The organism is Wukongibacter baidiensis (assembly GCF_050888315.1).
Classification (GTDB): Bacteria; Bacillota; Clostridia; order Peptostreptococcales; family Caminicellaceae; genus Wukongibacter; species Wukongibacter baidiensis.
Window position 1 is genome coordinate 807,400 of sequence record NZ_CP138202.1, and the last position, 57,671, is coordinate 865,070.

50 protein-coding genes and 1 riboswitch (2 of these 51 only partly in view) are annotated in these 57,671 nt (G+C 33.9%); of the genes, 16 read left to right on the forward strand and 34 right to left on the reverse strand.

Features of this window, described 5'->3' with window-relative positions; all coding sequences use genetic code 11:
* Positions 1-697 carry the 3' portion of a right-handed parallel beta-helix repeat-containing protein gene (locus tag R9X47_RS04005; protein WP_432665425.1) on the forward strand. It extends 299 nt beyond the left edge of the window, so the window shows 697 of its 996 coding nt (coding positions 300-996); its start codon lies beyond the left edge, outside the window; the stop codon is at positions 695-697.
* Between the two features lie 339 nt (positions 698-1,036).
* Here R9X47_RS04005 and R9X47_RS04010 read toward each other — a convergent pair whose 3' ends face one another.
* On the reverse strand, positions 1,037-2,584 hold the full coding sequence (locus R9X47_RS04010) for a DUF4489 domain-containing protein (protein WP_432665426.1): 1,548 nt from the start codon (positions 2,582-2,584) through the stop codon (positions 1,037-1,039).
* A gap of 332 nt (positions 2,585-2,916) precedes the next feature.
* Here R9X47_RS04010 and R9X47_RS04015 point away from each other — a divergent pair, with 332 nt between their 5' ends.
* Positions 2,917-4,239 (forward strand): FAD-binding oxidoreductase, encoded by a 1,323-nt coding sequence (locus R9X47_RS04015; RefSeq protein ID WP_432665427.1) that lies wholly within the window; start codon positions 2,917-2,919, stop codon positions 4,237-4,239.
* Between the two features lie 154 nt (positions 4,240-4,393).
* On the opposite strand, the gene R9X47_RS04020 is transcribed toward R9X47_RS04015, so the two are convergent.
* Positions 4,394-5,986 (reverse strand): DUF4489 domain-containing protein, encoded by a 1,593-nt coding sequence (locus R9X47_RS04020; RefSeq protein WP_432665428.1) that lies wholly within the window; start codon positions 5,984-5,986, stop codon positions 4,394-4,396.
* 398 nt (positions 5,987-6,384) lie between these two features.
* Between R9X47_RS04020 and R9X47_RS04025 the strand changes: the two genes are divergently transcribed.
* Both R9X47_RS04025 and R9X47_RS04030 read left to right on the forward strand, forming a co-directional pair.
* A complete protein-coding gene (locus R9X47_RS04025; protein WP_432665429.1) occupies positions 6,385-6,819 on the forward strand; it encodes a GNAT family N-acetyltransferase in 435 nt (144 codons plus the stop codon).
* Between the two features lie 101 nt (positions 6,820-6,920).
* On the forward strand, positions 6,921-7,196 hold the full coding sequence (locus tag R9X47_RS04030) for a hypothetical protein (RefSeq protein WP_432665430.1): 276 nt from the start codon (positions 6,921-6,923) through the stop codon (positions 7,194-7,196).
* Positions 7,197-7,445: 249 nt separating this feature from the next.
* Here the strand turns inward: R9X47_RS04030 and R9X47_RS04035 are convergent, their stop codons facing one another.
* On the reverse strand, positions 7,446-7,667 hold the full coding sequence (locus R9X47_RS04035) for a hypothetical protein (RefSeq protein ID WP_432665431.1): 222 nt from the start codon (positions 7,665-7,667) through the stop codon (positions 7,446-7,448).
* 166 nt (positions 7,668-7,833) lie between these two features.
* Here R9X47_RS04035 and R9X47_RS04040 point away from each other — a divergent pair, with 166 nt between their 5' ends.
* The 3 genes from R9X47_RS04040 to R9X47_RS04050 are packed head-to-tail and all read left to right on the forward strand — an operon-like array spanning position 7,834 to position 8,820.
* Positions 7,834-8,124, forward strand: a complete 291-nt coding sequence (locus R9X47_RS04040; protein ID WP_432665432.1) for a hypothetical protein — start codon at positions 7,834-7,836, stop codon at positions 8,122-8,124.
* A 36-nt stretch (positions 8,125-8,160) separates the two neighbouring features.
* Positions 8,161-8,475, forward strand: coding sequence for a hypothetical protein (locus R9X47_RS04045; protein ID WP_432665433.1), 315 nt, complete (start codon positions 8,161-8,163; stop codon positions 8,473-8,475).
* 45 nt (positions 8,476-8,520) lie between these two features.
* A complete protein-coding gene (locus tag R9X47_RS04050; protein ID WP_432665434.1) occupies positions 8,521-8,820 on the forward strand; it encodes a hypothetical protein in 300 nt (99 codons plus the stop codon).
* A gap of 90 nt (positions 8,821-8,910) precedes the next feature.
* Here the strand turns inward: R9X47_RS04050 and R9X47_RS04055 are convergent, their stop codons facing one another.
* From R9X47_RS04055 to R9X47_RS04065, 3 genes are all read right to left on the reverse strand, one after another.
* Entirely contained in the window at positions 8,911-10,053 is a 1,143-nt protein-coding gene (locus tag R9X47_RS04055) for a stalk domain-containing protein (protein ID WP_432665435.1), read from the reverse strand.
* Positions 10,054-10,330: 277 nt separating this feature from the next.
* The gene (speB, locus tag R9X47_RS04060; protein WP_432665436.1) at positions 10,331-11,245 is read right to left on the reverse strand and encodes an agmatinase; all 915 of its coding nucleotides are present in this window, start codon (positions 11,243-11,245) and stop codon (positions 10,331-10,333) included.
* Positions 11,246-11,435: 190 nt separating this feature from the next.
* Complete coding sequence (locus tag R9X47_RS04065) at positions 11,436-12,788, reverse strand: sigma-54 interaction domain-containing protein (protein ID WP_432665437.1); 1,353 nt, start codon at positions 12,786-12,788, stop codon at positions 11,436-11,438.
* Positions 12,789-12,918: 130 nt separating this feature from the next.
* Here R9X47_RS04065 and R9X47_RS04070 point away from each other — a divergent pair, with 130 nt between their 5' ends.
* From R9X47_RS04070 to R9X47_RS04090, 5 genes are all read left to right on the forward strand, one after another.
* Positions 12,919-13,464 (forward strand): CBO0543 family protein, encoded by a 546-nt coding sequence (locus R9X47_RS04070; protein WP_432665438.1) that lies wholly within the window; start codon positions 12,919-12,921, stop codon positions 13,462-13,464.
* Between the two features lie 29 nt (positions 13,465-13,493).
* A complete protein-coding gene (locus R9X47_RS04075) occupies positions 13,494-13,943 on the forward strand; it encodes a CBO0543 family protein (RefSeq protein ID WP_432665439.1) in 450 nt (149 codons plus the stop codon).
* A 33-nt stretch (positions 13,944-13,976) separates the two neighbouring features.
* On the forward strand, positions 13,977-14,438 hold the full coding sequence (locus R9X47_RS04080) for a hypothetical protein (protein WP_432665440.1): 462 nt from the start codon (positions 13,977-13,979) through the stop codon (positions 14,436-14,438).
* A gap of 154 nt (positions 14,439-14,592) precedes the next feature.
* Positions 14,593-14,775, forward strand: a riboswitch (Lysine riboswitch).
* A 141-nt stretch (positions 14,776-14,916) separates the two neighbouring features.
* Positions 14,917-16,470 carry a Na+/H+ antiporter NhaC family protein gene (locus R9X47_RS04085; protein ID WP_432665441.1) on the forward strand — a complete coding sequence of 518 codons (1,554 nt, stop codon included), beginning with the start codon at positions 14,917-14,919 and terminating at the stop codon, positions 16,468-16,470.
* A 190-nt stretch (positions 16,471-16,660) separates the two neighbouring features.
* Positions 16,661-17,968, forward strand: a complete 1,308-nt coding sequence (locus tag R9X47_RS04090; RefSeq protein WP_432665442.1) for a UDP-glucose dehydrogenase family protein — start codon at positions 16,661-16,663, stop codon at positions 17,966-17,968.
* A gap of 213 nt (positions 17,969-18,181) precedes the next feature.
* Here R9X47_RS04090 and R9X47_RS04095 read toward each other — a convergent pair whose 3' ends face one another.
* From R9X47_RS04095 to R9X47_RS04115, 5 genes are all read right to left on the reverse strand, one after another.
* Positions 18,182-19,330, reverse strand: coding sequence for a glycosyltransferase family 4 protein (locus tag R9X47_RS04095; RefSeq protein ID WP_432665443.1), 1,149 nt, complete (start codon positions 19,328-19,330; stop codon positions 18,182-18,184).
* 12 nt (positions 19,331-19,342) lie between these two features.
* Positions 19,343-20,353: a CotS family spore coat protein gene (locus R9X47_RS04100; protein ID WP_432665444.1), complete on the reverse strand. Its 1,011-nt coding sequence runs from the start codon at positions 20,351-20,353 to the stop codon at positions 19,343-19,345.
* 23 nt (positions 20,354-20,376) lie between these two features.
* Positions 20,377-21,405: a CotS family spore coat protein gene (locus R9X47_RS04105; protein ID WP_432665445.1), complete on the reverse strand. Its 1,029-nt coding sequence runs from the start codon at positions 21,403-21,405 to the stop codon at positions 20,377-20,379.
* A 58-nt stretch (positions 21,406-21,463) separates the two neighbouring features.
* The gene (locus R9X47_RS04110; RefSeq protein ID WP_432665446.1) at positions 21,464-21,724 is read right to left on the reverse strand and encodes an amphi-Trp domain-containing protein; all 261 of its coding nucleotides are present in this window, start codon (positions 21,722-21,724) and stop codon (positions 21,464-21,466) included.
* Between the two features lie 285 nt (positions 21,725-22,009).
* Entirely contained in the window at positions 22,010-22,951 is a 942-nt protein-coding gene (locus R9X47_RS04115) for an NAD-dependent epimerase/dehydratase family protein (RefSeq protein ID WP_432665447.1), read from the reverse strand.
* Positions 22,952-23,264: 313 nt separating this feature from the next.
* On the opposite strand from R9X47_RS04115, the gene cotE (R9X47_RS04120) reads away from it, so the two are divergent.
* Complete coding sequence (gene cotE / locus R9X47_RS04120; RefSeq protein WP_432665448.1) at positions 23,265-23,876, forward strand: outer spore coat protein CotE; 612 nt, start codon at positions 23,265-23,267, stop codon at positions 23,874-23,876.
* Positions 23,877-24,122: 246 nt separating this feature from the next.
* On the opposite strand, the gene R9X47_RS04125 is transcribed toward cotE (R9X47_RS04120), so the two are convergent.
* Positions 24,123-24,380, reverse strand: coding sequence for an amphi-Trp domain-containing protein (locus R9X47_RS04125; protein ID WP_432665449.1), 258 nt, complete (start codon positions 24,378-24,380; stop codon positions 24,123-24,125).
* Between the two features lie 679 nt (positions 24,381-25,059).
* Between R9X47_RS04125 and cotE (R9X47_RS04130) the strand changes: the two genes are divergently transcribed.
* Positions 25,060-25,671 carry an outer spore coat protein CotE gene (gene cotE / locus R9X47_RS04130; protein ID WP_432665450.1) on the forward strand — a complete coding sequence of 204 codons (612 nt, stop codon included), beginning with the start codon at positions 25,060-25,062 and terminating at the stop codon, positions 25,669-25,671.
* A gap of 210 nt (positions 25,672-25,881) precedes the next feature.
* Here cotE (R9X47_RS04130) and R9X47_RS04135 read toward each other — a convergent pair whose 3' ends face one another.
* From R9X47_RS04135 to R9X47_RS04200, 14 genes are all read right to left on the reverse strand, one after another.
* Complete coding sequence (locus R9X47_RS04135) at positions 25,882-27,162, reverse strand: glycosyl hydrolase family 18 protein (RefSeq protein ID WP_432665452.1); 1,281 nt, start codon at positions 27,160-27,162, stop codon at positions 25,882-25,884.
* 195 nt (positions 27,163-27,357) lie between these two features.
* Entirely contained in the window at positions 27,358-28,608 is a 1,251-nt protein-coding gene (locus R9X47_RS04140; RefSeq protein ID WP_432665453.1) for a DUF1015 domain-containing protein, read from the reverse strand.
* 11 nt (positions 28,609-28,619) lie between these two features.
* Positions 28,620-29,531: a D-2-hydroxyacid dehydrogenase gene (locus tag R9X47_RS04145; RefSeq protein WP_432665454.1), complete on the reverse strand. Its 912-nt coding sequence runs from the start codon at positions 29,529-29,531 to the stop codon at positions 28,620-28,622.
* Between the two features lie 29 nt (positions 29,532-29,560).
* Positions 29,561-30,631 carry a pyridoxal-phosphate-dependent aminotransferase family protein gene (locus R9X47_RS04150; protein ID WP_432665455.1) on the reverse strand — a complete coding sequence of 357 codons (1,071 nt, stop codon included), beginning with the start codon at positions 30,629-30,631 and terminating at the stop codon, positions 29,561-29,563.
* Between the two features lie 308 nt (positions 30,632-30,939).
* Positions 30,940-31,773: a carbon-nitrogen hydrolase family protein gene (locus R9X47_RS04155; protein WP_432665456.1), complete on the reverse strand. Its 834-nt coding sequence runs from the start codon at positions 31,771-31,773 to the stop codon at positions 30,940-30,942.
* A gap of 126 nt (positions 31,774-31,899) precedes the next feature.
* Positions 31,900-34,944: an AAA family ATPase gene (locus R9X47_RS04160; protein WP_432665457.1), complete on the reverse strand. Its 3,045-nt coding sequence runs from the start codon at positions 34,942-34,944 to the stop codon at positions 31,900-31,902.
* Between the two features lie 38 nt (positions 34,945-34,982).
* Positions 34,983-35,819, reverse strand: coding sequence for a DegV family protein (locus R9X47_RS04165; RefSeq protein ID WP_432665458.1), 837 nt, complete (start codon positions 35,817-35,819; stop codon positions 34,983-34,985).
* A gap of 180 nt (positions 35,820-35,999) precedes the next feature.
* Positions 36,000-36,617 (reverse strand): cyclodeaminase/cyclohydrolase family protein, encoded by a 618-nt coding sequence (locus R9X47_RS04170; RefSeq protein WP_432665459.1) that lies wholly within the window; start codon positions 36,615-36,617, stop codon positions 36,000-36,002.
* Between the two features lie 25 nt (positions 36,618-36,642).
* Positions 36,643-37,917, reverse strand: coding sequence for an imidazolonepropionase (gene hutI, locus R9X47_RS04175; RefSeq protein ID WP_432665460.1), 1,275 nt, complete (start codon positions 37,915-37,917; stop codon positions 36,643-36,645).
* Between the two features lie 7 nt (positions 37,918-37,924).
* Positions 37,925-38,830 carry a glutamate formimidoyltransferase gene (ftcD, locus tag R9X47_RS04180; protein WP_432665461.1) on the reverse strand — a complete coding sequence of 302 codons (906 nt, stop codon included), beginning with the start codon at positions 38,828-38,830 and terminating at the stop codon, positions 37,925-37,927.
* A 117-nt stretch (positions 38,831-38,947) separates the two neighbouring features.
* On the reverse strand, positions 38,948-40,984 hold the full coding sequence (locus R9X47_RS04185; RefSeq protein WP_432665462.1) for a urocanate hydratase: 2,037 nt from the start codon (positions 40,982-40,984) through the stop codon (positions 38,948-38,950).
* A gap of 179 nt (positions 40,985-41,163) precedes the next feature.
* Positions 41,164-42,123: an L-threonine 3-dehydrogenase gene (locus R9X47_RS04190; protein WP_432665463.1), complete on the reverse strand. Its 960-nt coding sequence runs from the start codon at positions 42,121-42,123 to the stop codon at positions 41,164-41,166.
* 393 nt (positions 42,124-42,516) lie between these two features.
* Positions 42,517-43,470 carry a UV DNA damage repair endonuclease UvsE gene (uvsE, locus tag R9X47_RS04195; protein WP_432665464.1) on the reverse strand — a complete coding sequence of 318 codons (954 nt, stop codon included), beginning with the start codon at positions 43,468-43,470 and terminating at the stop codon, positions 42,517-42,519.
* Positions 43,471-43,641: 171 nt separating this feature from the next.
* A complete protein-coding gene (locus R9X47_RS04200; RefSeq protein ID WP_432665465.1) occupies positions 43,642-44,130 on the reverse strand; it encodes a 5' nucleotidase, NT5C type in 489 nt (162 codons plus the stop codon).
* An 813-nt stretch (positions 44,131-44,943) separates the two neighbouring features.
* Here R9X47_RS04200 and nhaC point away from each other — a divergent pair.
* Positions 44,944-46,353, forward strand: coding sequence for a Na+/H+ antiporter NhaC (gene nhaC / locus R9X47_RS04205; RefSeq protein ID WP_432665466.1), 1,410 nt, complete (start codon positions 44,944-44,946; stop codon positions 46,351-46,353).
* A 62-nt stretch (positions 46,354-46,415) separates the two neighbouring features.
* Here nhaC and R9X47_RS04210 read toward each other — a convergent pair whose 3' ends face one another.
* Positions 46,416-47,837 (reverse strand): dihydrolipoyl dehydrogenase family protein, encoded by a 1,422-nt coding sequence (locus tag R9X47_RS04210; RefSeq protein WP_432665467.1) that lies wholly within the window; start codon positions 47,835-47,837, stop codon positions 46,416-46,418.
* 171 nt (positions 47,838-48,008) lie between these two features.
* Between R9X47_RS04210 and R9X47_RS04215 the strand changes: the two genes are divergently transcribed.
* The gene (locus R9X47_RS04215; protein WP_432665468.1) at positions 48,009-48,773 is read left to right on the forward strand and encodes an IclR family transcriptional regulator; all 765 of its coding nucleotides are present in this window, start codon (positions 48,009-48,011) and stop codon (positions 48,771-48,773) included.
* 77 nt (positions 48,774-48,850) lie between these two features.
* Here R9X47_RS04215 and R9X47_RS04220 read toward each other — a convergent pair whose 3' ends face one another.
* The 7 genes from R9X47_RS04220 to R9X47_RS04250 form a co-directional block, all read right to left on the reverse strand.
* A complete protein-coding gene (locus tag R9X47_RS04220) occupies positions 48,851-50,611 on the reverse strand; it encodes an acyl-CoA carboxylase subunit beta (protein ID WP_432665469.1) in 1,761 nt (586 codons plus the stop codon).
* 120 nt (positions 50,612-50,731) lie between these two features.
* Positions 50,732-52,774, reverse strand: a complete 2,043-nt coding sequence (locus R9X47_RS04225) for a methyl-accepting chemotaxis protein (protein ID WP_432665470.1) — start codon at positions 52,772-52,774, stop codon at positions 50,732-50,734.
* Positions 52,775-52,841: 67 nt separating this feature from the next.
* The gene (locus R9X47_RS04230; RefSeq protein ID WP_432665471.1) at positions 52,842-53,720 is read right to left on the reverse strand and encodes a radical SAM protein; all 879 of its coding nucleotides are present in this window, start codon (positions 53,718-53,720) and stop codon (positions 52,842-52,844) included.
* Between the two features lie 54 nt (positions 53,721-53,774).
* The gene (locus R9X47_RS04235) at positions 53,775-54,527 is read right to left on the reverse strand and encodes an IclR family transcriptional regulator (RefSeq protein WP_432665472.1); all 753 of its coding nucleotides are present in this window, start codon (positions 54,525-54,527) and stop codon (positions 53,775-53,777) included.
* A 149-nt stretch (positions 54,528-54,676) separates the two neighbouring features.
* A complete protein-coding gene (locus R9X47_RS04240; protein WP_432665473.1) occupies positions 54,677-55,840 on the reverse strand; it encodes a sodium ion-translocating decarboxylase subunit beta in 1,164 nt (387 codons plus the stop codon).
* 51 nt (positions 55,841-55,891) lie between these two features.
* On the reverse strand, positions 55,892-56,305 hold the full coding sequence (locus tag R9X47_RS04245; RefSeq protein ID WP_432665474.1) for a biotin/lipoyl-containing protein: 414 nt from the start codon (positions 56,303-56,305) through the stop codon (positions 55,892-55,894).
* Between the two features lie 40 nt (positions 56,306-56,345).
* Positions 56,346-57,671, reverse strand: the 3' portion of a protein-coding gene (locus tag R9X47_RS04250) for an aldehyde ferredoxin oxidoreductase family protein (protein ID WP_432665475.1). 588 nt of this gene lie beyond the right edge of the window; the window shows 1,326 of its 1,914 coding nt (coding positions 589-1,914); the start codon falls outside the window, past its right edge — the gene reads right to left on this strand; the stop codon is at positions 56,346-56,348.

Consider the following 57,671-nt stretch of genomic DNA (forward strand, 5'->3'; position numbering starts at 1 on the left):
AAGGTGTCTATCCAATGGACGTTATGGTATTCTTCTAAGAGGAAATGCAAATAAAATCGAAGAATGTGTACTTGCAACAAATAATCTCTCAGGAATAAATATGTTTGGTAATGATAATGCCATTAAAAATAATATATTCACTTTAAACACTATAGGAGGAATCATCAATGTTGGAGGAAAAGCATCTGAAAACTTAATAGAGAATAATTCCATACGTTTTTCCAGAGTAGGAATTGGATGGTATTCATCGGATTCTTCTGGAAATATTTTTAAAGAAAATTTACTTAATGACAATGAAAATGCTTTCATTATGTATGGAAAATGTAATAACATACAGCAAAATATTCTTATAGGTACTTCAAAGACAGGAATAATTATCAATAACAGCTATAACAAAGTTATAAATAATAATATAAGTTCCAGTTTGGATGGAATCATTGTACAAGGAACCGACACTTCCATCATTGGTAATATTATTCAAGGAAATACTCAAGATGGAATAAATGTATTAAGTAATAATAATTTACTTCAACGAAATATAATCACTTCAAATAATATAGGAGTATCTATAACTGGCAACTTTAATTCTATAAATGACAATGTCATTTCAGACAATGAACTATTTAACATAGTAAATAAAGGTATCGACAATAAAATCTTTAGTAATATCAATGATGGTAAAGTTGTGGGAATATAATATAAATAGTTTGCATCATCTAGTTAATTTAGTTTAAATAATAGATACAGCCGATGTGAAACTAAAGTAAGTCTTTAGTTGTGGACACTAAAAATGATTAATCAATTACAAGATGACTTCCATATTCAGTAGGAGTCATCTTTCTCTTATTAGTTACTTATATATTACAAAAAAATAATGAGGTATTATTAATTGTATACCTCATTGCTAAATTTATCTTTTTTGACTTATTGAGTAATTAAAATTTTAATACAAGAGCCTTTAGCTACATATTCAAAAAAGAACAAAGACACCTAAAATAGCTTTACTCTTTCAATTTCTAGCTTCCTAGTCATTCTATTATCCTTCTTGTGCCAATGCAGCCATTCTACCATTGCTAACTGTTACTATCGTATCAAACGGATCTATTCCAACAGGTGTAACAGTTACAAAGTAATCACAGCATCCTGGACAGGTAGCGCAATCACAGAAGGTGAAATTAAATATGTTTGTTGATTTCTCAATAGCACCTATGCTTATTCTTTCCAATACCCAGCTCCCTATTGATACAGCTCTTCTATTTCCACATACTCTAAATAATTCATATCGTAGCCGAGCTTCACCGTTAGGGGTTGCTATAACACTTATAATACTTGAAAACTGAATATTCACCATTGGCTTACACAGACAGGCTGTATCTATTGTAACATATGCTAATTGAAAAGCTGAGTCATTGGATGAAGTGAAAGTTCTACTTCCAGTTCCCTGACCACATTCGAGTAGTATCTTTCTTGGTTTAGGATGCTTTGGTTTATAATCAATACCCTCCCCTTTTCTTTCAAGTTTTTTGCAATCATCACCATAAAAACAGTCCGTTGATGATTGGGCCAGGGCAACTATTCTAGCATTATCAACTACTACTGCATTACTAGAAAAATTTAAATCAATCGGTGCAACTTTCACAAAATATTCACAGCAGCTTTCTGGAACTTCATATTCACAGAAAATGAAATCAAAAGCCTTCACTATGTTATTGCTTGTTCCTGCTCCTTCAAATGTCCAACTCCCTCGAGATAACGGCACTCCATTGCCGCACACTCTAAACAATTCAAATTGTAGTCCGGTCACTATGGATCCTCCAACTGTAATAGTACATGAAAACTCTATTAAAACCTTAGGTTTACTTAAACATGTTGTCTCAATGCTAACATGAGCTGTTTCAATTGGCAGATTTAACTCAGGTGTGAACGTGTTTCTTCTAAAAACTACACTTCCATTTCCTTGACCGCATGCTATAGCCATATCTTTAGGCTTGCCATGTTTTTGCTTAAGTTCAGTTTCATTATATTTCAATGCAGAGGTTTTACATTGGTGCTTTAGAGAATCACATAAAGATTGGGATAATGCTGCCATTCTACCATTACTAACAGTTGCCCTAGCATTTGTTATTTCAACTGGTGTGACGGCTACAAAATATTCACAGCATCTAGGACAATTTGTACATTCACAAAAGATAAAGCTGAATGATTCTTCTTGTTGGTCAAAAGCCGTCATTTCAACATTTACTTCTTCAAATATCCAAATTCCTAGAGAATTTGCTTCCCCATCTTCACATATTCTAAACAATTCGTATTGTAACCTAACTGTTGCTGTGTCACCTATTCTCTCCATCTTAACTAGACTAGAAAACTTTATTAGCACTTCAGGTTCTATTAAACAAGTTGTATCAGATGTAACATAGGCTAATTTGAATGGAGAATCATTGGATGATGTAAAGGTTCTACTTCCAGTTCCCTGACCACATTCCAGTAGTGCCTTTTTGGGTTTGGGGTGCTTTACTTTGCACTTAGTGCAGTCTTTATCTGGTTCACAAGTTTTATGTTCTTCATAACCATTATTATATGTCACTTATATTCCTCCTCTTATACTTTTTCAATTTTCGGTCTATATGAGTTAAGTATACTTTTAGGGACATATACTCAATATCTGCAATCCTCCTATAACATGTACATTCTATTTTCACTACATTATATGTTAGTCTAGTTAACTAGTTGATAGGTTTTATTATTACAGACATAGTAATTCACTCCTAAATTTTTTATGCAAAAGCAAAGCTTCTACTTTAAAGAAAGTAACATTTTTATCTCAGTATTCATAGCATGTATTGAGAATAACTGTAAGACAAGATATTCTTAAGATTAATAAGATCTACTCAGATTAACTTTTTAAGGAGGTCTTCGATGTATATAACAGGTGGAGTTGTTAAAAAAGACAACCCAATATATATAGAATCTAGTAGGGATTTTAATCTGGCTTTTAAAAAGTTTCCACTCGTTATAGTCTTTTGTTTTTCTGAAGATGATATTGTAAATGCATTAAAATATGCTGTATCAAATGAAATTCCCTTTAGAATTAGGAGTGGAAGACATGATTACGAGGGCAATTCAAATGTCAATAAAGGAATGGTAATAGATATTAGTAATATTAATTACACTTTTATCGATGAAATAAATAACAAAGCTAAGCTTGGTGCTGGAATAACAAGCGGAAAAATGTACTCTGACTTAGTTAACAAAGGGTATACTATACCAGCTGGAACATGCAACGATGTAGGTTTTTGTGGGCTAACTACTTGTGGAGGCGTTGGATTTGCAGCAAGATTGCTAGGACTCTCCTGTGATAATTTATTAGAAATAGAACTAATAAACTATGAGGGCAAGAAAATAGTTGCAAATGAATATTGTAATGAAAATTTATTTTGGGCTGTACGAGGTGGCCTTGCTTCAAGTTTTGGAATAGTAGTTTCATTAACCTATAAGATTACTCCTGTATGTAATGTTTCAACTTATGTTATAACGTGGAACAGTAAATACTTTATTGACGTGTTAGATACTTGGCAAAGTTTTACTCCTTCTGCTGATGTTAGATTATCAACCAGTGTAAGTTTTGAAAAGGAGCCATCTGGTAATATTTTATTATCATCAAGTGGACAGTTTTTTGGAGGTAAAGAAGAGCTAGAACTTTTAATTGAGCCTCTTATAAATGCTGCACCTACAGAATCTATAGAAATAGAAACTATTTCATATAAACAAGCTTTAGAAAAATGGTCTAGTGGATGCCCTAACCCTCGAAAATTTAAAGGAACAGGCTCTTTTATATTTACACCACTTAATAAATGCATATTAAAATGTTTAGAAGACAAATTAATTAGTGCCCCAAAAGACTCTACACAATTTTATGAGTTTATCGGTCTTAATGGAAATGTAAGTCAGATTAAACCTAACGAGACTGCTTTTGTCCATAGAAACTCATTGTATCTAATAGAAATCGAATCAGTATGGGATTTAGAAATCTATAGAGATGATAATATTGCTTGGACAAATAGCGTTAAAGAATTACTAGACACTGTAGGAAAAGGAACCTATAGAGGTTTCACCGATTTTGATATTAAAAATTGGCAAGAGCAATACTATGGAGATAATTATCTAAGACTTAGAGATGTTAAAAGTGAGTACGACCCTCTAAATATATTTAATTTTCCACAATCTATTGAGCCTTTATAAAATTAGCTCCACTGAGATAAATTTTTTAGTGAAGTTAAATATTCTTAAAAAAGGACAAGGGGCATAAACCTATCCCCTTGTCCTTTGAATAATCCGGGCTGAATTATTAAATTTTTAATTACAGACGCTTTTTTTCATTAAAGTTTTATCAATTCTAACATAATTCTTGAACTAGTGCAGCAATTCTACCATCACTAACAGTAGCAGTAACTATACCTTCGGTTATTGTAACAGGCGTAACCATTACAAAATACTCACAACCTCCAGGACATGTTACGCAATCACAAAATGTAAAATCGAATGTGTTTGTAGACTGCTCAATAAACCGTGGATCAAGGTCTATTCTTTCCACTGACCAAATCCCTAAAGATATAGGTCTTCTATTGTCGCACACTCTAAATAATTCATATCTTAATTGAACATTCCCATCCTCTTCAATTACGTTAAAACTCACAATGCTAGAAAACTCTATATTCACCATAGGTTTGCATAGACATGTTGTATCTATTGTAACCTGAGCTAATTGGAAGGCTGATTCACCTGATGAAGTAAAGGTTCTACTACCATTCCCACTACCACATTCTAGCAATATTTCCCTAGGCTTAGGACTCTTACTTACACAGCAGATGCAGTCGCTTTTTTTATCTAGGGGTTTGCAATCATGGTGATGAATGCAATTTGTTAATGATTGAGCAAGGGCAGTCATCCTTACATTGTCAACTATTACATCCGCATCAATAACATCATCATTATCATCATCAATATCCTTTAATAAAATTGGTGTTACTATTACAAAATATTCACAGCAGCTTGTTGGAACTTCACAATCACAAAATATAAATGTAAAGGTTTTTTCCAATTCTATATCTTCAGTAACTCCTGTTCTTTCAAATGTCCAAATCCCACGGGATAAAGGCTCAGAATCTCCGCACATTCTAAATAATTCAAATTGTAATCTAACATCTTCAATATCTCGATCAATTTTGATAATACTTGAAAACTCTATTAAAACTTTAGACCTATTTAAACAGGTTGTATCAATGGCAACGTGGGCTATTTGAGCTGGCGGTTGCGGTGCAAGATCTCTAAAGATTACATTTCCATTTCCTTGACCACATGCAAGTAATGTTTCTTTAGGTTTTGGATGTTTTTTCTTAAGTTTATTACCTTCATACTTTGACTCATAGGTTTTATATTCTTCCTTTAAGGAATCACATAAAGCCCCCGATAATGCCGCCATTCTTCCATTACTAACTGTTGCCCTGGCATTAGTTATTTCAACTGGCATGACAGTTACAAAATACTCACAGCAGCTATGGCAATTTGTACATTCACAAAAGATAAAACTAAATGATTCTTCTTCGCAATCAAAGGCTACGATCTCATCATCATCAGCAACATTAACTTCCTCAAACATTAAAATTCCTAGGGATTTTGGCTCTTCTTTGTCACATACTCTAAGCAATTCGTATTGCAATCTGACCGTTGCAGGAAAAACCAATACCTCCATTCTAACAATACTTGAAAACTTTATTAGCACTTCAGGTTTATTTAAGTAGGTTGTATCTATAGTAACACGGCCTAATTGGAATGGGGTATCATTAGATGATGTAAAGGTTCTGCTTCCAGTTCCTTCACCACATTCTAGTAATATTTTTTTTAGTTTAGGGTGCTTTGGTCTACACTTTGCACAGTCTCTATCTGATTCACAAGCTTTATTGTCTCCATAACTGTTATTATGGGTCACTTTTATTCCTCCTCATTATTTTGTTGATTTTCGGCTATATGATTAAAGTATACTTTAGAGAAATATACTTAATATCTGCAATACTCTTATAACACGTACACTCCATTTTCATTACATCATATGCTGGTTTATTAAATCAGTGATTAATTCCATTCTGGCAAGTTCTTTTTTCTCCAAATAAAAAAGGAGACATTGTTATGTCACTGGCTGGACTTATCAAAATCCGTATTACTACAAAACTATTAAATATAGACTTAAAATAATCGATTAACTTCTCAATAGACTTTAAAGGCTAACTCTTACTTCTAATTTACGCTAATTTTTATTGTATAAATTGACCAATCATAAAAGAATACATATAATTGAAGCAACAATTTATAAGAAAGCCGAGGAAATATATGGCAATAAGACCTTTGAGAAAAGAAGACTATCCTGATTGTGTTGACTTGCTTAATCAGTCTTTTGAGAAAAAGCATTTCAGCATAGAGCAATTGAAAAAAGAAATTTTGAAAAACACCTTTTTCTATGGAGCCTTTGAAAAAGAGGAACTGATTGGGTGTGTGGGATTGTTACAGAAATCAGAAGAATCATACAAGATAGTGAGATTAGCAGTTCATCCAAACCATCAACATAAAGGCTATGGTAAAAAGTTAATAACACATGCAGAAAATATGGCAATATTAGCTGGCGGTAATAAAATGAGTCTTGGCTTTATTATCCCCAATGAACTATTGAAGAACTGGTATTTAAACTTAGGATATGAAATCGAAAAAATAAAGAAATATAAGAACTCTGGAGAATCAATCTGTTTTGCTAAAAAGAAATTATCGTAATGTAACTTGATTGGATATGAAGGCTTGTAACGCAATCTCACCTCCCCGCATATATATCTAGTAGCTTAAGGAAAGGAGGTGCCTCCATGCTTGATATTCCTATGAACCAAATCCAAATTGCTATTTTGCCAGTTGCTAGTGCTAATACAGCTCTTGCATTAAGCAGTGAACTATATAATATTGAGTCAAACAACACTATCGAACTCAGAAGCCAATCAGTTGCTACTGCTACAGGAAATGAACATACCGTTCTAAAAACCGCTAACGAGAGTGTGATTGCTACAAAAGTTCGCGCGGGTGAAATAGCGCTACTTGACACTAGTGCAACTAACCAAAGGCAAGAACCTGCTATGCTGGCTAGAGTACTCTATCTCTAATATTACTCTAAACACTTCTTTTAGAAATGACTATTATGTTTTTCTTTACTTAGGTAGGAGTAAATTCTCCTACCTAAGATTCACTTTCCAACTTCACATTCTACTATTTGCTTTATATAGATAAAAGGCGTCTGTCGACGCCTTTCTGGTATTATTGAGTATGTAAATTTCAAGGACTGAATCTCAACTCCATAATTGCTTATATTAGCAATTATAATAATTTTTTTAATTGACAACCTGCCTCTCATCTTATTGCATATAACTTTTTTTTACACGACGCATTTCTATTTCATGTAACAAACCCTCTATCTTTTCTACATGCTCATTGTTTCTTTCTTCCTCTAGAGTAGCTTCTAGCTCCTTCTTCAATTCAATCATAAAATCATATGTTTTTCCCTCTCTCTTTGCATCTACTAACTCTTTAAATTTTTTCTGAATTGTAATATCTACTACCTTAATTGTGTCTTTCATTCTAGTTACCTCCTTTAGTTTTACCCATATACTTATTCAACAAAATATCCATTTTTCCTTTTGGTACTTCTTGGATTCTCTTCTCTAAAACCGGAGATATATGCTTGTAACACAATTGGACCTCAATACATATATATCTAGTAGCTAAAGGAAAGGAGGTGTTTTAATGGCCGCAGTCGGACTTAACGAAATCCTCGTTGTATCCAAGGCTCCTGATGCAAATATTGCCATACAATCAGATTTGTATGACATTGAATCAACTAATACCACTGAAATTAGAACCCAGTCAGTCTCTACTGCTACAGGAAATGAACATACTATTCAAAAGTCATCTAATGAAGGCCTCGTTGCAACAAAGATTGCCGGTGGTACTCTTGAATTTGTTACTGATAATAGTAGCACTCAAGTAGCTCAGACAAGACCACTTATTATTGGGTTTGTTATCATGGGACAATAGCTATAAATTAATTTTTAAACGAAGGGAGGTATTGTTTTGCTATTAGATCATATTAAAATTCAACAGTCACCACAAAAGGATGATTCTGTAAAATTGAGACAGGCAAATGTAGATGAATTGATACTTCTGATTCCCTTTGCAGGATATACAATTAGGGTCAACACTCCTTTATTCAACATTGAAGGAATTTCACCTGCTGAAGTTGTATTAATAGGAATTAGTCCTACGGAGTTTTTAATTCGAATTAACACACCTGAATTCGACTTAACGACATTGGTTCCTAGTTTAGTGCTTGAAGTAATAAATCCTGAGGGAGTTGTAATAATTAGAATAGTTGCTCCACCTGAATAGAATTAAAGCCATAGATCTTGAAGTTTAATAAAAGGAGGTGTTTCTATGGTGATTGACCCAGCTCTTAACGCAATTGTTATGATGCCAACTGATGGTTCTAATACGGCTATTGCAGTAGCAAGTAATTTATTTACAATTGAATCAATTAACACCACTGAGGCTAGAATTCAATCAACAACTACTACTAATGGAAATGAACATACTATTGAAAAACTCGCTATCGAAAGCTTAATCGGAACAAGGGTTTCTCAAGGTCGAGTAGATTTAGTAACTACTACTAATAATAATGGTACGGTAGAAGCTTCCATATTAGCTAGTATCCAACTCTTGCCTTTCCCTAACTAGTATATTCCAAAATAAGAGTCAAAGGCGTCTTACGACGCCTTTGTATATGATTTATTCTTCATAGATAGATTCTTTAGTCAAGGAATCTATCTATTGCTCAGTAAAACTAATCATAATATCATCAAAATAAACTTCTGTCTTTCCTTCAAACCCTGAGTCCAATCCAATTACTATAAAAGCATTTCCTTCAGAATCGGTTTCTACTATAGATGTTGTTCTAAAGTGCTTATATGAGTATGAGTCATCCATAGTCTCATCTGCTTTTGCCATATTTCCTATTGTTGATAGATCCTTCCCACCTTGACTTTGATTTCCTTTATCAATGTCTAGTCTATAATGATTATTTTCATCAAGAATTGCATTAGGTTTTTTATTGGTTATACCGGCCTTTACGTATACAGATTCTCCAGGAGATCCACCTATTCCAACCATGCCTGCTGGTACATTTGTTGCCATTTTAAATGTCAAGTCCATCGAATACCTGGTATTAGGTTTCAATTCTCCATCCTTACCAATATTTTTGTAAATATACATAAACAAGTCATCACTATGATTGTTTCCAGTCATATAAATACCTTTACTTCCTTCATCTTTAACTGGTATATCTTTATATTTAAAATCCAATTCATAGAAATCCTTTACATCATCGCCTAAAGGCAAATCAGCAAATCCTCCCTCGAACCCTTGAAGATCTTTATCAAAATTGTATGAAATATCTGGAATGGTTTCTTCAAATACATTCATGATTTTTATACTATTCCCTTCAACCGATACATTGGCCTTTAGTATTTCTTTAAAGAAGTCTAATGGTACAAAAGTTCTATTATTTATTATCTCAGGTGCTTCTCCTAGAGGGAAAGGCTTAATTCTAGCAAAGAAGTATTCATCCTTTCCAATATAAAGCTTTGTCCACTGGTTTCCACCCTTTATTTCTATGGATTGATTATCACTATCCCACTCTACCTCATATCGGAGCGCCTCTGATACCGCCCTCAGAGGAACCATTATATTGCCATTTGAATTATAAAAAGCACTTTTAGTATCCTCTGGTAAATTCAGTTCTACACCATTTGTTATTATTTTATATTTCTGATTGATTGGTGCCGATATTTGAGTAATTGTGACTTCTCCCTCTTTAGGCTGTATAGGAGAGTTTTCTCCAATTGATGCATAGGAAGCACTACTAAGTAATATTGTTCCTGCTAATGTCAATGCTACGATTTTATTTTTCATTTTACAATTTTCCTCTCTAATTTTCAGTTTAAAATGCCAATGAAAACTTACTCTTCTTTTGGCTCATATATTTAGACCTATATTTACATATAAAAGTTTCAAAAAAATTGTTAAATGATTTTAATATTATGTAAACTCAAGTCATCATCGAGCCCTTCGCTTTGATCAGATTTTTCTTCGAAAAATAGCCAAACAAAAGAAACGACTTAAGTTTATAACTAAAGCCGTTTTTAAGCTGATAAATTATTTTTCTATTTTAATTTATATATCTAAATTATTAACAGTTTTTTCTACGTTGATGTCCCCAACATTCTGTAATAATCTTTCTAGCTGCAAAGAGTGATGTTAAAGCAGGATCTAGATTTGGAGCCACCTCTACAATATCAAATCCAATAATAGGTAGATCAAAAAGGCCACGCAATAGGTCAAGTAATTGTCTACTATTAAGCCCTCCAAACTGAGGTGTACCTGTGCCAGCTGCATATGCAGGATCAAGACAGTCAATATCTAATGTTAGATATATTTTATTAAATCTTTTCATTTTCTCTTTTACATTTTCTAGGACCTTTTCAACCCCTATTTTATTAAATTCATAGGAATTAACTACATTGATTTTATTTTCTTTCATGAACTCTAGTTCATCCATCTCTATTGATCTGATACCAATAAAGAATATACTTTCACTATCTGGAACATTTTTTAATTCTAAAGCTCTTCTCTCCGTAGAGCCATGGGATAGTTCATCGCCTTCAAGTCTGTCGCATAAATCAAAGTGTGCATCTATGTGAATAATACCAAATGATTCGTCTAAAGCTTTATCTATACCTCTTTGTACTGGAATTGTTGTTGAATGATCTCCACCAATCATAGTGAAAAATTTTCCTTTTTTAACTAGTTCACATACGGTTTCTTCTACTTCCTTAAATATTTCATCCCTATTTTCACCGGAAATATCGCCTTTATCAACTATCTTTAAATCTGCTATACTTTCAAAATGCTCTGTTGTTGGGGCAATAGTATAGGTAATCTCTCTTAAAGCTCTAGGTCCATCCTTTGCACCGCCTCTGAAGCTAACACCACCATCAAAGGGTATCCCGAAAACTACTATGTCAGCTTCCTCAGTTGGCAAATTGGGTTGATTTAGTCCAGCCCATATCGATTCTTCTTTGATCATATCCTTTGTATTTTTCATATTTAAAACCTCCTAATATAATTTCTAGTTTTTGTTACTTGCTTTATATAATATATTAATGCAATAAATATGCCAGAATATCCTTCTTTTTATAACGCTGTTATATCTAACTTTAATATGAGTCAGTAACAACTTTACTATATAAAACGTAAAAAAATCTTGCCCAAAATAGGCAAGATTTTTTTACACTTTAAAGATTAAATTTATCCATTTTATACCTTAATGATTGTCTTGTTATTTTAAGCTTTTTGGCAGCTTGAGACATATTTTTTGATTCCAGTAAGGTTTTCACTATTATTTCTCTTTCGAAGTCATTTACCATTTCATCTAAAGATCTATCTTCTCTTTCATAATTCTCCATAATCTTCTGCTTATCTTTATCAAAACCCCCATTATAGATAATATATTCTGGTATATCCTTTAAAGAAATTTCATTTGATGTAGACAGATTAAAACCAGCTTCCAAAGCATTTTTTAATTCTCTAACGTTTCCTGGCCAGCTGTAATTATGGAGTATTTTTTCAACCATCTTCGTTACATTGCTTATTCTTCTATTCATTAGCTTATTATATCTATCTATAAAGTAATCTGTTAATAAAGTGATATCTTCTTTTCTTTCAATTAGATTAGGAAGCTCTATTTGTATAACCCCTATTCTATAAAACAAATCACTCCGTATAAGGTTGTTTTTGATTCCTTCTATCGGGTTAACATTCATGGCTGATATCACTCTTACATCAATATCTATACAGCTTTCTCCACCAATTCTTCTAATTTTTTTCTCTTCAAGGGCCTTTAAGATTTTTGATTGAAGTCCTATATCCATTGAATTAATTTCATCTAAGAATAAGGTTCCTCCATGGGCTAATTCGAATAACCCCTTCTTATTTTCAGCTCCTGTGTAGCTCCCTTTTACAGTACCAAATAGAATACTCTCTAATAATGTGTTTGGAATGGCTGAACAATTTTGGGAAATAAAGGGTTCTTTTTTTCTAGGACTATGGCTGTGTATGGCTTGTGCAACCATTTCCTTTCCGGTCCCAGTCTCTCCATATATCAATACCGATGAATTAGTTTTTGCTATTCTTTCTACTTTATTTTTAATCTCAAGCATTTTGGGACTTTCTGTGATTATATCATCTAGTTTGTATAGCCTATTCTCTGATTTAATAAGTCTATTATATTCATCTTCAAACACCGAAGCTTCAACGGCTCCAATAATCTCACCATTGTATTCTATTGGATGAGTAAAATTAATTATATTCAGTTCTTTACCTCTAAAATCAATTACTTTTTGTTTTTCATTAATTATGGGCTTTTTAGTTTTCAGCACCCTCAAAACGCTACTAGTTTTTTCAGTTAATGATGGGTACACTTCTAATATATGCTTACCCGTAATCTCTTCGTTTTTTAGGCTTTCCAGCTTATCATTAAATATAGTAGAATACTCTACTATCCCCGCCTTATTTACAATCAACAGAGCATCGACAAATTCATATATTTCCGTCATATATTTAAGGTATTCCTTTATCAATTTCGGCACCTCTACTTTTTTAGTGATATTATAATATACTTACCATCTAATTTTCAAGAATATATATTAAGTATTTTTTATTATATAAGGGGTAAAATAATATAATGATCGAACTTACTTTTTATTTAGGTGATACATAATGTTAGATACATTTAATGATATTTTAAAACTTCATAAAAAGCTTGCAAATTTAGAACACCAATATTGGAAGGATCATGTTGTATTTTCACTAAATTGGTGGATACTACTTATTACTTTTATTCTGCCATGGCTTATTTGGTGGAAGATCTGTGATAAAAAACAGATTAAGGAACTACTACTATATGGTTCTTTCATTATGATAGTAGGCTCTACTTTCGATGATTTGGGGCGAGCCCTTTCACTTTGGGCATATCCCTATGAATTAGTTCAAGTAGCCGACAGATTAAATTCCGTCGACTTTAGCGCCTTACCTGTTTGCTATATGGTAATTTATCAGTTCTTTCCTAAATGGAAGTCCTTTGCTATATCAAATTTAATTTTTTCTCTTTGTTGTGCTTTTATTCTCGAACCTTTTTTAGTATGGTTGGGCATTTATAGAACATTAACTTGGAAATACATATACTCATTTCCTATATATTTTGCAATTGCAATAATCGGTAAACTTATCATTAGTAAATTAAATAAGATATCAAGATTCGGTTAAATAATTTTTCCAAAGGTTGTGACAATCATATGAGTGTAGAGACTCTAATTCAATACTTAGCAATGTTTATATCAATAATGGCATTGATTATAATGAAGAAAGGAATGAAAAAGTTTGTTCCTGTTGCCATGTTCGCCAGTCTTTATGCTAATCTTTGGTGTTACATTGCAAAGTACTATAAATTCTGGAGTTTTCCAGTAAGGATTTTTCCAATAGTAAAAGACATTTCAATACCCGTAAATGTAGTTGTAGTACCTATTATTGCAATGTTTTGGGTCAGATATTACCCTACAAAGTCAAATAAGAAATTATTTTGGGCCCTTTCTTGGACAACTGTATTGATAGTAATTGAGGTACTTATTGGAAAGTTCACTAATCTAATAGAATACTCTAATGGATTTAAATGGTACCATTCATATGTTCTGTGGTTTCTGAGCCTTTATATCTGGAGGGGTTTTCACCATTGGATTTATGATTAATCATTCACTTTGAACAGAGGATGTGAAACGTGTATGTCGTCTAAGGGCAACGGGCTTGAGAAGGTTTTATGGAGCATTGCTATACCAGGGTTTGGACAGCTACTAAATAAAGCATATTTTAAAGGAATGGTCTTAATTACCTTAGAAATCTTTATCAATCTTAAGGCTAATCTAAATACTGCAATTATGTTTAGTTTTCACGGTAATATTCAAAGATCTATTGAGGTTACAAACTTTTATTGGTTAATGTACTATCCTTGCATATACTTTTTCTCTATTTGGGATGCTTATAAAGATTCAGTTGATAGGCCCACTCCCTATCTTTTTCTCCCCTTTGTCCTTGCTGCTTATTTTTCTACAGTTGGAGTAATATACTCAAAGAATTTTGAAGTTCTAGACACACCATTAGGTCCAGTTTGGTTACCCTTAATCGCTGGCGGATTAGGTTTATCTATAGGATTTCAACTAATGAAAATACTTCTTCGTAAAGTCTAAGGACATTTCACAAAACATATCAATCCCCTTAAAAATTCATAAATTTTTAAAATCATTTCAATTTTCAATAATAAACTTTTTTTATTGACAAGTTATTTATGCTGTGATAAATTTTTATACATGTCAATTAAATACTATTACCTCATCCCTAAATGGTTGAGGTAGAGGCGCGATACCTAAGAGTACCTATATGGAGGCCGAAAGCCCTAGAAGTATAGGAAAAGGAGTTATCGCCGAAGCGATAGATAACAAAATCTATTGCTGGGTCTACATCGAATAGGTGTAGGACTGTCATCAGGTTGCTTGCCCTACCATCTGATGGAGTGCTATCTCATTATGGGCAGATTTGGGATAGGTGTATCTTCTGTTTTTGTGATGCTTAAACACCTGACTAGTCTAGTTAGGTGTTTTTTTGTTGTTAACAGTTACATGCTCCTATCGCCTTAGAAGATTTTAATAATATTAGGAGGAATCGATTATGGAATACGGATGGTTATCAATATTACCACCAATCTTAGCAATTATTTTATCACTATTAACTGGCGAAGTTCTATTGTCACTATTTTTAGCGGTTTTAGTAGGTGCAACAATTGTATCTTCTAATCCTATACTTGGATTCACTACTACCCTAAATAAATATGTTGTTGGTTCTTTAACCGATGAATGGAATGTTAGTATACTTATTTTTTGCCTTTCTATTGGAGGTTTAATCGGGCTGCTTAGTAGAAATGGCGGAACAAAGGGTATAGCCAATGTAATTGTTAGTAAGGCCAAAGGAACTAAGTCAACATTATTTATGACTTGGCTTATGGGAGTTCTTATTTTCTTTGATGATTACGCAAATTCTCTTATAGTCGGGAATACTATGAGAGGCATTACTGATAAAATGAAGATCTCTAGAGAGAAGTTAGCATATATAGTTGATTCAACAGCTGCTCCTGTATCGAGTATAGCTCTGATATCCACTTGGGTTGGCTTTGAAACCGGGCTAATAAGAGATAGTATAACTAAGCTTGGTCTAGATCTTAATCCATACAAGATTTTTCTCCAGACTATCCCCTATAGATTTTATAGCATCTTAGCCTTGCTATTTGTTTTATTAGTTATTTTCACAGGAAAAGATTTCGGTCCAATGGCAAGGGCAGAAGGGAGAACTAGATTAACTGGTAAGCTTTATAGCGATAATGCTAATCCCATAGTTTCCGATGAGGTATCGTCTTTAGTCCCAGAAGACATTGATGGCAAATGGTATAATGCGGTTATTCCAATATTCTCTGTCATTGTCATTACAGTTATTGGCCTATTTATCAATGGTGGTGGTCTCAATGGTGTTGGTATTCAGACAGCTTTTGGAAATGCTGATGCCAGCGTAGTTTTACTTTGGTCATCCTTTGGAGGAGCAATTATTGCTGCGTTAATGTCCTTAGCTCAAAGGCTATTATCTATAAATGAGATATTAGACTCTTGGGTATCAGGAGTTAAGTCTATGACCGTCGCTTCGCTAATATTAGTACTAGCTTGGTCCTTAGGCGGTGTTAATGATGATCTTGGCACTGCAGAATTCATTGTGGGATTAGCTAAGGGAAATCTACCACCATCACTTTTACCATTACTTATGTTTATATTACCTTGCTTGGTAGCTTTCTCAACTGGATCGTCTTGGGGTGCTAACACCATAGTTATGCCTCTGGCAATACCATTGGCGGTACAGCTTGGAGGTACAGAATTACTTATTCCTGTTGTAGGTTCTGTTTTAACTGGAGCGGTTTTTGGAGACCATTGTTCTCCCGTATCGGATACAACAATAATGTCTTCTATGGCAAGTGCATGTGATCATATAGCCCATGTCAAAACACAACTCCCTTATGCTATAACTGTAGCATTGGTTTCTATAATAGTTGGCTTTATACCTGCAGGACTTGGCTTGAATCCATTTATTTCTCTTATCTTAGGCGGGGCTTTATTAATAGGATTCTTATTTAGATTTGGACGCTCTACGGATAAAGTTTCCGGGGCACAAGTTACAAAGTAATAAATAGCAATAGAAAAGTAAGGTTTACTTTGTCAAAACTATATATTTATTTGTCACCTTATAAGCATTTTTCAATATAATGTATTAGCCCTAACTAAGGATTTAGGACCTAATCTAGGGTTGTTTCTTTGAAAGTTAACTATATCTGAAAAGCTATATAGTTATAAATACATTTAGGAAGGTGACTAAGATGAATATATCTGTTATAGGTGCTGGATATGTGGGATTAATCACATCGCTAGGCTTTGCAAAACATGGAAATAAAGTGATATGCGTCGAGAAAGACATAGAAAAAGTCGAAAAACTAAATAAAGGTATTCCCACAATCTTTGAAGAAAATCTTGAAGAGCTACTTAATGATTGTTTAAGTTCTAAAAGTATTTTCTTTACAAAGAATATCCATCAAGCTATAAGTGATTCCGATGTGGTATTTATTGCAGTAGGGACACCAGAAATGGATAATTGGGATGTTGATATAACGCAAGTTACTGAGGTTGTTAATCAAATTTCTCATTCGATTAATAAATACAAGGTTATTGTAAACAAGAGTACTGTCCCAGTAGGCACTCAAAAATATGTAAAAGATTTGCTTATAAATAATGGAGTCTCTAAGGATAAATTTGATGTTGTTTCTAATCCTGAGTTTCTAAGAGAGGGAAAGGCAATACATGATTTCCTAAATGGAGATAGAATTGTCATCGGTTATGATAGCGAAAAGGCTAAGATGATAATGAAAAAACTGTATGAGCCTTTTAATTCGAAGGTAGTTTTCACTCCACCGGAAGCGGCAGAATTAATTAAATATGCTTCCAACGCCTTTCTCGCAACAAAAATTTCTTTTATAAATGAGATAGCTAATTTGTGTAATAAAGTTGGTGCAAATGTTGAAGCAGTTGCTGCTGGTATGGGACTTGATAAAAGAATCTCTCCAGAATTTTTGAGGGCAGGAATTGGTTATGGTGGCTCTTGCTTTCCAAAGGATACTAAGGCCTTAGTATCAATTGGGAAAAAGAATGGATGTGACTTTAAAGTCGTTAATAGTGCCATAGAAGTAAATGAAAATCAGAGAGTACTTCCGGTAAAAATATTAATGGATCGATATAAGAGTTTAAAGGATAAAACTATAACAATATTAGGTCTAACCTTTAAAGCTGGCACCAATGATATTAGAGAAGCTCCTTCACTATATATAATTGAGGAATTATTAAAGCAAGGTGCGGTCATTAAAGCCTATGATTTAGAAGCTTCCGATGAAATCAAAAAAATATTTCCAAATATAAATTATTGTGATGATTTATATGAAAGTCTAGTAGATTCCCATTGTGCAGTTATATGCACAGATTGGCCGGAGTTCTCGACATTAGATTTATCTATAGTTAAGAAGAAAATGTCCACTCCAATGGTTATTGATGGTAGAAATATTTTAGATTTAAAAGAGGTTAAGAAAAATGCTTTGCAGTACTACTCTGTCGGAAGAGGAAGCTGGGTAAATGCTTAGCTACTGGCTGTTAGTCGTTAGCTTTACTCTCTAGGATTAAAAATGGAAGATGTTAATTTCTTATATAGAAATATTAAAAAGCCGCTGACTTCATTGCCAGCAGCTTTTTTTTGTTAACTTTTATTTAGCAACAACATGCAAACATATGACCCTAGTTTCTTACTCTCAAGACTTACTGCTATCTATTAACTGTAAACAGTTAGCCAACATAAATTATATTCCTTCAAAAAGATCTAAAAGCTGTGATGCTACTCTATCCCAATTGTATTTTTCCACAGCAAACTTTCTACCCATTTCACCCATTTTTAGAGCATTGTATTCATTTTCTAAAAGATAAATGATTTTTTCCGCCATTACTTCATGATTACTATAATCTCTAATCAAAAGCCCATTAACATTTTCTTCAATTACTTCGGCATTCCCGCCTCTATCAGTGGTTATAATAGGAAGTCCTGCTCCCATTGCTTCATAATGAACCCTTGCAAGCGGTTCTCTCCACTGTGATGCACAAACAAATATGTCACCCATATTATAATATTTAGGGATTACCTTAGGAGCTAGGAAGCCTGTAAATATAACAGGTCCATTCAGTGTCTTTGAGAAATCTTGCAATTTCTTGATATAGTCGTCGGTTTGATTTTTGCCATACCATTTACTACCTACAAATAGTAATGCTGTGTTAGGATGGGTTTCCATTACCTGCTTCATCGCTTTTAACAAAACATGTGTTCCTTTTTTCTTACTTAATCTACCGATATAAGTTATTACTTTTTTACCTTCAAGGCCATATTGCTTTCTCATGAAATCTCTTTCCTTTAAAACATCTTCATGCCAGATAGGCTTCATTTTTTCTGCATCAACGGCGGAATATACAACATTCATTTTACCGTTAGCTGCTGGATATAGCTCAGTTACACCATCGGCAATAAACTTACTTACTGTAGTCATAAACTCAACTCTATTTATACATCTTTTTGCTCTACCTGGATCAATTTTTTTAGGTGCAAACATTTCGTTATGCAAGCTTAAACTGAAGGCACTGTTCGGTGCAACTCCGCTTAATCTAAGTACCCAAAGTGGCCTATTTAACACATGAATTAGATCAAATTCATCTTTAAATTCACTTGCAAGTTCTTTTTTTATATTATTAATATATTGATCAGCGGTTTTACCCTTAATCCTTACATGTCTTATGTTTCCAATTTTCTCTCTTGAAGGCAATGTACTATTTTGTAGACTAAATTGGGTTATTTCGTGACGCTTAGCCAAAGTAGGTAAAATAGCGTCAAGATATATCTGTATCGCTCCCCCCAAAACAGGAGGAACAGGAAGTTTTTCAGTACAAACTAAAGCAATCTTCACAGTCTACCTCCTTTAAAACATGTCTTTTAGAACATTAACTTTACTTTTTTCTAGATTAGCAATTTTTAATATTTTACCTGAACTTAATGCTTTGTTTTTCTTAAACATATTCTTTACCGTTGCAAAGAACCAATGAGGGAATAGTAAGTCGATTTTTAATATCTCTCTTTCTGCTGGAGTCAACCTATTATTTCTCTCATAGCATCTCAATATCTTTTCTATGATATCTCTATTCCATTCCCCTCTTTTTTCCATGCGCTTTCCGATAATTTTCCGTAAATCTCTAATTGGCAGATCATAAGTTACGCCATCTAAATCTATTACATATAAATCCTTACCGGCCAAAATCACATTACCTTCACCATAATCTTGATGGCATAAACACGACTCATAAAGCTCTATATTAGTCAATAGATTGTAGGAGGATTGCTCTAAGCTACTAAGTGCTAGATCAGCTATTCGAATTATGGAGTCAACATGATCTAAGTAGGTCTTATATGGTCCCTTATCAGCCTTTTCCATAGCCACGCCTTTCCACTTAAGCATCCTTTTTTTCATTGATTCATATTGCTCTGCCCATCTTCCCAGCTTTGAAGATATTTCAACATTTTCTGCTGCTCTATACCCCTTTGAATGTACATGAAAATCTGCTAAACCTCCTAGTGCAGTACATAAATCCGATGATTTAGCAAAATTGAGATTTCTACCATCTATCCATTCATATAATACAAATAATTGTCCTTCATACTCTGTGATGGCTTCATCATCAAGATTTAGATATATCTCTGCTACCTTACCACCATTGTTATGAATATGGATCTGAGAGTTTACTCTAAATAAAGATTTGTCCTTTGAATGCTTTAATCGTTTAAGGCATTTTGTTTCATTATTATAAGTAAGCTTCCACAGGGTCTTTAAGCCGTTATTTTGTATTATCTTCAAACTGTCTGGAACGATACCATATCTTAAAAGTACTTCATGGCCTAACTCAGTTAACTCTGTTATACTTCCTTTTTTTTTCACTCTATACACCTCTTTTCTCTTTGTTATAAAGGACGAATATTATCAAAGTTCTCTATAATAGGGTCTAATGATTTTTCTATTGTTATCATCTCTTTCAATCGACTCAAATACTTTTGCTCCGTCCACGTTTTTTCTCTTCTTTCGTAATATTTACTCATAATTCCTGTAAATAGATGTGGATACGTTAATGTCGGTCTAAGGACTTCCCATTTCCAAGATTCTAATGGATTTTTCTTTTGATAGTATCCCAAGATATCCTCTACTAACTCCATATCCCATTGCTTTTTTCTTTTCATAATTTTGTTTAATATTTTTCTTATATCTCTAAGGGGTATATCTATAGTTAATGAATCTGTATCTAAGACATATAGGTCTTTAGCTTCTGTATAGATAAGGTTCCCTGCTGTAAAGTCCTGATGGCATAGTGCGCCTGTTTGCTCAACCTCATTTACCCACATCTGATAAGGAGCATCATTAAACCCATTAAGAGCGTCCTCCATTCTCCTATAAAAATAAGGATACTCTTTAAGTATTATTCTACCGAATGATGTATGACTACTTTTAGATTTCTCCATTTCATAGTAACCCTTTAGTTTATCTACTTCTTTTTGATATTTCTCTATCCATAAACCTAAATGTGTTCTTACCTTACAATTCTCAGGCGGAGCAAAACCAACTGAAGCTCTATGGAACTTAGCCAGTTCTCCGACTATTCTTTCAATACTTCTAGCACTAGAATAATCTAAGGTTTTTCCATCGATAGCTTCACTTAATACGTAGCAGGTATTATCTACAAGGGCATAATCATTGCCTTCCTTTGTTTTTATTATTTCAGGTATTTTGATACCATTCCTCATGAGGTGTTCTACTCCAGCAAGTATAAAGTCTAATGTCTTAACAGAATGAGATTGCTTTTTTAGTATTTTTTGGCCCTTTGGTGTTCTTATCCACCATACACCTTTTTTCCCCTTGTAGGATTCAGTCCTAATTCCTAATACTTCAATATCATAGTTTTCTAAGGCTCTTCTTACATCCTTCATGTAAGAATTCATAATATTTTTTCCCCCTTATGATAATAGGGGGATCATTCCCCCTATTATTCTATCCCTTCTATAATACGAATTCGTCTTCTGGCTCTTCTTCTTCTTCTTCTGGCTCTTCAATATATGACCAAGCTATCTTGATTGCTACTGAACCTTCCATTTCTGGAACGTCTTCATATTTTATTTTATACTCAAGTTCTTTGTCATCAGGCATTTCAACCATTTCGCCTTCTACTTCAAGTCTTTCATTTAGTAAATTTGTGAATACTGATCTTAATTGTGCAAGACACTCCCCTTTGGTACCTACAAATTTTTCTTTATATTTCACTTATTATATCCTCCCTTTTATTTACATCTCTTTTAATTTTAATTAATAACCTCACACCAATAGTAGAGCAATTCATATTTATATGTTTTGAATCACTAGAACCATTATATATATCTTTGCAAACAACCTTTTTTCTTTTTGCTCTACAACCAATCTTTCCTTATATGCAGTCTATACTTTTACTCTTCATCTGAGTTCATATTATCCTATAGATTTTCTATTGCCACCCCCTTCTTTTTTCCACTACATTATATTCTGAAAATCAATTTATGTGATTCTTGTCTCCTAAATAATTGATTTTATATAATCTACTTGATTAGTTAATCCCTCTTCTATACCTACTGAGGTCACAAACTCAAGGGCCTCTTTTATTTTTTTTGTATCAGCATAGGTGTCCTTCACATCACCATCTTGTTTTGACGCAAATTTTATTTTTGCTTTTTTCCCAATTATCTTTTCTAAAATTCTTATAACCTCTATTAATTTGATAGGTCGACTACTACCTACATTAAAAACTTCGCCTTCTAGTGAAGACTCCATAGCTAATAAATTAGCCTTTACTATATCATCTATATAAGTAAAATCACGACCTTGATTTCCATCTCCATATATTGATAAGCAATTATCATTGAGTATTGCTCTGATAAATGTGCTCATAGCCATTTCAGGTCTTTGCCTTGGTCCATATACGGTAAAATATCTTAGTGAAGTTATAGGAACCCCATAATTTTCAAAGTAAAGATTGCATAACTGCTCAGCTGCTAATTTAGTTACACCATAGGGCGAAAATGGTCTAGGTAATTGAGATTCTGGCATAGGTAGTACATCTGCGTTTCCATAAATAGATGAAGATGATGCATATACAAACTTTTTAATACCAGAATTCTTAACGGCTTCTAAAAGACGTTGAGTCGCATGAACATTATTTTTTATATATTTTTCAAATTGTTTTCCCCAACTTCCTCGTACACCTGGTTGCCCCGCCTGATGAAAGACATAATCTATGTCTTTTAAGTACTGATCTAGTGGAACATCCATTAAATCTTCTTCTATGAATGTGAAGTCTTTATTAGATAACAATGAAGATAGGTTTCTTTCTTTTATTTTTCTATCATAGTACTCTGTAAAGCAGTCTATCCCTATTACCTTAAAACCTTTATCAACAAGTGCCTCACTCAAGTGAGATCCTATAAAGCCTGCACATCCAGTTACTAAAGCTTTCTTCAATATACTTTCACACCCTTTCACTAGTTTCAATAATAATATATGTCCAAGGACATGCTAAGTGTGATAATTTTAAAATGTGATTTCCCAGATTGTTTATAGAAGACTCGAAGCTATAGAGATTCCATTCAAAACTTTAATTTATACACATCTAAAGGCCTCAGAAGTATCATATATTTTGATATGTATAATTTAAGATTTACTTGGAACTCTCTACACTTGCATATTTTCAAACTTTCTATGAATAATCTGGGATTAATAATATCACACATTACTTCTACCAGAATATTATAGTTATTGAAAAGGGGGGGAAACTATGAGCGATAAGAACTCTAGTGACGGCAATATGAAAACTATACTAACTAAAGCGCTATTTGGAAGAGCTAGTCAAACGTGCCAAAGCACTGTATATATATCACCTGAAGAAGATATAGATCCTAAAGAGGTCCTAGGATGCTTTATAACAGATGCAAAGATTCATACAGCTAAGCTTGAAAATTTCACTCATAAGTATATAAATATTAGAATAGAAGGGGAATTTAAAGTTCATTTATGGTATTACACCAATGGAAATACAGCTGTGTCAAGCGGTGATACACAATTCTCTCAAATAATAAATTTAAAAAACCTTGAGAGAAAATCTCACTTCAAAAAAAGTGATATCACCAAAAATGTGAAAACTTGGATCAATAAAACTCCGATTTGTCTAGGAACTATGATTGTTAACAGAGATGGAGTACCAACAATAGCAGCCCAGCTTGAATATGAATTAGCAGCAGAAGTTTTTGAGGAATCAAAGATAGACATTCTTGATCATGGGCATAAAAAGAAGAAAAAGTATAAAGAAGTGATTTATGATTCAGATGAAACTTTCTTTGATAAGTTCTTCAATGAATCTGATGATGTCAATTACGATGACTGTGATTAATATTTTATTTCCTTAGCATAGATATTCAATTTATAAGAGAGTATGCCAAATCATATTTTTAGACTGATGACAAACCCGAATTTCTTCGTTGTTACTTTAACTCAAGAAGCCGTACGTATTCTAATATACGCCACGGTCTCTTGATCTTAGCACAACGCGCACTTCAAATTTGTCATCAGTCTATTATTCTGTTAACTTTGTCATCACAATCTGAGGGGGATGATCCCCCCTATTATTTAATTCCTTTTATAACATGAAATCGTCTTCTGGTTCTTCTTCTTCGTATTCTTCTTCAATATATGACCAGGCTATTTTTATAGCTACTGATCCTTCCATTTCTGGAACGTCTTCAAATTTTATTTTGTACTCAAGTTCTTTGTCATCAGGCATAGTAACCATTTCGCCTTCTACCTCAAGTCTTTCTTTTAATAAATTTGTGAATACTCCTTTTAATTGCTCAAGACACTCTTTCTTAGAACCTACAAATTTTTCTTTGTATTTCATTTATTATATCCTCCCTTTTATTTATATCTCTTTTAATTTTAATTAATCATCTTACATATATAGTAAAGCAATCCTTATTTAAATGTTCTGAATCACTAGAACTATTTTATATCTCCTTCCAAATAGCTCCTTCGCTTTTTGTCTTTCTGCTAATTTTTCCCCAAATACAGTCTATACTTCTACTCTTTATTTGAGTTCATATTATCCTGTGAATCTTCTATTGTCCCCCCCTTCTTTTTCCACTACATTATATTCTAAAAGTCAATTTGTGTGATTCTTGTCTTCTACATAATTGATTTCAGATAATCTACTTGATTAGTTAAGCCCTCTCCTATATCTACTGAAGTCACAAACCCAAGGTCCTGTTTTATTTTCTTGTATCAGTATAAGTATCCCTAACATCACCATCTTATTTTGACACAAATTTTATTGTTGCCTTTTTTTCAATTATCTTTTCTAAAAATCTTATAACCTCTATCAATTTCTTTAATTTCAATAATATTATATTTCCAGAGACATACCGTGTGCGATAATTTTAAAGGATATAATTATCCCGGATTATTCATATAAGGTTTGGAATAATGTAAGTAGTTTTGAATTTTCTATGAATAATATGCGCTTAATAATATCACATATTATTTCCGCTGGAATATTATATTATTGAAAAAGGAGGGAAACTATGAGCGATAATAATTCTTATAACGGCGATATGAGAACTATACTAACTAAAACCCTATTTGGCAGGGCTACTCAGACATGTCAAAATACTGTATATATATCTCCAGAAGAGGATATAGAACCTAAACAAGTTTTAGGATGCTTTATAACAGATGCAGAAATTCATTCAGCTAAACTTGAAAATTTCACTCATGAGTATATAAATCTTAGAATAGAAGGGAAATTTAAAGTTCATTTGTGGTATTACACCAATAGAAATACAGCTGTGTCAAAGGGTGATACAGAATTCTCTCAAATAATAAATTTAAAAAATCTTGAGGGAAAAGCTCACTTCAAAAAAAATGATATCATTAAAAATGTAAAAACTTGGATCAACAAAACTCCGGTTTGTCTAGGAACTATGATTGTTAATAGAGCTGGAGTACCAACAATAGCAGCCCAGCTTGAGTATGAATTGGCAGCAGAAGTTTTTGAGGAATCAAAGATAGATGTACTTGATCGTGGACATAAAAAGAAGAAGGAATATAAAGAAGTGGCTTATGATTCAGATACGACTTTCTTTGATAAGTTTTTCAATGAATCTGATGACGTCAATTACGATGACTGTGATTAATATTTTTTCCTTAGCATAGATATTCACTCTATGTAGTGTCTCAGAATGAAAAATTTCTGCGCTATTTAAAGTTCAGACGACTTAGCACGTACGTCAGTACTCGCTAAACCGCCTGTATTTCAAAACCTTGAACTTCATTCATTCTGAAACGCCCCGGGGCTGAACTCATAAGAGACTTTTAAGAGACAGCCCCACTTTTTTATAATACGTCTAAAGAACCTTTTTGATATCAAACAAAGAATCCAATACTAGCCAATTCTGCGGGAAATACTTATTTATCGTCCAGTAGCTTACACCGCCAAGATTCTTTCTATTAGCTAGCTTAAGTTTAGCATCAATACTTCTAGCATCTTCGAACCATACAACATGTTGTTTTCCATCACTATCATAATAGTAATAGAATGGCGCTTGAGACTTTTGATCGTATTGAATTGCTGCGTTTGAATCTCCTGCTAGATCTACTGCACCTACATTGGTAACCGTCTTCGCTGCAGTTCCTTCTGTATATGGAAGTGTCCAATCATACCCATAGTTAGGTATCCCCATATATATCTTCTTGCTTGGTATCTCAGTTATTGCATAGTTTATAACTTTTTCTACTTCGTTTATCGGTGCTACTGCCAATGGAGGTCCATAGGTATATCCCCACTCGTAGGTCATTATTATTACGTGATCCAACAAGGCTCCATGTACGGGATAATCATGACCCTGATATACTACTCCTGGCTGGTCGGCTGCTATCTTTGGAGCCACTGCCGTCGTAACTGTATATCCCATAGGCCTAAGTCTACTAGTTACCTTTCTTAAAAAGTTATTATAGTACTCTTTATCCTCAGGATATATATACTCAAAGTCAATATCAAGTCCAGCATAATTCTTTTCCTTAAGAGTATTAATTACATTATTGATAAGTGTTTCTTGAATCTGGTCATTTCTAAGTATACTTCTGGCTATATCGCTGCTGAAGCCCCCTGCAGTTTCAAGGTTTGTGATTACCATTAGTGGTGCTACTCCAGCATCCCTAGCAGCTTTAATTAGCGCTTCGTCTTCAATTGGCTTCAGACTGCCATCTGCATTTACTTCATAACTAAAAATACTGAGATAAGTTAAGTAAGGTAATGTCTTCTGTAAAACTTCCATATCAATGGTTGGAAACGCATAACCATTAACTTCTATAGGCCCTAATTTTTTAGTTCTTGGTGGAATAGTTATAACCTGCCCAGGGTAAATTTCAGTTGGACTTCTTATCTCTGGGTTGGCTTCAAGTATGGATTGCACTGTAACTCCATACTGTCTGGCTATAGAGTAAAGACTTTCTCCAGGTGCTATTTTATGTTGTCTTTCCCCTTCCAATATAACTAAGGTCTGGCCTACAACAAGTCTACCTGGATCAGCCAATTCATTATCGTCAGCAATTTTAAAAGGTGCAACACCATATAGTTGTCCTATACTAAATAAACTTTCACCCGGTCTAACAACGTGAATTATCAAAAAATCACCCCTTTCGTTTCAGTATATGCAAAGGTTTATTAGAAGTTGCAAGTTCTATATTACAAGTTCCAAGATTTAATCAAAAAAAACAAAGATCACAGCAAAATTTGCTGTGATCTTTGTTAAAAATTGAATGTTTATTTGGAAGCCCTTAGACTATTTATCTAAAGGCTTAGTGAGGCAACTTACCTTGACTTAGTCATTTAATCTATGAACAAATAATCCACTTCTTAGTTTAGGTTCAAACCAAGTAGACTTTGGAGGCATTACTTCACCAGCATCTGCGATTGATATTAAGTCCTCCATAGTTGTTGGGTACATTGAGAAAGCTATCTTCATATCCTTAGCTACTCTTCTTTCAAGCTCTTCTAATCCTCTTATACCACCAACAAAATCTATTCTTTTGTCAGTTCTTGGATTCTCTATTCCAAGTAGTGGGTCTAGAAGATTCTTTTGTAGGATTGATACATCTAATCTATCTACAGGATCGTTTTCATCGTATATGCCATCTTTAGCAGTTAACTTGTACCACTTTCCTTCTAAGTACATTCCAAATGTATGCTTCTCTACTGGCTTATACTGACCTTCTCCGTTATACTCTTCTACATCAAACTTTTCCTTAACTTTACCTATAAACTCTTCATCAGAAAGACCGTTAAGATCTTGAACTACTCTATTGTAGTCCATGATAAATAGATCTTCATCAGGGAAAATTACAGACAGGAAGTAGTTGAATTCCTCCTGACCAGTATACTCAGGATTAGCTTCTCTTCTCTTAAGACCAACCTTAACAGATGACGCAGATCTATGGTGTCCATCAGCTATATACAAGTAGTCTATTCCAGCAAAGATTTCTCCAATTCTACCTATTATCGCTTCATCTTCTATTACCCAGGCAATATGCGTTATTGCATCATCGCTTGTAAAGTTATATACTGGCTTATGGAATTTTATCCAATCATTAATTATAGTATTTAACTCATCATTCTTTCTATATGTTAAGAATATCGGAGCAGTATTTGCATCACAATAGTCGAAGTTATTTATTCTATCTACTTCTTTTTGTGGTCTTGTAAACTCATGCTTTTTTATGATATCGTTCATATAGTCATCGATCGAAGTACAACCTACTATACCAGTTTGAACTCTACCGTCCATGATTTGTCTATAAATATAGAACTTAGGAGTTCCATCTTGGTTTAATATACCTTCACCAATCATGTTGTCTAGGTTTTTTCTTGCAGTTTTATAAACACTTTCATCGTATTGACTTACTGAATCGTCAACATCTATTTCAGCTCTTACTACATGTAAGAAAGAATCTTTATTTCCCTTTGCCATTTCCTTAGCTTCTTCTCTGTTCATAACGTCATATGGAAGAGAAGCAACTTTTTCTACTAGCTCAGTCTTTGGTCTAATTCCTTTAAACGGTCTTACAACAGCCATTATATTACCTCCTACGCAAAGAATTTAGTTATTACTTCAATTACTTCCAAACCTATCCTAGCCTGAGCTTCTTTAGTAGATGCTCCAATGTGAGGCGTTAATGATACCTTTGGATGAGTATATAATGTTTCATTTCTTGTTGGTTCTTCTTCAAATACATCGATAGCTGCGGCATCAACTTTATCTGAGTCAAGGGCTTTGATTAATGCTTTCTCACAAACAACTCCGCCCCTTGCAGTATGGATTAAGTATGCTCCATCCTTCATCTTGTCAAACTGCTCTTCCTTTAATATTGCTCCAACTTCCTTATTGAAAGGTATATGGATTGATATAAAGTCTGATTTAGCTAATAGTTCATCAAGAGTTACAAATGTGAACTCATCATATCCTTCCATAGAACCAAATTTATCTGTATAAATAACATTCATACCAAGTGCACTGGCTTTTTTAGCAACCGACTTTGCAATTCTTCCAAAGCCTATTAAACCAAGTGTCTTACCATTTAGTTCGATTCCTTTATATTGCTTTTTATTCCACTTGCCTTCTCTCATTGTTACATTTGCAATATGTATATGTCTTGCAAGTGCAAACATATGAGCAATAGCAAGTTCAGCAACAGAATCACTACTTGCATTTGGAGTATTCATAACTTGAACACCATGCTCCATGGCATAGTTTACATCAATATTATCTACTCCTACACCAGCTCTAACTACAAGCTTTAATCTCTTTGTCTCTATAGCAGCATCTATAATTTCTTTACGAACCTTAGTTGCAGAACGAACAACTAAAGCATCGAATTCTTTTACCTTTTCTTTAAGTTCTTCTACTTCATAAAACTGTTCTACAACTTCAAAGCCAGCGTCTACTAAACTCTTAACAGCACTTTTATCCATACCATCAGTAACTAATATCCTTATCATATCAAAACCTCCAAACGGTTATTCTTATCTTACAATCCAAGGATTTCTTCAATGATTGAAAGTAATTGCTTTATTTCATCTAACGTAGTTTCAGCCATATGTGCTATTCTAAAGGTCTTTTCTTTAAGATCTCCATAACCGTTAGATATCATATATCCACGTTTTCCTAATTCTTTATTTAAATCAGCTACACTGATTCCTTTAGTATTCTTTACTGTTGTTAATGTATTTGAAGCATACTTCTCTTCAGCAAGCATTTCGAAATGTTTATTCGCCCACTCACGAACATACTTTGCCATTTCTAAATGACGATCAAATCTATTGTCAAGACCTTCTTCTAAGATTTTGTCCATTTGATAATCTAATGCAAACATATGTGGTAAAGAAGGTGTTGATGGGTATTGATGATCTTTCTTTTGTATGTAGTTATAAAGATTTAATAGATCTAAATATAAACCTCTATTTGGTACTTCTTTAGCAGCCTCAACAGCCTTCATAGAGATAGAGCAAAGTGCTAATCCTGGAGGAAGTCCAAGACACTTTTGAGTTGATGCGATACAGATGTCAACTCCAAGCTTATCCACTTCAACCTTTGCACCACCTAATGAACTTACTGTATCTAAACAGAATATTACATCTGGATATTTCTTTATAACTTCTGCAATTCCCTCTACTGGGTTCATTATACCAGTTGAAGTTTCATTGTGTGTTATTGTTACAAGGTCATATTTGCCAGTAGATAATGCTTCGTCAACCATTTCAGGTGTAGTAGGCTTACCCCACTCTGAAGTAAATTTATCTGCAGGTACTCCATTAGCCTCAGCCATCTTGTACCATCTATCACCAAAAGCTCCTACAGAAAATATTGCAGCTCTTTTTCTTGTACAAGAACGTACTGCACCTTCCATTAGACCACTACCAGAAGTAGTTGATAACATAATTTGATTCTTAGTGTACATTAACTTTTGCATTTTTTCAGAAATACCTCTTTGTAAGTCAGAAGCATCCTTAGTACGATGACCTATCATTGGTGTAGCTAGTTTTTGAAGAACATCATCAGCAACATCTACAGGTCCAGGTATAAATAATCTCTTATGCATGGGTTTTACCTCCTACATTATTTTATTATTTTATTTTTATTGTCTCATTGAAAAACGTTTTCGTATGTTTATAATAACATTAAAAAATTCATTATACAATATTTTTGATAAAAATAATGAATTTTTTATTTAACCTTATTTCAATTAAAAGCATAAGAATGTGAAATCTCTACTTTTTGAGCAGGCTTTACTTTGCTATCCCACCTATAATCTCAGGACCTTGGATAATATGATTTTGTATGATAAAAGTTTTGATGGATAAATTTTAAAGTGCTGTTTTTACATTTTGAAGCTATATTACTTTGTAATTAATGAATACTTAGTTCATCTACCTTATATATATCATTTCTTCTATGCTTTAATAAGGGTAGTTGTTCTCTAATTTTTTTAACTTTACTTAAATCAACTGTTCCGTAAATTATTTCTTCTTCTATGCCGGCTTCACTGACAACATCTCCCCACGGATCTACTATTAATGAGTGTCCATATGCTATATAGGAAGAATCTAGGTCTCTAGACGGCGATGCTGCAACAAAGTATACCTGATTATCGAGAGCTCTTATTTTTATTAATGGATGCCAGTGTGCAGGTCCTGTAGTCATATTAAATGCTGCCGGTACTATAATTACTTCTGCATCCTTCAAAGCCATTAGTCTCATTAACTCAGGAAATCTCATGTCATAACAGATAGCGACTCCAACTTTACAAAATTCCGTCTCAAATATTGTTACACTATTTCCTGGACCTAATGTATCGGACTCTTTAAAGCTTATGCCATCCTCTACATCTATGTCGAATAGATGCATTTTCCTATGCTTCCCTATTAGCTTTCCAGTTTTGTCAAAAATATATGAGGTATTATATATTTTTTCTCCATCTTTTTCAGGAATTGAGCCTCCAACAACGTATATCTTTTCACTTTCAGCCAATCTAGCTAATAATCTACTAGTTCTTCCGGGAAATTCTTCAGCATATTTTGGGAAAAAATCATTATTATAGGGACAATTGAACATTTCAGGTAAAACTACTAAATCACAACCCTTCGCACTAGCTTCCTTTATCATCTTTTCAGCTTTAGCTAAATTCTCTTCTTTACTCTCTAGTATTTTCATCTGACAAACTGCTATTTTGAAATTATCCATAAACACTCCTCCTTTCTTTTTTTACCTTAATCTATTTTACCATTTTTCGCTAATTTATATTAATATTTAGAGCAAAAAAATGATGTCTTTATTTAGACATCATCTTAGTACTATTTGCATTTATTCTTACTTATTTAAAGCCTTTAGAATCTCTATCTCATATCCTTCTTTAACCTGTCTTAGATGCTTTATTCCTATCTCACAATAATCTTTTAAAGTCAAATCTAGATAGTCAGAAAAAACTTTGTTTAGATTTTCATTATTTTGCATATTTGCTTTAATCTCGGCTTTAACTCTATATACTAAACCTATCTCTAAGGGGCTTTTTAGCTTTTCAGAATAGTAACTGGCATTTTTCAGATGCTTTAGACCAGACTTGTATTTTCCTTCCTTACATTCTATTAGCGCAAGGAAACCTTCTGCTGTAGACCTCCCCCAGAGGGTTCCTATTTCCTTGTAAATATTAATTGCTCTCTTTAGATATTGCTTTGCTCTCACGTAGTCACCCATTTCAAAGGCGGCTTGTCCGGCATTTGTATTAAAAATCGTCAATCCCCTTAAAAGATTTCTTTTTTCACAAATACCCATGGCTTCATCATAGAAGTTTAAGGCTTCTGAGAACTCCATATTATGTCTTCTTATCTCACCAATGTAGTTGTAGCACGCAGCGATATTTAAATAGTATTTTTCCTTATTGTCATTTATACTATTCAATACCCTTATGGATTCCTTCAACAGCTCTTCTGCTTCATTATATTCTTGAAGCATTATTTTACAGATTCCCTTTAATCTAAGGAAAATTGCGATCTCTTTCTTTAGATTATGCTCATATCCAATTTTCAAACCCTTCTCTATGTTTTCTTGCATTAATTCAGTATTGTGTATTTGGATACCATAATATATATTTTGCCTATATCCCTTTAGTGCATATATATAGGACTTTATTTTTAGGGCTTTAGCAATCATTTCATCAATATATTTTATTCCCTCTTCGTATTCACCTTCTCGAATTAAATATCTACCTTTTAGATGAAGAAAAGCAATTTTTAATATTAGTATTTCGTTACTCGGTCTTTCATTTTCCTTCAACTTAGAAAAGAGAGAATCAATATCTTTAAAATATTTCAGAACCTTTTTTCTACTCAAATCTTTAAAATTTGTTTGGCTAAAATCAATATCACTTATTATAGGAAAAAGTTCATGCTTTATGTCTAGGTATGAATCCAAATACTTTATTGTATATTTTATTGTATATAAGATATTACCTGCATTAGTAAAATGATAGATAAGTTTCGGATATATAGATACATCATTTTTATTATTTCTAAGGGATTTTAAAGTGATTTCTCCAATTTTGTTGTGTAATATTCTTCTTTTTACTGAGGATAAGTTATAATACACAAATTCTCTAAGCTTTTGATGGGTAAAGATGAAACTAATTTCTTCACTATTCGTTTCCTTTAATATATCTTTATTCTGCAGTTCTTCAATAACTTCAACTATTTCCATTTCATTTTTATCCGATAGTTCCTTTAAAATGGTCAATGTTACCTTATCAAAAAACATACAAGCCATATTTAATATTTTCTTTCCCTCATCAGAAATGTCAATAAACTTACTTTTAAGAACATCCTTCATCTTAGGAGAAATAAAGTTGTCCAAACCACCCTTTGCCTTTAACATGTTTAAGTATTCTATTAGGAAAAAAGTATTTCCCTCTGTTTCTGTATATATTTTCTCCTTAGTACTATTATTTATTTCACTATCTATTAAATATTTATTGATAAAGGTCTCTACTTCATTCTTTGTAAATCTTTGCAGCTCAATAAATTCTATAAGATCGTTGGAGTTCAACGTTGTAACCAATTTTTCTATACCTTCGTAATGTCCATTTCTACAGGTTCCAATAAGCATAATATTTTTGTTTCTTAGTATTATGCTTGATAATAGGGATAGACTCAAATCATCAATCCACTGAAGATCTTCAAATATAAAGATTATTTTCTTTCTCTCAATTATATTCTTAAATGCACTATGAATCGCTTCTTCGATAACACTAAACTTCAAAGTGTCTAGAACCTCAACAGGATTTCTATTTTCTACTAGATTATCTTTATCAAATATAGGAAAAACATATGAAATCATTTTCCTCCAGGTCATAGGAATACTTATGTTATCCTTTTCAATAATGTTTGATATTTGAAAGAATATTTCATTCCATGGCTTAAGAAAATATCCTCTTTCAGCCTGATAACAATTAGTTTGAAATACATACACACTCTCATTTTCTATATGTTTATAAAATTCATCCTTTAACTTTGTTTTTCCAATACCAGCCTCGCCTCGTATCAAGACTGATTTATATTGCTTATAATCTATAAAGGCTCCAAAATGTCCTTTAAGTATAGCTATCTCTTTCTCTCGACCATAAAATAAATCATTCGAAGCTTTAATATTCTCTGATGCCTTTGTTTTACGTATCTTATTAATTTCATCAAGGATCTGTTTTGTTTTTATGTCAGGTTTTATTCCTAGTTCTTTCTTTAATATTGATTCTAATCTATCATATAGCTGGGTAGCTCTATTATAAACTCCTATTTCCCTATATATATTCATTAATAATCTATAAGGCCTCTCATCAAATTCATCTTGGGAAATTAGTTTTTTTGCCAAACCCTCTGCCTTTTCATAATCCTTTTTTTCAATTGCAATATCAATAAACTCATATAACTTCGAAACGAACAAATCGCTGTAATAGTCTCTTTTACTAAATAGCCAGTTTTCAAATTCCTCTGCTTTTTTTACTCCAAATCCCTTTAGAAACTCGCCATCATACATGTTAATGCTATCTAAATCGCTATTCAAAAACGTATATAAATCGCAATCGACTTCTACCTCAGGATTTAAAATTACAGTTGATTTCTGCGGAGATATGATGATGTCTATATCAAAGGCTTTTCTTATTTTGTACATTGCATTTCTAAGATTTTTCTTTGCTATTTTTTCTCCAGAATCACCCCAAAATAGAGCCACTAATTCATCCCTTGTCGCTTGTTTGTTTACAACCAAGTAATAGAACAACGCCTCTGCCTTTGTGAAAGGAAACTTTATTTTTTTATCTTCCTTTAAAACATAAGGTGTATTAAATAATTTGACTTTAATAGAGTCCATCTAATCCCCTTCTTTATCTTTACTTCATATTAGTATATCTAAAACGCTATAACTATTCCGCCATCATTTGCGTAAACCGTGCTTATACCAGCAGTATCTACAATTATTATATCCTTAAAGTTATACTTCTTTTTAATCTCATCTTTTAGTTTTTCTGCCTTCTCAAAGCAGTTACAATGGGCAATGCCTAGGATTTTTTCCTCTAACCTTTCACCCTTTTCACCAATTAAGTCAACTAAACGCCTTAAAGCCTTTTTAGAACCCCTTGCCTTTTCTAAAATATTTATAGATCCGTTATCGGTAGCACACATTATTGGCTTGATAGAGAATGCCGTAGCTATTTTGGCAACTACCTTGTTGATTCTTCCTGCCTTTATTAAATTATCAAGGGACTCCAATAAAAATAATGTCTTCATTTCTTCTATATATTCATTTACCTTTTCAACTACTTTTTCTTTTTTATAATTGAGATCTTGCATTTCTAGAATTTTTAGACCTATAAGTGTCTGAGCAACAGAAGCACTAAGCGAATCAAATACATGAATAAACTTATCCTTTGATTTCTCCAAATACATATCTCTAGCTAGCATAGCACTGTTATAGCTTCCACTCAATTGTGAGGATAATGTTACTACAAAAACATCTTCCTCTCCTTCATACACCTTCATATAGTCACTTGGTGAAGGACTTGCGGTTTTAGGTGTTTTAAGAGAATTTTTCATAGACATTAACAGGTCTTTTTGATCCAGAGTCTCATCATCAACAATTTCTCTTCCATCAATGTTTATCTTTAACGGAGCTATGTTTAAGTTTGGTATTTTTTTAAGCTCTTCATTTAAGTCAAAACAACTGTCTCCGATTATCTTTACTCCCATAATTTTTGCTCCTCTCAAATTATAGTCTTTATACAATTATATTGCATATACAGCTAAAAGTTAAGTAAAAACTCGGGGACATCGACTCCCATGGTCTTGGTCAGATTTTTCTTCGAAAAATAATCTTAGTAAAAATGGAGTTAGAGCATTATATGTTATGCCTAACTCCATTTTAGAATCCTATAATTCTACTTTAGATAAAATCTCTTTTTCTACTTCTTGTACCTTAGTTTCTAATTGAGTAACTTCTTCTGACACAGTCTTAACGAATTCCTCATCCTTTATAGAGCTTAAGTTTATCTTTACATTGAATAATGCAGAAAGTACAGCAGTTCTTGCCATCATTGCTGCAACAGCTCCATCAGTTACTGCGTTTTTGTTACCCTTCTCTACTACCGTAGCAGCAAAGTCCATAATTTTAAATGCGTTTCTAGCTACTTCTAAAGGTACACTAGCAGCATTCTTCATCCCATCTTGGATAGCTTGTCTTCTTTCAGCCTTTTCTTCATCTGTTTCTTTTGGCATTTTGAATGCGTCCATAACCTTATTGAAGGCCTCTGCATCTCTATCAATATCTGCAATGAATTCATTTCTAACATTAGGTAAAGTAGATGCTAATTCTGCCATTTCATCCTGTACTTCATCATATCCCTTTTTACCGATAGTAAGGTTCGCAACCATTTCCGTTAAAGCAGCCGCTGTAGCAGCACTCATTGCTGCGATACTTCCGCCCCCTGGTACTGGAGCTTTAGAAGCAGTTTCATCTAAGAAACCCTTTAATGTTTTATCTGCTAACATTTTAATCCTCCTCTATTTCTCTATTCTATATATTCTCAAATAATTTATTTTTATCATAGATCATTTCGCCATTCTTTATAACTTTCTCAACAGTACTTACCCCTATATGGTAAGGTAAAAACTTGTAGGAAGGGAACTCATGGATTACGATGTCACCCTTTTTACCTACATCTATACTTCCGATTTCATCTGCTCTATCTATTGCAGCAGCACCGTTTATTGTAAGTGCAGTTATAGTTTCTTCCGGTGTCATACTCATATGTAGAGTCGCAAGTGAAATAATAAGTGGTATCGATTCTGTAAAGCAACTTCCAGGATTAAAGTCAGTAGCTAAAGCTACAGCACATCCATTATCTATCATGAATCTACCCCTAGCGAACTCTTCTTTTAAACTGAAAGCTGTTCCCGGTAATAGTGTGGCAACAACATTTTTTTCTGCCATAGCCTTAATACCTTCATCAGATGCTTGTAATAAATGGTCAGCAGAAACAGCCCCAAGCTCCGCTGCAAGTTCTGCTCCACCAAGTCTAACAATTTCATCGGCATGTAGCTTAAGCTTCATACCCATTTCCTTTGCCTTTGATAAAAGTCTTCTTGACTGCTCCACAGAAAATACGTTTTGCTCACAGAATATATCACAGAACTCTGCAAGATTTCTTTCCTTCACAACCGGTAATACCTTTTCAATTATAAAGTCTATGAATTCATCTTCTTTTCCTTTATAATCCTTTGGCACAGCATGGGCTCCTAAGAAAGTTGTTATAATATCTAAAGGATGAATCTTATTTAATTCTTCCATAGCTTCTAATTGCTTAATTTCTGTATCGTAATCAAGTCCATATCCACTCTTACCTTCAACAGTTGTAACACCAAAGGAGATCATTGAGTTCAGTCTCTTCTTTCCAAGCTCTATAAGCTCTTCTATAGGTGCTTCCATAGTTCCTCTAACGGAATTAATAATTCCTCCACCACGTTTCATTATGTCCATATAGCTGTCTCCACGAAGTCTCCATGAAAACTCTTCAGCTCTATAGCCTCCGAAAACAAGGTGTGTATGGGAATCTACAAATCCTGGCATTACAGTCTTACCTGAAGCATCAAATACTTCATACTTACTCTCATCTATTCCATTAACTACTTCGTCAGTCTTGCCAACAGCTTTTATTATGCCATCTTCAATGATTACTGCACCATCATTAATAACGTGCAGCTCATTCATTTCTTTTCCTTTTTTTGCTTCAAAGCCCTTACAAGTTACAAGCTCTGAAGCATTCTTAATTATAACGTTTCTCTTATTCATATTATCACTACTCCATTAAGTTAGTTTCTAAAACCTTATCCATTGAGAAACCATATAGTCCTAAATAGTATGAAGCTGTATCTATTAAAGCCTCCATTGGTACAAGACCTACTACCTCACTACCTAAAACGTTAACACCATATCTTCTTGCTTCCATTTTTACAGCCTCAAAAGCTCTATACATTGCAGTTTTTGTATAGTCAGTAAGGTTCATAGTTACCTGTGTAATTCCTCTTTCAGGTATTTCAACTCCACCAGCCTTAACGAATCTATATCCACCACCTGAATGTCTTATAGCTCTTGCTATTTTGTTTGCAATTTCTACATCAGCTGTATCTAAATCTATATTATATGCTACTAGAGGCATTCTAGCTCCAACTGCAGTAACTCCAGCCGTTGGGTGAATCTTAGCTTCTCCAAAATCTGGCTTCCACTCAGGGTCCTTAAGCTTTTCAGGCATTCCTTCGAATTGTCCTTTTCTAACCTTAGCTAAGTTTTCTCTTTCAGGCTTAGATGCAGCTTTTTCGTATAAGAATACAGGTACATTGTGCTTTTCATAAATAGCTTCACCAGTTTCTTTAGCAAGCTCAATAGCCTCTGTCATACTCATGTTTTTAATTGGAATGAAAGGTATAACATCAGTAGCTCCCATTCTTGAGTGCTGTCCTTCGTGCTTAGTCATATCAATAACCTCTGCAGCAACTCCTACTGCTTCAACAACAGCGTTCTTAACAGCTTCTGGCTCACCCATAACTGTTACAACGACTCTATTATAATCTTTATCAGCCTCGTAGTTTAAAAGCTTAACGCCTTCTTTTCCTCTAAAAGGTGATACTATTTTCTCTATCTTGTCTAAATCTCTACCTTCACTAAAATTTGGTACACATTCAACTATTTTTCTTACACCAGCCATTTTTCTTCCTCCTTATTTTAGGGAAAATATTCTCTTTAGTTTTTAAGCATTATAAAATGTATGTGGACAAGAAGGGCATACTCCCTTCCAGCCTACATACAATATATTCATTATATATTATTCTTGGATTTTTTTCCAAGCATCTTCTACTAAACCTTTTACTAAGTCTTCCTTTGGTATATATGGAAGAGTGATGTGGTCCTTACCTTCCATTATGTCATTATACTCTACACATGTTGACATAGCATTTTCGTTTCTTGCCCAAGCACGTCTTGCAACTCCACCCATTACGTCCCATGGCATAGAAGATCTTAATATACTATCTACTCTTTCACTTCCATCAAGAACCATACCAAATCCACCATTGATAGATTTACTAGTTCCAACTCCACCACCATTGTGAAGTGCGATTAAACTCATACCTCTAGCAGCATTTCCAGCAAATATATGTGTAGCTTGTTCTGCCATAACATTACTTCCATCTTTGATGTTTGATGTTTCTCTGAATGGTGAATCTGTTCCACCAGTATCATGGTGGTCACGGCCTAGCATAACTGGTCCGACTTCACCTTTTCTAACCATTTCGTTGAATTTAAGAGCTATATTCATTCTACCAAGGGCATCTTGATAAAGAATTCTTGCTTGAGTACCTACAACTAGCTTATTCTTATCTGCATCTCTAATCCATACCCAGTTGTCTCTATCCTGATATCTTCTTTCAGGATCTATAACTTCCATAGCAGCCATGTCAGTCTTTAATAGGTCTTCATGTTTACCGCTTAGGCATACCCATCTAAATGGTCCATATCCATAGTCAAATAATTGAGGTCCAAGAATATCCTCTACATATGATGGCCATATGAATCCGTCTTTATCATCTCTACCATTCTTAGATATTTCTTTGATTCCTGAGTCATAGATTGACTTCATAAATGCATTACCATAGTCAAAGAAGTAAGTTCCTTTTGCAGTCAACTTTTTAATTACTTCATAATGTGCTTTTAAAGTTTTATCAACTAATTCAGTGAATTTAACTTTGTCAGTTGCAAGTAATTCTGTTCTTTCTTCAAATGAAATTCCTTGTGGACAGTATCCACCAGTATATACTTCATGACAAGAAGTTTGATCAGATAACAAATGTATATGAATATCATTTTCTACAGCGTATTCAAGTAAGTCAACTATATTTCCATGGAATGCTATTGCAGCTGGCTCTTCCTTAGTCATATATTCCTTCGCTAACTTATATGCCTCCTCAGGAGTTTTAGCAACATGACTTACCCATCCTTGAGAATGTCTTGTCTCAATTCTTGAGTAGTCAACCTCAGCAATAATACCTACTCCATTGGCAATCTCAACGGCTTTACCTTGAGCACCACTCATACCACCAAGCCCTGATGTTACAAATAGTTTTCCTCTTAAGTCTCCGTCGTTTGGAATTCCTAATTTAATTCTTCCTGCATTTAGTAATGTACTGTATGTTCCATGTACGATTCCCTGTGGTCCGATATACATCCAACCACCTGCAGTCATTTGTCCATAGTTAGCAACACCTAATGCAGCTGCTCTATTGAAGTTATCTGGATCATCAAACATACCAATCATTAAACCGTTTGTTATGATTACTCTAGGCGCATCGGGCTTAGAATGGAATAATCCCAGTGGATGACCTGACATAATTACTAGGGTCTGATCTTGAGTTAATACCTCTAGATACTTTTTGATAAGTCTATACTGCATCCAGTTTTGGCATACTCTACCTGTTTCACCATAGGTAACTAATTCGTAAGGATATAATGAAATATCGAAATCCAAGTTGTTGTCGATCATTACTTGGAAAGCTTTTCCTTCGATACACTTTCCTTTGTACTCATCTATTGACTTTGCTTTAAGATTTCCTTCTGGACGGAAACGATATCCATAGATTCTTCCCTTTGTCAAAAGTTCTTCTAGGAATTCTGGAGCAAGTTGTTCATGAAATTCTTCTGGAACATAACGAAGTGCATTTTTAAGTGCAAGCTCTGTCTCGTCCTTTGTTAAAGTAAATTCTCTCTTCGGTGCACGTCTTAAACCTTCTTGGAATTTTGGATATTCAGGTAATACTGAATCTAATTTGATTGTCATTGCCTCTGATACATCAAAATTGTTAACCATTAAAACACCCCTTTATTATTAATAAAAATATTATTATTTTGTATTTTATCATGCTTTAACTTTATTTTAGTACTTCCTCGTCTCTAAAGCGTCAAATTTTTTAGAAAATGTTTAGAGACGTTTTCTAAAGTTCGATATTGGAGGTAGAACTGTTATAAAAATCGGTTTCTTACTAGAGTTTAAATATTAAGTTTATCCTTCAATTTTTCTAACATATCCACTGTCATTGACTGAAGATCATACTTAGGATTCCATCCCCATTCCTTACGTGCATCGCTATGATCTAATGAGTTTGGCCAAGACTCAGCGATTTTCTGCTTAACGGGATCTATATCATAATCTATTTGAAAATCTGGTATATGTTTTTTTATCTCCCCAAAAATTTCTTCAGGCCCAAAGCTCATGGAGGTTATATTAAAGGCATTTCTATGTAAAAGCTTTAATGAGTCTGCCTCCATCAGATCTATTATTGCATCTAATGCATCGGGCATATACATCATATCCATTTTTGTTCCTTCCTTTATATTGCATGTGAATCTTTTCGATTTTAACGCTTCATAATATATATGTACTGCATAATCCGTAGTACCTCCACCAGGTAGTGCCTTATATGAAATTAGCCCGGGGAACCTAACTCCTCTAGTGTCTATACCAAATCGCTCATAGTAATAATCGCATAAAAGCTCACCGGCAACCTTAGACACACCGTATATTGTAGTTGGTCTTTGTATAGTATCCTGTGGGGTTAAATCCTTTGGAGTGCTTGGCCCAAAGGCTGCTATTGAACTAGGTGTAAATACTGCACATTTCTTCTCCCTCGCTACTTCTAGTACATTATAAAGTCCATTCATATTTACGTCCCATAGTAAATGAGGCTTTACCTCTCCAACGGCCGAAAGTACAGCGGCTAAATGAATAATTGTATCAATATTATGCTTACTCACTACATCAGCTAATTGCTTAAGATTTAATACATCTACTACCTCAAATGGTCCTGAAGTCATTACATCTCCATTATCACTCTTATCTTTACTTTTACTGCTGGCAACAACATTTTTTTCTCCATAGATTTCCCTCATCCGTAGGGTTAACTCAGAACCGATCTGTCCCAATGCCCCAGTTACTAAAATCCTTTTCATCTAATAATCTCCTCCTATCTTCTTTTATAACATATAGGAAATTGTATACCTTTTAATACTGTAGATAACTTCGTAAATCTTTATAAAATACTTTATTATTATTCCTTAAAATGCAATTAAAACCCGGATTATTAATAGAAAGTTTGGAAGGGTGCAAGTAATTTTGATTTCTAAGACTTTCATCAAGTTTGAAGGCATACCAAAACGGTACGTCGAGAACTTGATGTATGTCTTAGAATCAAAAGGACGCAGCAGAGTTTTGAATTTTCTATGAATAATCTGGGTTCAAACTCTATAAATATGAATAGATACAAAAAAAAGTAACAAAATCTTCTATAGAGCTTTAGAGAAGAAGATTTTGCTCATAAATATATCTTGTATATGAATTTATAGTTAATATTCAATTGAAGCCTGATTCAGCATCTTAATATCCGATACTTTTTTCAATCCATCAATTAGATTGAAAAGTGCTAAATCTTTGTTTTTAGCTTCTATCATAACATCAAAATCTCTATTTAACTTTTTAGCCTTATCTAGAAATTCAATAAAGGAGTTTATGTCAATATCATCAGCATGATTTCTAAATTTTTTCTCATCCTTAGGACTAGAGATATGAATCTTCGGAAGTAGCTCCTCATAATTCCATGTGTTAAATATTCTTTCTAAATAATCCGAAAGATTGTCTCCATTATTATTACACCAGTGGTGATGAATGTCTAAGACCATAGGTACTCCTAGCTTTTCACATATACTTAGAACTTCCTTTGTAGTATAGGTTTTGTCATCGTTTTCAAGTATTATTATTTCCTTAAGGTACTCCGGTAGATTATTGAAGTTTTTAATAAACCTTTCTATGGATTTTTCTTTGTCTTTATAGCTTCCTCCAATATGCAGTACTAATTTTGCTGATTTATCAAGACCCATACCTTGAAATATTTTATGATGATAGATAAGATCTTTTAATGACGACTGTAAAACCTCCTCTTTAGGAGAATTCAATAGTGTATAATGATCAGGATGAGCACTTATTCTAAAGTTATTTTCTCTAGCATATTCGCCTAAAGCTTTTAAGTCTAAACGTACATCTTCAAACCAGTCCCATTCTTCAGTTATAGGATGGGTAGCTAGGGGGATTAGTTTAGAAGTTAATCGATAGACTCTTATATCATGGGCCCTATTGTGGTAAAAAAGTCTTTGGGTATTCTTTATATTTGTCTTGGCAATAGATTGCAGCTTGTATAATCTTATCTCATGATCATCAATCTTGCTTAGGGTTTTTACAGTAACCGTTGTCGATGGAGAACAATCCTTTATTACCTTAGACATTGCTACATACCCAAAATTCATCCTCAAAATATCACCTACATTTCTTTCTTCTTTATAATATTTTTCCCCACTCTTTAATAAAATTATGAAAAAACCTCAGGGACATCCACGATCTTTGTTTTGGTCAGATTTTTCTTCGAAAAATGCCAATAAAAAATTCTTGATCATAAAAAAAGAACCTGCATCAGGTTCTTAAGCAACATTTAACTTTCTATTAGAATATAAAATTATTTCATTATATATATCATCCCATTCCTTAACTCTTGTAATTTCTTTTGGGATGGGTAGCCTATTATAGTTACAATCTATTAGTAGTACTTTAAATCCTGCTTTAGAGATTTCAACAGCATTTTCGTATCTATCTTCGATGAATATATCACATTTTAATTCCTTTGCTTTCTCTACTTCATAGTGACTTCCTAAGATATGAAGACTATCCATAGGCAGCTTCTTTTTTTCTATCCACCAACCAGTCACCTCCGTCATCCTTTTTTCTCTAGCAGTTACATAGTGAATTTGATGACGCTCAGAAAGCTTACACAGTATTCTCCTGACTCTATTTCTTAGTTTTGCCTTGGCATGTATTTCTTCTCCAAACAGCTCATAAAACTTCAGGTATTCTTCTCTGGAAACCTTTAATGCTTTATGAATTTCATATTCGCATACATCTTCACGTTTCAAATTAGTGTTAAAATATTCATTGGCATCCTACAACCAATAATAAGGCGTAGTTACAGTACCATCAATATCAATGCATAAATTTAACTTAACCATTTTATCTCCCCTCACCTAATAGCATTTAATACAAAGACTAGAAAAATCTGTTAATAGTTCAATTTTCAATTTTTTTTTATCATATTTTTATAAAAAAATATCTAAGTTAAATATACTTTAAACCATTGTTAAATCTTGGTTAAGTGACTTTTTGTAAATCTTAAAATTTTTTAGTGCTCCTTGTAATGCTGTAAATACAATGAATAGAAAGATTTACTCTATTTCAAATTTCTGAAATTTCATGTATATCTGATTTTTTTTATAAAATTTTTGTTAAATCTATGTTATAATAGTTCTAGTACTTGCATATTGACTGCTACTCTGTTATAGAAATGAATAATCTTTCCATTTTTTTCAAGTTTATACGGCATTCAAAAACCGTTTGCCACTTTTTTCTAATTTTCTTCATTCAAATAATATCAATTCTATTATTGAAGAAAATTTTTCTATTTTATTTTAAACATCTTTGAAATTTTATATGTAAAAAAAAAATTTTATGTTTTTCACACTTTGCATGATTTTGAAAGAAATTATCAATTTCATTATTCACTTTGCTATTATAAGGTTAATCATTTTAAAGTACTAAACAGAGTTTAAAGGTAATAGCTTGAGTTATTAAGACATTCTACTTTTTTCTAACAATTTCTCTAGTAATACAAGCCATTATCTTCTGCCGTTAAGCATAGTACAAATAAAAAAATTTTTGGGGGTATGTACATTATGAGTCTCAAGGAGAAAAAAAGAATCACCGTCGGGCATGCATTGATACCTGTAGCATTCTTAATAGTTTCTTTATTCATTACTTTGAAGTGGTATGATGGAAGTCCACACATTCCGATTATTTTCTCAGCAGCAGTTGCAGCAGCAGTTGCAATAAGTGCTGGATTCACTTGGAGTGAGCTTGAAGAGGGTGTAGTTGAAACAATCAAGATGTCAATGTCTGCGATTCTTATCCTGATGATCATAGGTATGATTATTGGTACATGGATACTTGCCGGTGTAGTACCAACAATGATTTTCTATGGTTTACAAATACTTAAACCTAGTATTTTCTTAGTTGCTACTACATTGATTTGTGCCGTAGTATCATTGGCTACTGGTAGTTCTTGGACTACTGCTGGAACAGTTGGTATCGCTCTTATTGGTATTGGTGGAGGTTTAGGAATACCACTACCAATCGTTGCAGGTGCAATTATTTCTGGTTCTTACTTTGGAGACAAAATGTCACCACTATCTGATACAACAAACCTAGCACCATCAATGGCAGGTGCTAATCTATTCGACCATATAAGACATATGATTTTCACTACAGGACCAAGTTTAATTATATCTTTAGTATTATATGGTATAATAGGTTTCAAATATGCTGGAAACAGCATGGATATGTCTTCAATCACTACTATTCTTGACGGTATAAGCGCACAATTTACCATATCACCACTACTATTGATCCCACCAATACTTGTTATTGCAATGGTTGTTTTAAAGGTTCCTGCAATACCTGGTCTAATAGGTGGAACTGTACTTGGCGGACTTTTCGCTTTCTTCTTCCAAGGTGCAGGACTGGGATCTATTATAGATGCTGCTCACTACGGATTCACTTCAGAAACTGGTATTGAAGCAATTGATAGCTTACTTTCTCGTGGTGGATTAGACAGTATGATGTGGACTGTATCATTGATTTTATGTGCTATGGCATTTGGTGGTATTATGGAGAAAGCTGGAATGCTTCACGCAATTGCAGCTGCAATCTTAAAGTTTGCTCACAGCACTGGTTCAGTTGTATTCGCAACAGTAGTTACTGCTATATTTATCAACGTTGTTGCTGGAGACCAGTATTTATCAATAGTAATCCCTGGTAGAATGTACAAAGATATCTACGATAAGAAAGGATTACATCCAAAGAACTTATCAAGGGTTCTTGAGGATTCTGGTACATTAACATCACCTTTAATTCCTTGGAATACATGTGGTGCTTTCATGAGTAAGACATTAGGAGTTCATCCTCTTGCATACGCTCCATATGCTTTCTTAAACCTTATTAATCCAATAATTTCAATAATCTATGGATTTACAGGTATAACAATGGAAAAGGTTAAAGATACTGAAGCAGTAAAGCAATCTGTATAATAATATGTATAAAGAAACCGAGAGGGCTTGCCCCTTTCGGTTTTTATTTTTCTATTTTAAAGCTATCTAAACCATCGTATATACCTTTTAATTAGCTTAGATGATATCCCCTTCAATTTTTCTTGCCAATATAGACCCGATACTTTGTTTAGAGCCTCAGTATGAGTAGGATATGGATATATAGGCATCGATAAATCGCCAATTTTATGCTTAAAGTTTTTAGCAAAAATAACTGTCTGCATCCAATCACCAGACCCCTTTCCTATTGCATGGGCCCCTAAAATATACCCCTTCTTATCGGTTATAAGTTTTATAAAACCCTTTTCATTTCTATCAGTAACAAATCTATCCACTTCTCCTAGATCAAGCTTATAGACATTAATACTATCACCATATTCCTTTATAGCGTCTTTCTCAGTTAAACCCAAGTGAAATATTTCTGGATCGGTATAAGTAACCCATGGAATGTTTCTATAATCTACCTTTCTTCTTAGTCCAAGCAAAGCATTACTTACTACAATTTTTCCCTCATAGCCCGCTACATGTGTAAAAGGATAGTTCCCGTTAACATCTCCTATGGCATAGATATTTTTAATATTAGTTTGAAGGTATTGATTTACAGGTATAAATTTTTCATTGGCCTTTACGCCTGCGTTGCTTAAGTTCAGACTATCTATATTATTCTTTCTACCTGTGGCCACTAGAACTGCGTCTACATCTAAATCCTTGACTATTCCTTTTCGTTCTAATTTAATCTTGATATTAGAACTTTCCTCATACATTTCTTTTATTGTGGTTTCAGTGTGTATATTTAATCCTTCTGAAGTCAGTATATTAAAAATTTCGTCGGCTATGTCCTTGTCTTCTTTTTTTAGTATTTGATTGCCTCTTTGTATTATATGAACTTCTGTGCCTAGCCTATTAAAGGATTGAGCTAGTTCTAAACCTATAGGCCCACACCCTACAATTAAAAGAGTTTTTGGCTTTTCCTTAATCTTAAAAATTGTTTCATTTGTATAATAGCTAATACCAGATTTATTAAAGCTATCTGGGACCATTGGTCTTGATCCAGTTGAAATAATAATTCTTTTACCGCATATTGTGGTTTCATTGTCTATCAATATCTCATTCCTATTTTTGAAAGAACCTTTACCAATATAAACATCTACTCCTAATTTTTCAAAACGTTCTATACTATCGTGTTCTTCAATCTTTTCTATTGCTTTATCTACTCTGCTTAGGACTTTTTTAATGTCAACTTCCCCGAAAATCTCTAACCCGAGCTCTGTTCCTTTTCTACTGTAGTGACTTATTTTGCTTCCTTCTATAAACGCTTTACTAGGTACGCAACCATACCAGAGGCAATCTCCACCTAACCTATCCTTTTCTATTAAAGCTACCTTTGCCCCAAGCATCGCTGAGCCTGCTGCTACTGTTAGACCTCCTGCTCCTCCACCTATGACTATCAAATCGTATTTTTTCATATAATATCACCTCTTAAAATAATTATACCCATAGCTTTTAAATGGCAATCATTCAAGAGAACTTGATCATTATTGTGCTTTAAGATTAAGTAAACAGAATATAGCAATTTTATAGCTTTTGTGAGATAATAAATAGGTATAATACTAAGGAGTAGATACGGAGGTTTAGACATGGTAAAGAGTGTAAAACGCTCCCTTGATTTATTACAAATTTTAGGAAGTGAAAATAAAAAGTTCTCTATTGCTGAGCTAAGTTCAATATCAGGATTACCGCCAAGTACCATTCATAGGCTATTATTAACCCTTAAAGAATATAGATTCGTAAACCAAGATGAGTTATCTTCATTATATTATCTTGGTCCTTCACTAGTCACCTTAGGTATAAAGGCAAGTAGCTACATAGATATAAGGAAGTCCGCTATTCCAATTATGAGAAATCTTGCAAACACCACTGGTGAAGACTCATATTTAACTATTTCAGATGGTAATAAAGGTATCTTTTTGGAGCGTGTTGCGGGGCCACACCCGTTAAAGATTATCGATCCCTTTAGTACTCAAGTTCCTTTACATTGTGGCGCTTTGAGGAAAGTTCTATTGGCTAATAAAGATGAAGCCTTTATAAATGACTATTTAAATAATAAATTGAAAACCTTTACAGAGCATACAATTACTGACTCAGATTTACTTTTAGTTGAGTTAGAAAAGATTAAAAAGTTAGATTTTGCTATCAGTATCGGTGAGTATATTAAAGATGCAGTCGGTATAGGTGCTCCAGTTAGAGATAAATTTGGTAATGTTATAGCTTCCCTTGGGATAATTGGTCCAATTACAAGACTTACTGAAGACAAACATTCTGAGCTTATAAATTTAGTTAAGCAGTGCGCACAAGAACTGTCCTTTTCACAAGGGTACCATCCTTTGAATCGTATAGATTAATAATTTAAAGAAGGGATGTCTCATAAGATTGTTTTATGATACATCCCCTTTTTGATTCTTATTTTCTATATAAAATTTTACTTATTAACATTATTATAGTCTCTAATGATCCTAGGTGTAATCATTTGATGGAAAGGGCAGAAGGATTTTGGATTTTGATATACTGAATTTACAAAGGCCTTTATATAATTTCTCAAATATGTCATATTTACTACTTCATCCACAAACCCTACCTTGGCACAATAATCAGGTCTTGATTTTTCGTGGTAGTCCTTGATTATTTTATTCATTTTCTCTATAGTTCCGTCTAAAGGTTTTCCAGCATCTTTATCCTTAACTAGTCTACGGGAATACATTGCTGCCGCAGCTGTTTCTCCATGCATTACATACATTTCGGTTGCTGCAGTTCCAAGTGAAAATGCATTTGTTTTATTCCCCTGTGGCCCTCCCATTACATAGTGAGCCGCTGCACTACCCTTTCTTAGTGTAATTTCAAGCTGAGGAATATCAGAATTTTGAATAGAATATATTAGAGACTGCCCAAGTCCTAGTAGCTCTGCTTGTTCAGCTATGTTGCCAACATCGATGCCACTTGTGTCCTGTACCCATACTATTGGAATTCTGTCTCTACTACAGAAGGTTACAAATTCACTCATTTTAATAAGGCCTTGGCGATACAATTTTCCACCAATTCCTATATACTGATCGGTGTATTCAGGATAATTCATGAGAAGTCCTTGAGTATTAGCTACAAAACCAACTAAAAATCCGTCTATCTTAGCAAGACCAGTATAGATTTCTGGACCATAATCAGGCTTATATTCCATATGCTCACTACTATCAAAAATCCTTGCTAACACATCCCTTATATCATATGTTTTCTTCGGACTAAGAGGAACAAGGCTGTATAAATCTTCCGCTGGAAACATTGGTTCTTCTGGCTCATCAACCTTAAAGAAATATGGATCATAGGCTGGCATGCTTGCTACATATTCCTTGATTATATCCAAAACGCCCTCTTCACTATCAGCTACCTCCCTCATAAAACCTGTAACACCATGATGTATCTCAACACTTCCTGGAGGGTTTCCCTTAAAGCCTCTAGTTGCTTCAATCAACTGCTCAGCAGCCTCTTCATCAATATACCCCTTTGGATTCATACCTCCTACTATACCGCTTCCTCCAACAGCCATATTAGCCTTTTCGTGGGCTATTAGTACAGAGGGACTTATACTGTGATATCCGCCTCCTGCTGGATTAGTACCATATATACCTACAATAACAGGAATTCCAGCCTGTGCTAGTTCAGCATGTCTAAAGAATGGAGTACCTCCTCCTCTACGATTTGCATAAACATATTCTTGGTGACTCAACTTAACTCCACTACAATTTAACACCCATACTAAGGGAATGTTTAACCTCTTTGCAATATCAGTTACTCGTAATATATTCTCTGCTTGACCTGGAATCCAAGCTCCTGCTAGCTGTTTGTTATCTGATGCAATAATTACTGCCCATCTTCCATTAATTCTTCCTATCCCATCGACAACCGCCGTCGTACCCTCATCATTTGCTTCAGGATCAAATATACTATGAAGCGGACACCATGTCCCTTCATCCACAAGATACTCAATACGCTGCCACGCTGTCCACTGACCTCTTTCGTTTATAGCCTCAGTAGATTTGCCAGAGTTTACTATTCTTTTAACTTCAGCTGCTATACCCGCCTCAATTTCCTTTAACTTCTCAATATTTTCATCATTACTTCTCTTTAAAGTATCTCCCATCGGTTCCATGTTTTGAAAGTAGGATGGCATTGAAAACCCGGATTCATACATTTTATCATTCTCCTTTTATCGTTTATTTCACATTGTGGAATATATTCCATTTTATAAATATAGTTTCGACATATAATCTTTTATTCCTGCTTTTTTGAGAGTTTTTTATTTTTCTTAATCCTATATCTTAAACCTGTTTATTTCTTCATCTAACTCTTTAACCAATTCGTTTAGCTTTACCGAAGCATTTGCAACACTTTCTATCGTGCTTGCTTGTTGCGCCATTGAAGCACTAACTTCCTCAGAAGATGCAGCTGTCTCTTGAATTATTGCAGATATATTCTCCATTGCTGATATAACTCTATCTTTATCTTCGTTTACTTCATTTACATTTTTTCCAATGGTTAATATTTTTTCTGTTATTTCATTGATTATTTCGTTTATATCACTAAAGGCTTTATCTACATCTTTAACTGATTCCGTTTGTTGTAAGAAACTATGGTGTACATCCTTCATAGTATCCACGCTTTCTTTGGTATTCATTTGAATGTCATCTATTACACTTTTTATATCGTCAGCTGCTTTTTCTGATTCCTCTGCAAGTTTCCTTATTTCATCGGCTACAACAGCAAATCCTCTTCCTGCATCTCCTGCCCTTGCAGCTTCTATAGATGCGTTTAGTGCAAGCAAGTTAGTTTGCTGAGCAATTGCATTTATAGTATCTAGCATATTACCTATATTTTCTGTCTTTTCATTTAATTCATGGATAACCATCTCTATTTTTTTCATTGAGAGGTTGTTCAGTTCATTTTTGTCTTTCAATTCTTCTACGACTTTCATTCCTTTTTCGTTGGTGATATTAACGTTTTTTACTGAGTTATGGATATTATTATTGTTTTGAAGAAGGATATTAAACTTCATATCCATATCATTTACAGCGCTTACACCCTTTTCTATATCTAATGTCTGATCGTTTACCCCTTTAGCAATTTCCTCAACGGCATTTGAAACCTCATCTATAGAAACACTAACCTCTCCAGATGATGAGGCAAGGTGAGCCGCTGAATTTAATACATCTAAGCTTATTTCGTTAGACTTCATTACTAGATTTCTTATACTGGTTATCATAGAATTGAATTTTCTAGAGATCTCTCCTATTTCGTCATTGGTATGGACCTCAAGTCTACAAGATAGATCTCCTTTTTCCACAGAGTTGAATCTATCAAGTATTACTGGGACATTTCTTAACATTTTCCTTGTTAAGATAAGTATCACTAAGCTTAAGACTATGGCCATAAAAATATAGACATAAATTAGATATTTTTGTACTCCATCTACTTTGTTCGATATATATTTGCCGTCAACTGAGACCAATACCTTCCATCCATTTGCCTTTATTGGACTATAAACCAAGTACATAGTTTTCCCATCTTTTTCATATTTTCTAATCCCAGATTCCTTTATGTTTACGAGATCCTCCATATTCTTAAATTCTTCAGAATAGTCGGTTACTTTCTGGTTTAGTATTTTTTCTTTGTCTGGACAGTATATAATCGTACCTTTATCATCTATAAGCATGGAAAAACTATTTTCTCCTATTTTTAAACCCTCCATAAGTTTTGAGATTTTATCTATAAATATATCTACATCCGCAGCACCTATAGCTTTTGTACCTTCAAATATTGGTGCAACGACACTTACCGAAAGCTTTTTAGTTGTACTTCCAATATATGGAGAAGAATAGTAAATTCTATCAGCTTTTACGGCATTAACATACCATGATCTTTTTAATAAATCATAATCCTTCTTGACTTTGTAGTTTCTACTATCATTAATAAGATTGTTATTTTTTTCAAGCGCCAAGCCTATAAACCCTAATTCATCATCAGCCTTTTTTATGTTATATAATGTCTTTCTTATGGTTTCATACTCGGGCAGATCCTTGACTGCTTCTCTATCCGAAATTGTTTCTGTACTTTTAATATAGTTTATTATGTTTTCAGATTTTGCCAAGGCATTTACAATAGAAGCTTTGCTTAAAAAGTAACTTTCAATCTTTCCACTAATGATTTCTGATTCATCTATTGCGTGTTTTCTGGCTACATCTCCTATTACTTGATTCATTTTTCGGTGAATAACTACCCCAGATACAGCAAACATAAGTAAAACTAAAGAAATTACAGCAATAAGAAGTTTATTTGCTATGCTTTTCTTCCCTATCATTAATTTTCCTCCCCTTGTACTTTGCAAATCATATTACCCTCTAATCTCTATATCAAATTTTTCCTATTTATAAATTTCTTCTAATTAATTCATATTCTTCATTATAATCTAGATCTTTTTCCAGCAGCTCATTTAGCTCCATTAGCATCTTCTCTTGATCGTAGGGTAAAGTTCCTGCAAGAGTAAAATAATTTGCGGCATGATTGTTTCTAAATATACAGTTATTAACCTCTAAATTTTTGACAAAGTTAATAGTTTCTAAAGCTATTTCCTTTGGTGACAACTGTTGAAATTCACCACGGCTGTATTGTTCATATAATTCTGTATCTGGTTTTATACGTAGTGCTAGGAGGCCAATATATTGAGGTTTTATCTCATTTATTATCTTTGCTGTTTCTCTTGCATGCTCATCGCTTCTAGCTCTGCCTCCTATACCAGATATTACAGTGACAGAAAGTTTTATTCCAGCATCTACTATTTTCTTCCCTGCTTCGATAACCTCCTTAGCAAGTACGCCCTTTCTAATATCCTTTAAAACCTCATTACTTCCCGATTCAATACCTAAGTAGGCAATTTTAAGACCTAGATCATTTAGTTCCTTCAGTTCGCCCTTAGATTTTCTTAATATATCCTTTGTTGCACTATAGGTTCCGACCCTTTCACATTCTGGGAACTTTTCTTTTATTCTTGATAGTATCTTTTTTAAATCATCAGTCCTTAAGGCTAAAGCATTTCCATCGGCTAGAAATATCCTCTTTATATGTCTGTACCTCTTCCTGGCTACATCAAGATCCTCGAATATTTCTTCAATACTCCTAATTCTGAACTGCTTATCCTTATACATTTTGCAAAATGTACATTTATTGTGGGAACAACCTATTGTAGCTTGAATAATAAGACTGTAGGCTTCACTAGGAGGTCTATAAACAGTGCCTTCATACCTCATTAAATTACATCTCCTTTTTATAGTTGTTTTTCTATATCTAATGGATTTGTGAATCTAGATGCTATAATAACCTAGATCAAAGGACAGCTGTCTTCCATGCCTTTTAACTTCTAAGATTTGCTCTTCAAGTTTGTCCTGGGGAAACCTTGTCATGGGACCAATTATTCCTAAAGAAGCAATCACAGTACCATGTTTATCACGAATCGGTGCTGCTATTCCTACTGCGTCCTTTATGTATTCACCTATTGAAATAGCAACATCCTCTTTTCTGATTCTTTTTAGTTCTTCAAGCAATTCATCCCTATCTGATATTGTCTTTTCTGTAAACTTATTTAAATCATTATTAATAAAATTATTTATAAACTTACTGTCTTTAAATGCCAGAAGAACCTTTCTCATTGCTCCACAATGTAAAGAAACCTGTTTGTCAAATGGGTCTATTATTTTCAAAGGATGTGGTCCTGCAACGCGTTCCAGAAATATTCCTCTATATACATCTGATATAGCAAGATATGAATCTTCTCCAGTTGTATTTGCAAGATTCCTCATTATTGACATAGCCGATTTACGTAAATCTATATAATTACCGGCTTTAATTCCCAAAGTTACAAGGGCTGGTCCTAGATAATATAATGAGGATAATTCATCCTGAGTAACGAACCTATGCTGCTTAAGTGTCACCAAAAGTCTGTGAACTGTACTTGGTGGTAATCCTGTTACTTCACCTAACTCAGAAAGGGTATACTTTTTATTAGTACTGCCTAAAGCTTGTAGTAATTCTAGTGTCCTTTGTACGCTTTTTACCATAACGACCTCCAGTAGCTTCTAAAAAATAATATGATCTACTCTCTATTTTACTATTCTCTAACATCTTTTACCACGATACGGAATACGTTCCATTTGTGTTCTTTAAAAAAATGCTCTTTCTAAGAGCTGCTTTTACTTTCTTATTTTATCTATCCAAATAACGATAACAGTACCCCAGCTGCAATAGCTGAGCCTATAACTCCTGCAACGTTAGGTCCCATTGCATGCATCAGTAGGAAGTTTGATGGGTTTTCTTTTTGTCCTACTACTTGTGATACCCTTGCCGCCATTGGTACTGCCGATACTCCTGCTGAACCAATTAGTGGATTAACCTTTCCTCCTGATAATTTACACATTACTCTTCCAAATAATGTTCCTGTTGCTGTTCCTACACAGAAGGCTAATAGCCCAAGTCCTATTATCATTAAGGTTTGTACCTTAAGGAATTTATCGGCACTTGCTGTTGCTCCAACTGTTATTCCTAGGAATATTGTTACTATGTTTATTAATTCGTTTTGTGCTGTTTTAAGTATTCTATCTACTACTCCTGATTCTCTAAGTAGGTTACCTAGCATAAGCATTCCTAATAATCCTGTCGCCGATGGTAGTAATAGAGCTCCAAGCAGTGTAACTGCTATTGGGAATATAATTTTCTCTGTCCTAGTTACAACCCTTAATTGCTCCATCTTTATTTGTCTTTCTTCCTTAGTTGTAAGAGCCTTCATTATTGGCGGCTGGATAATTGGTACTAGTGCCATATATGAATATGCCGCTACTGCTATAGGTCCTAGTAGATGTGGTGCAAGTTTAGATGTTAAGAATATTGCCGTTGGTCCATCTGCTCCACCTATTATACCTATTGATGCCGCTTCCGGTCCTGTAAATCCTAATGCAACGGCTCCTAAGAATGTTGTAAATATACCAAACTGTGCTGCCGCTCCTAAAAGTAAACTCCTTGGGTTTGCTATTAGTGGTCCGAAATCCGTCATTGCTCCTACACCCATGAAGATAAGCGGAGGATATATTCCAAGCTTTACCCCTTGGTATAGATAATATAATAAACCACCTAGTTGTTTTAAGTGGGGTAGTCCATCCTTTCCTACTTCGTAAACTGGATAATCCATTAATCCTGCTAATGGGATATTAGCAAGAAGCATTCCAAAGGCAATAGGGAGCAATAGTAAAGGTTCATATTGCTTTACTATAGCTAAGTAGAGTAGTACACAAGCTATACCTAACATAACAAGGGCCTGCCATGTAAGAGCAACATATCCTGTACTTGCGAAAAAGTTGTTAATCAGTTCTAAAAACATCCTGTATTCTCCCTCACTTTCGTCGTTAGACTTTTAATCCTATATTGTATACTATCCTATTACTATTAAAACATCTCCTGCATTTACGGATGCTCCCTTAGTAGCGTTTACTGATACTACCTTCCCACCTGCCGGTGCCATTATCTCATTTTCCATTTTCATAGCTTCTAATATAAGTAGTACATCACCATTTGAAACTGTATCTCCTACATTTACCTTTATGTCAAGGATTGTTCCTGGCATTGGCGCTGTTATAGTGTTTCCTCCTGCCGGTGCTGGCGCTGCCGCTGGCTTTGGTGCTGGTGCAGGTCTTTTAGCTACAGGTGCTGAAGTCATTGTATTTTGTGGAGTCACAGTTTTCTGTACAGCTGTTCGTCTTGAAAGAGAAGTTGTACTTCCTCCACCTATTTCCTCCACTTCAACTTCATACGTCTTTCCATCCACAGTTATATTGAATTTTCTCATTTTAAGTCCTCCTTCAAAATCTCATTAATGAACACCTAAGTTATAGTTCAAGCTCCTCTAATTTCTTGCTACTTGGAACACCATTTTCTTTATCCCAACCTCTATAGTCGTAATATTCCTCTAGAGTCTCTATTACCTTTTCTCTACTAAGGCTTTTTCCTCTACTAGGTCCTTCTGGAAGTACTTCATCGTAAAATCTTTCTGGATATACACTGTCCTCCTTGACTTCACCTTCCCGAAGATTAAATAGCTTTTGCAAGTTCCAGATCCTCTCTCCAACCTTCATTATTTCATCAGGGGTCATCTTTATACCGGTTAAGGAAGTGTATAGTCGAGCTATTAGACTCGGTCCAACAGTATTTAAAATTGGCGGTCTGATGCATATACCGACTGTATTATAGACTGATATGAGATCCTCTGACCATTTTGACATTTTAGGTATATCGACATCTCTATCTTTATCATTGAATATTTGTTTCTTTACTTCTTCAGGCATATCTAGTTCATTGTATACCTTATCTGGAAACCCAAATTTCTCGGTTTTATACTCAACTGTATTTAAGTTATATCTTAAGTTTTCAACTGGATTACGATTTCTAAGATGGTCTCCTCCACGAATATTTGTTAGGTTACCAAAAGTCCACGTGGACCATCGTCCTCTTGCATCAGCCATGGGAATTTCCAATCCCTTGACATGCATAGCATAATAGTCAGCTCCTGAAATTTTTTCACCAGCTCTTTTTGTTCCTTCTGCTAAAATGTCTCCTATTCCCTCTCGCCTCATTATTAGTTCTAATAACTTAAATGAAGCTTCTTCATCTCCCCAATGTAGGCTAAATCCAATCTGCTCTTCTGTTAATATTCCCCTCTGGTACAGTTCCATGGCAAAGGCTATCGTTGAAGAAGCTGAAATCATATCTACTCCATAGCGTTGACAAACCTCACAAAGTTTAGCAGCCGCTGGAATATTATTGATATCACAGCCTGCACCAAAGCCAATAACCGGGGTAACCTCCATATCCTTAACTTTTAATCCTGAGTAAGGTCCCTCTTCTACTTCAACCCAGTGGGCACATGAGATCGGACATGATATACAGGCAATACCTCTATTACTGTATTTATCTACTAATTTGTAGCTGCGAGTCTCCATCCAATTCTGTATTATCCCCGTCTGGAAGTTTCGTCCTGGTAGGGCCCCAAACTTAAAATAGGGAGCTGTAGCTAGCATAGTTCCATATTTACTAAAGGGACCATAGAAAGGTGATTCGTATATTACTTTGTAACATTCCTTAACGCTCTCAAGAAATTCTTTTTTGTCGAAGACTTTAATACCATTAGTTCCCCTAACTGCAATGGCTTTTAGATT

Coding starts and splice junctions, on each gene's coding strand:
- R9X47_RS04230 (WP_432665471.1), bottom strand. CDS start 53,720: ATGAGGTATGAAGGCACTGTTTATAGACCTCCTAGTGAAGCCTACAGT.
- R9X47_RS04040 (WP_432665432.1), top strand. CDS start 7,834: ATGGCCGCAGTCGGACTTAACGAAATCCTCGTTGTATCCAAGGCTCCT.
- R9X47_RS04090 (WP_432665442.1), top strand. CDS start 16,661: ATGAATATATCTGTTATAGGTGCTGGATATGTGGGATTAATCACATCG.
- R9X47_RS04210 (WP_432665467.1), bottom strand. CDS start 47,837: ATGAAAAAATACGATTTGATAGTCATAGGTGGAGGAGCAGGAGGTCTA.
- R9X47_RS04125 (WP_432665449.1), bottom strand. CDS start 24,380: ATGAAATACAAAGAAAAATTTGTAGGTTCTAAGAAAGAGTGTCTTGAG.
- R9X47_RS04185 (WP_432665462.1), bottom strand. CDS start 40,984: ATGGTTAACAATTTTGATGTATCAGAGGCAATGACAATCAAATTAGAT.
- R9X47_RS04155 (WP_432665456.1), bottom strand. CDS start 31,773: ATGGATAATTTCAAAATAGCAGTTTGTCAGATGAAAATACTAGAGAGT.
- R9X47_RS04170 (WP_432665459.1), bottom strand. CDS start 36,617: ATGTTAGCAGATAAAACATTAAAGGGTTTCTTAGATGAAACTGCTTCT.
- R9X47_RS04055 (WP_432665435.1), bottom strand. CDS start 10,053: ATGAAAAATAAAATCGTAGCATTGACATTAGCAGGAACAATATTACTT.
- R9X47_RS04070 (WP_432665438.1), top strand. CDS start 12,919: ATGTTAGATACATTTAATGATATTTTAAAACTTCATAAAAAGCTTGCA.
- R9X47_RS04080 (WP_432665440.1), top strand. CDS start 13,977: ATGTCGTCTAAGGGCAACGGGCTTGAGAAGGTTTTATGGAGCATTGCT.
- nhaC (WP_432665466.1), top strand. CDS start 44,944: ATGAGTCTCAAGGAGAAAAAAAGAATCACCGTCGGGCATGCATTGATA.
- R9X47_RS04245 (WP_432665474.1), bottom strand. CDS start 56,305: ATGAGAAAATTCAATATAACTGTGGATGGAAAGACGTATGAAGTTGAA.
- R9X47_RS04190 (WP_432665463.1), bottom strand. CDS start 42,123: ATGAAAAGGATTTTAGTAACTGGGGCATTGGGACAGATCGGTTCTGAG.
- R9X47_RS04215 (WP_432665468.1), top strand. CDS start 48,009: ATGGTAAAGAGTGTAAAACGCTCCCTTGATTTATTACAAATTTTAGGA.
- R9X47_RS04220 (WP_432665469.1), bottom strand. CDS start 50,611: ATGTATGAATCCGGGTTTTCAATGCCATCCTACTTTCAAAACATGGAA.
- R9X47_RS04030 (WP_432665430.1), top strand. CDS start 6,921: ATGAACCAAATCCAAATTGCTATTTTGCCAGTTGCTAGTGCTAATACA.
- R9X47_RS04150 (WP_432665455.1), bottom strand. CDS start 30,631: ATGCATAAGAGATTATTTATACCTGGACCTGTAGATGTTGCTGATGAT.
- R9X47_RS04025 (WP_432665429.1), top strand. CDS start 6,385: ATGGCAATAAGACCTTTGAGAAAAGAAGACTATCCTGATTGTGTTGAC.
- R9X47_RS04165 (WP_432665458.1), bottom strand. CDS start 35,819: ATGGGAGTAAAGATAATCGGAGACAGTTGTTTTGACTTAAATGAAGAG.
- R9X47_RS04160 (WP_432665457.1), bottom strand. CDS start 34,944: ATGGACTCTATTAAAGTCAAATTATTTAATACACCTTATGTTTTAAAG.
- R9X47_RS04085 (WP_432665441.1), top strand. CDS start 14,917: ATGGAATACGGATGGTTATCAATATTACCACCAATCTTAGCAATTATT.
- cotE (WP_432665450.1), top strand. CDS start 25,060: ATGAGCGATAATAATTCTTATAACGGCGATATGAGAACTATACTAACT.
- cotE (WP_432665448.1), top strand. CDS start 23,265: ATGAGCGATAAGAACTCTAGTGACGGCAATATGAAAACTATACTAACT.
- R9X47_RS04035 (WP_432665431.1), bottom strand. CDS start 7,667: ATGAAAGACACAATTAAGGTAGTAGATATTACAATTCAGAAAAAATTT.
- R9X47_RS04140 (WP_432665453.1), bottom strand. CDS start 28,608: ATGGCTGTTGTAAGACCGTTTAAAGGAATTAGACCAAAGACTGAGCTA.
- R9X47_RS04240 (WP_432665473.1), bottom strand. CDS start 55,840: ATGTTTTTAGAACTGATTAACAACTTTTTCGCAAGTACAGGATATGTT.
- R9X47_RS04225 (WP_432665470.1), bottom strand. CDS start 52,774: ATGATAGGGAAGAAAAGCATAGCAAATAAACTTCTTATTGCTGTAATT.
- R9X47_RS04015 (WP_432665427.1), top strand. CDS start 2,917: ATGTATATAACAGGTGGAGTTGTTAAAAAAGACAACCCAATATATATA.
- speB (WP_432665436.1), bottom strand. CDS start 11,245: ATGAAAAATACAAAGGATATGATCAAAGAAGAATCGATATGGGCTGGA.
- ftcD (WP_432665461.1), bottom strand. CDS start 38,830: ATGGCTGGTGTAAGAAAAATAGTTGAATGTGTACCAAATTTTAGTGAA.
- R9X47_RS04105 (WP_432665445.1), bottom strand. CDS start 21,405: ATGAATTCTTACATGAAGGATGTAAGAAGAGCCTTAGAAAACTATGAT.
- hutI (WP_432665460.1), bottom strand. CDS start 37,917: ATGAATAAGAGAAACGTTATAATTAAGAATGCTTCAGAGCTTGTAACT.
- uvsE (WP_432665464.1), bottom strand. CDS start 43,470: ATGAATTTTGGGTATGTAGCAATGTCTAAGGTAATAAAGGATTGTTCT.
- R9X47_RS04050 (WP_432665434.1), top strand. CDS start 8,521: ATGGTGATTGACCCAGCTCTTAACGCAATTGTTATGATGCCAACTGAT.
- R9X47_RS04235 (WP_432665472.1), bottom strand. CDS start 54,527: ATGGTAAAAAGCGTACAAAGGACACTAGAATTACTACAAGCTTTAGGC.
- R9X47_RS04075 (WP_432665439.1), top strand. CDS start 13,494: ATGAGTGTAGAGACTCTAATTCAATACTTAGCAATGTTTATATCAATA.
- R9X47_RS04145 (WP_432665454.1), bottom strand. CDS start 29,531: ATGATAAGGATATTAGTTACTGATGGTATGGATAAAAGTGCTGTTAAG.